The sequence below is a fragment of the Enterococcus sp. DIV0682 genome, assembly GCF_051712685.1.
Classification (GTDB): domain Bacteria; phylum Bacillota; class Bacilli; order Lactobacillales; family Enterococcaceae; genus Enterococcus; species Enterococcus faecalis.
Map to the genome: position 1 here is coordinate 1 of NZ_JBIOPK010000002.1, position 57,100 is coordinate 57,100.

Annotated in this window: 72 protein-coding genes and 1 pseudogene (1 of these 73 cut by a window edge); 70 read left to right on the plus strand and 3 right to left on the minus strand. The window is 35.1% G+C overall.

Annotated elements, in window-relative coordinates; all coding sequences use genetic code 11:
- From IGK96_RS13680 to IGK96_RS13695, 4 genes are all read left to right on the plus strand, one after another.
- On the plus strand, positions 1–1,185 hold a 1,185-nt coding region (locus tag IGK96_RS13680), incomplete at its 5' end, for a DUF3991 domain-containing protein (RefSeq protein WP_438756318.1).
- A 183-nt stretch (positions 1,186–1,368) separates the two neighbouring features.
- Positions 1,369–1,455 carry a putative holin-like toxin gene (locus IGK96_RS13685; RefSeq protein ID WP_219376566.1) on the plus strand — a complete coding sequence of 29 codons (87 nt, stop codon included), beginning with the start codon at positions 1,369–1,371 and terminating at the stop codon, positions 1,453–1,455.
- 511 nt (positions 1,456–1,966) lie between these two features.
- On the plus strand, positions 1,967–4,294 hold the full coding sequence (locus IGK96_RS13690) for a hypothetical protein (RefSeq protein WP_113844423.1): 2,328 nt from the start codon (positions 1,967–1,969) through the stop codon (positions 4,292–4,294).
- A gap of 215 nt (positions 4,295–4,509) precedes the next feature.
- The gene (locus IGK96_RS13695) at positions 4,510–4,593 is read left to right on the plus strand and encodes a putative holin-like toxin (RefSeq protein WP_225624570.1); all 84 of its coding nucleotides are present in this window, start codon (positions 4,510–4,512) and stop codon (positions 4,591–4,593) included.
- A 175-nt stretch (positions 4,594–4,768) separates the two neighbouring features.
- Here IGK96_RS13695 and IGK96_RS13700 read toward each other — a convergent pair whose 3' ends face one another.
- The gene (locus tag IGK96_RS13700; protein WP_014862507.1) at positions 4,769–4,993 is read right to left on the minus strand and encodes a hypothetical protein; all 225 of its coding nucleotides are present in this window, start codon (positions 4,991–4,993) and stop codon (positions 4,769–4,771) included.
- A 118-nt stretch (positions 4,994–5,111) separates the two neighbouring features.
- On the opposite strand from IGK96_RS13700, the gene IGK96_RS13705 reads away from it, so the two are divergent.
- The 19 genes from IGK96_RS13705 (at position 5,112) to IGK96_RS13795 (ending at position 14,547) form a co-directional block, all read left to right on the plus strand.
- Complete coding sequence (locus IGK96_RS13705) at positions 5,112–5,378, plus strand: hypothetical protein (protein ID WP_025193976.1); 267 nt, start codon at positions 5,112–5,114, stop codon at positions 5,376–5,378.
- A 47-nt stretch (positions 5,379–5,425) separates the two neighbouring features.
- Entirely contained in the window at positions 5,426–5,791 is a 366-nt protein-coding gene (locus IGK96_RS13710) for a hypothetical protein (protein WP_041161815.1), read from the plus strand.
- Positions 5,792–5,815: 24 nt separating this feature from the next.
- Positions 5,816–6,301, plus strand: a complete 486-nt coding sequence (gene ssb, locus IGK96_RS13715) for a single-stranded DNA-binding protein (RefSeq protein ID WP_113851350.1) — start codon at positions 5,816–5,818, stop codon at positions 6,299–6,301.
- 98 nt (positions 6,302–6,399) lie between these two features.
- Positions 6,400–6,960, plus strand: a complete 561-nt coding sequence (locus tag IGK96_RS13720; protein ID WP_113851349.1) for a thermonuclease family protein — start codon at positions 6,400–6,402, stop codon at positions 6,958–6,960.
- Positions 6,961–7,081: 121 nt separating this feature from the next.
- Complete coding sequence (locus IGK96_RS13725) at positions 7,082–7,258, plus strand: hypothetical protein (protein WP_016632483.1); 177 nt, start codon at positions 7,082–7,084, stop codon at positions 7,256–7,258.
- A complete protein-coding gene (locus IGK96_RS13730; protein WP_113851342.1) occupies positions 7,245–7,559 on the plus strand; it encodes a hypothetical protein in 315 nt (104 codons plus the stop codon). The genes IGK96_RS13725 and IGK96_RS13730 overlap by 14 nt, the downstream gene beginning before the upstream one ends.
- A gap of 36 nt (positions 7,560–7,595) precedes the next feature.
- Complete coding sequence (locus IGK96_RS13735; protein WP_113851341.1) at positions 7,596–7,838, plus strand: hypothetical protein; 243 nt, start codon at positions 7,596–7,598, stop codon at positions 7,836–7,838.
- A complete protein-coding gene (locus IGK96_RS13740; protein ID WP_113851340.1) occupies positions 7,828–8,487 on the plus strand; it encodes a DUF2786 domain-containing protein in 660 nt (219 codons plus the stop codon). Before IGK96_RS13735 ends, IGK96_RS13740 begins: the two co-directional genes overlap by 11 nt.
- 18 nt (positions 8,488–8,505) lie before the next feature.
- Positions 8,506–8,760, plus strand: coding sequence for a hypothetical protein (locus IGK96_RS13745; RefSeq protein WP_014862514.1), 255 nt, complete (start codon positions 8,506–8,508; stop codon positions 8,758–8,760).
- A gap of 129 nt (positions 8,761–8,889) precedes the next feature.
- Complete coding sequence (locus tag IGK96_RS13750; RefSeq protein ID WP_240185638.1) at positions 8,890–9,231, plus strand: hypothetical protein; 342 nt, start codon at positions 8,890–8,892, stop codon at positions 9,229–9,231.
- Between the two features lie 13 nt (positions 9,232–9,244).
- Entirely contained in the window at positions 9,245–9,706 is a 462-nt protein-coding gene (locus IGK96_RS13755; RefSeq protein ID WP_113844424.1) for a transcriptional regulator, ArpU family protein, read from the plus strand.
- Between the two features lie 110 nt (positions 9,707–9,816).
- On the plus strand, positions 9,817–11,088 hold the full coding sequence (locus tag IGK96_RS13760; RefSeq protein WP_113844425.1) for a DNA cytosine methyltransferase: 1,272 nt from the start codon (positions 9,817–9,819) through the stop codon (positions 11,086–11,088).
- Positions 11,089–11,212: 124 nt separating this feature from the next.
- Positions 11,213–11,962, plus strand: coding sequence for a DNA-methyltransferase (locus tag IGK96_RS13765; protein ID WP_113844426.1), 750 nt, complete (start codon positions 11,213–11,215; stop codon positions 11,960–11,962).
- A 137-nt stretch (positions 11,963–12,099) separates the two neighbouring features.
- Positions 12,100–12,333 carry a type II toxin-antitoxin system RelB family antitoxin gene (relB, locus tag IGK96_RS13770; protein ID WP_002334254.1) on the plus strand — a complete coding sequence of 78 codons (234 nt, stop codon included), beginning with the start codon at positions 12,100–12,102 and terminating at the stop codon, positions 12,331–12,333.
- Positions 12,323–12,592: a type II toxin-antitoxin system RelE family toxin gene (locus tag IGK96_RS13775; RefSeq protein WP_002367773.1), complete on the plus strand. Its 270-nt coding sequence runs from the start codon at positions 12,323–12,325 to the stop codon at positions 12,590–12,592. Before relB ends, IGK96_RS13775 begins: the two co-directional genes overlap by 11 nt.
- 94 nt (positions 12,593–12,686) lie before the next feature.
- Complete coding sequence (locus IGK96_RS13780) at positions 12,687–13,307, plus strand: recombinase family protein (protein ID WP_185775933.1); 621 nt, start codon at positions 12,687–12,689, stop codon at positions 13,305–13,307.
- Positions 13,308–13,323: 16 nt separating this feature from the next.
- Positions 13,324–13,608, plus strand: coding sequence for a hypothetical protein (locus tag IGK96_RS13785; protein WP_057086843.1), 285 nt, complete (start codon positions 13,324–13,326; stop codon positions 13,606–13,608).
- A gap of 1 nt (position 13,609) precedes the next feature.
- A complete protein-coding gene (locus tag IGK96_RS13790; protein ID WP_010818055.1) occupies positions 13,610–13,816 on the plus strand; it encodes a hypothetical protein in 207 nt (68 codons plus the stop codon).
- A 131-nt stretch (positions 13,817–13,947) separates the two neighbouring features.
- Positions 13,948–14,547, plus strand: a complete 600-nt coding sequence (locus IGK96_RS13795; protein WP_010818056.1) for a tyrosine-type recombinase/integrase — start codon at positions 13,948–13,950, stop codon at positions 14,545–14,547.
- Positions 14,548–14,806: 259 nt separating this feature from the next.
- On the opposite strand, the gene IGK96_RS13800 is transcribed toward IGK96_RS13795, so the two are convergent.
- A complete protein-coding gene (locus tag IGK96_RS13800; protein WP_000195429.1) occupies positions 14,807–15,979 on the minus strand; it encodes an IS256-like element IS256 family transposase in 1,173 nt (390 codons plus the stop codon).
- Between the two features lie 279 nt (positions 15,980–16,258).
- On the opposite strand from IGK96_RS13800, the gene IGK96_RS13805 reads away from it, so the two are divergent.
- The 9 genes from IGK96_RS13805 to IGK96_RS13845 all read left to right on the plus strand — a co-directional run bounded on the left by IGK96_RS13805 (position 16,259) and on the right by IGK96_RS13845 (position 24,785).
- A complete protein-coding gene (locus IGK96_RS13805) occupies positions 16,259–16,522 on the plus strand; it encodes a hypothetical protein (protein WP_016622121.1) in 264 nt (87 codons plus the stop codon).
- Between the two features lie 31 nt (positions 16,523–16,553).
- Positions 16,554–16,925 carry a hypothetical protein gene (locus IGK96_RS13810; RefSeq protein WP_229206980.1) on the plus strand — a complete coding sequence of 124 codons (372 nt, stop codon included), beginning with the start codon at positions 16,554–16,556 and terminating at the stop codon, positions 16,923–16,925.
- Between the two features lie 42 nt (positions 16,926–16,967).
- On the plus strand, positions 16,968–21,200 hold the full coding sequence (locus tag IGK96_RS13815) for an InlB B-repeat-containing protein (RefSeq protein ID WP_438756327.1): 4,233 nt from the start codon (positions 16,968–16,970) through the stop codon (positions 21,198–21,200).
- Positions 21,201–21,215: 15 nt separating this feature from the next.
- The gene (locus IGK96_RS13820) at positions 21,216–21,854 is read left to right on the plus strand and encodes a SpaA isopeptide-forming pilin-related protein (protein ID WP_010728977.1); all 639 of its coding nucleotides are present in this window, start codon (positions 21,216–21,218) and stop codon (positions 21,852–21,854) included.
- A gap of 73 nt (positions 21,855–21,927) precedes the next feature.
- On the plus strand, positions 21,928–22,494 hold the full coding sequence (locus IGK96_RS13825) for a WxL domain-containing protein (RefSeq protein ID WP_113844433.1): 567 nt from the start codon (positions 21,928–21,930) through the stop codon (positions 22,492–22,494).
- 238 nt (positions 22,495–22,732) lie between these two features.
- Positions 22,733–22,915: a DNA mismatch repair protein MutH gene (locus IGK96_RS13830; RefSeq protein ID WP_240185641.1), complete on the plus strand. Its 183-nt coding sequence runs from the start codon at positions 22,733–22,735 to the stop codon at positions 22,913–22,915.
- 22 nt (positions 22,916–22,937) lie between these two features.
- Positions 22,938–23,144 carry a hypothetical protein gene (locus tag IGK96_RS13835; protein ID WP_010728980.1) on the plus strand — a complete coding sequence of 69 codons (207 nt, stop codon included), beginning with the start codon at positions 22,938–22,940 and terminating at the stop codon, positions 23,142–23,144.
- Positions 23,141–24,154, plus strand: coding sequence for a DUF916 and DUF3324 domain-containing protein (locus IGK96_RS13840; RefSeq protein WP_342082309.1), 1,014 nt, complete (start codon positions 23,141–23,143; stop codon positions 24,152–24,154). Before IGK96_RS13835 ends, IGK96_RS13840 begins: the two co-directional genes overlap by 4 nt.
- 430 nt (positions 24,155–24,584) lie before the next feature.
- Positions 24,585–24,785, plus strand: coding sequence for a hypothetical protein (locus IGK96_RS13845; protein ID WP_010709164.1), 201 nt, complete (start codon positions 24,585–24,587; stop codon positions 24,783–24,785).
- A gap of 133 nt (positions 24,786–24,918) precedes the next feature.
- On the opposite strand, the gene IGK96_RS13850 is transcribed toward IGK96_RS13845, so the two are convergent.
- Positions 24,919–25,047 carry a preprotein translocase subunit YajC gene (locus IGK96_RS13850; RefSeq protein ID WP_240186078.1) on the minus strand — a complete coding sequence of 43 codons (129 nt, stop codon included), beginning with the start codon at positions 25,045–25,047 and terminating at the stop codon, positions 24,919–24,921.
- Positions 25,048–25,323: 276 nt separating this feature from the next.
- Here IGK96_RS13850 and IGK96_RS13855 point away from each other — a divergent pair, with 276 nt between their 5' ends.
- The 38 genes and pseudogenes from IGK96_RS13855 to IGK96_RS14040 form a co-directional block, all read left to right on the plus strand.
- Positions 25,324–26,496, plus strand: coding sequence for an IS256-like element IS256 family transposase (locus IGK96_RS13855; protein ID WP_000195429.1), 1,173 nt, complete (start codon positions 25,324–25,326; stop codon positions 26,494–26,496).
- 145 nt (positions 26,497–26,641) lie between these two features.
- A complete protein-coding gene (locus IGK96_RS13860; protein ID WP_057086846.1) occupies positions 26,642–26,857 on the plus strand; it encodes a class II bacteriocin in 216 nt (71 codons plus the stop codon).
- A 16-nt stretch (positions 26,858–26,873) separates the two neighbouring features.
- Positions 26,874–27,158, plus strand: coding sequence for a bacteriocin immunity protein (locus IGK96_RS13865; protein WP_263716727.1), 285 nt, complete (start codon positions 26,874–26,876; stop codon positions 27,156–27,158).
- Between the two features lie 24 nt (positions 27,159–27,182).
- On the plus strand, positions 27,183–27,455 hold the full coding sequence (locus IGK96_RS13870) for a bacteriocin immunity protein (protein WP_113844389.1): 273 nt from the start codon (positions 27,183–27,185) through the stop codon (positions 27,453–27,455).
- A 461-nt stretch (positions 27,456–27,916) separates the two neighbouring features.
- Positions 27,917–28,435 (plus strand): hypothetical protein, encoded by a 519-nt coding sequence (locus tag IGK96_RS13875; RefSeq protein ID WP_113844388.1) that lies wholly within the window; start codon positions 27,917–27,919, stop codon positions 28,433–28,435.
- Positions 28,383–28,592 carry an excinuclease ABC subunit C gene (locus tag IGK96_RS13880; protein WP_113844387.1) on the plus strand — a complete coding sequence of 70 codons (210 nt, stop codon included), beginning with the start codon at positions 28,383–28,385 and terminating at the stop codon, positions 28,590–28,592. Before IGK96_RS13875 ends, IGK96_RS13880 begins: the two co-directional genes overlap by 53 nt.
- Positions 28,593–28,678: 86 nt before the next feature.
- Positions 28,679–28,765 (plus strand): type I toxin-antitoxin system Fst family toxin, encoded by an 87-nt coding sequence (locus IGK96_RS13885; protein WP_107196942.1) that lies wholly within the window; start codon positions 28,679–28,681, stop codon positions 28,763–28,765.
- Between the two features lie 250 nt (positions 28,766–29,015).
- Entirely contained in the window at positions 29,016–29,306 is a 291-nt protein-coding gene (locus IGK96_RS13890; protein ID WP_010709172.1) for a hypothetical protein, read from the plus strand.
- 321 nt (positions 29,307–29,627) lie between these two features.
- Positions 29,628–30,446, plus strand: coding sequence for a ParA family protein (locus IGK96_RS13895; protein WP_016622437.1), 819 nt, complete (start codon positions 29,628–29,630; stop codon positions 30,444–30,446).
- Entirely contained in the window at positions 30,443–30,916 is a 474-nt protein-coding gene (locus IGK96_RS13900) for a hypothetical protein (RefSeq protein WP_016622438.1), read from the plus strand. The genes IGK96_RS13895 and IGK96_RS13900 overlap by 4 nt, the downstream gene beginning before the upstream one ends.
- 360 nt (positions 30,917–31,276) lie before the next feature.
- Positions 31,277–32,287 carry a replication initiator protein A gene (locus IGK96_RS13905; RefSeq protein WP_113844386.1) on the plus strand — a complete coding sequence of 337 codons (1,011 nt, stop codon included), beginning with the start codon at positions 31,277–31,279 and terminating at the stop codon, positions 32,285–32,287.
- Positions 32,288–32,411: 124 nt separating this feature from the next.
- Positions 32,412–33,590, plus strand: coding sequence for an IS256-like element ISEf1 family transposase (locus IGK96_RS13910; RefSeq protein WP_000997695.1), 1,179 nt, complete (start codon positions 32,412–32,414; stop codon positions 33,588–33,590).
- Positions 33,591–33,912: 322 nt separating this feature from the next.
- Entirely contained in the window at positions 33,913–34,365 is a 453-nt protein-coding gene (locus IGK96_RS13915) for a hypothetical protein (RefSeq protein WP_438756333.1), read from the plus strand.
- Between the two features lie 154 nt (positions 34,366–34,519).
- Positions 34,520–34,846 carry a hypothetical protein gene (locus IGK96_RS13920; RefSeq protein WP_101732215.1) on the plus strand — a complete coding sequence of 109 codons (327 nt, stop codon included), beginning with the start codon at positions 34,520–34,522 and terminating at the stop codon, positions 34,844–34,846.
- Positions 34,847–34,860: 14 nt separating this feature from the next.
- Complete coding sequence (locus tag IGK96_RS13925; RefSeq protein WP_438756335.1) at positions 34,861–35,223, plus strand: hypothetical protein; 363 nt, start codon at positions 34,861–34,863, stop codon at positions 35,221–35,223.
- Positions 35,224–35,327: 104 nt separating this feature from the next.
- Positions 35,328–36,806, plus strand: coding sequence for a glucosaminidase domain-containing protein (locus IGK96_RS13930; protein ID WP_438756337.1), 1,479 nt, complete (start codon positions 35,328–35,330; stop codon positions 36,804–36,806).
- A 99-nt stretch (positions 36,807–36,905) separates the two neighbouring features.
- On the plus strand, positions 36,906–37,187 hold the full coding sequence (locus tag IGK96_RS13935; protein WP_431449831.1) for a hypothetical protein: 282 nt from the start codon (positions 36,906–36,908) through the stop codon (positions 37,185–37,187).
- Entirely contained in the window at positions 37,177–38,037 is an 861-nt protein-coding gene (locus tag IGK96_RS13940; protein ID WP_438756339.1) for a hypothetical protein, read from the plus strand. Before IGK96_RS13935 ends, IGK96_RS13940 begins: the two co-directional genes overlap by 11 nt.
- Positions 38,038–38,810: 773 nt before the next feature.
- Positions 38,811–39,698 (plus strand): hypothetical protein, encoded by an 888-nt coding sequence (locus IGK96_RS13945; RefSeq protein ID WP_438756341.1) that lies wholly within the window; start codon positions 38,811–38,813, stop codon positions 39,696–39,698.
- 15 nt (positions 39,699–39,713) lie between these two features.
- Complete coding sequence (locus IGK96_RS13950; protein ID WP_014862488.1) at positions 39,714–39,947, plus strand: hypothetical protein; 234 nt, start codon at positions 39,714–39,716, stop codon at positions 39,945–39,947.
- The gene (locus IGK96_RS13955; protein WP_070363838.1) at positions 39,947–40,165 is read left to right on the plus strand and encodes a hypothetical protein; all 219 of its coding nucleotides are present in this window, start codon (positions 39,947–39,949) and stop codon (positions 40,163–40,165) included. The genes IGK96_RS13950 and IGK96_RS13955 overlap by 1 nt, the downstream gene beginning before the upstream one ends.
- Before the next feature lie 43 nt (positions 40,166–40,208).
- A complete protein-coding gene (locus tag IGK96_RS13960) occupies positions 40,209–41,276 on the plus strand; it encodes a response regulator (RefSeq protein WP_353968090.1) in 1,068 nt (355 codons plus the stop codon).
- Positions 41,263–42,885 (plus strand): hypothetical protein, encoded by a 1,623-nt coding sequence (locus IGK96_RS13965; protein WP_438756344.1) that lies wholly within the window; start codon positions 41,263–41,265, stop codon positions 42,883–42,885. The genes IGK96_RS13960 and IGK96_RS13965 overlap by 14 nt, the downstream gene beginning before the upstream one ends.
- A 1-nt stretch (position 42,886) precedes the next feature.
- Complete coding sequence (locus tag IGK96_RS13970) at positions 42,887–43,684, plus strand: hypothetical protein (protein ID WP_438756346.1); 798 nt, start codon at positions 42,887–42,889, stop codon at positions 43,682–43,684.
- A gap of 71 nt (positions 43,685–43,755) precedes the next feature.
- Positions 43,756–43,950, plus strand: coding sequence for a hypothetical protein (locus tag IGK96_RS13975; RefSeq protein ID WP_014862493.1), 195 nt, complete (start codon positions 43,756–43,758; stop codon positions 43,948–43,950).
- A complete protein-coding gene (locus IGK96_RS13980; protein ID WP_438756348.1) occupies positions 43,943–45,061 on the plus strand; it encodes an ArdC-like ssDNA-binding domain-containing protein in 1,119 nt (372 codons plus the stop codon). Before IGK96_RS13975 ends, IGK96_RS13980 begins: the two co-directional genes overlap by 8 nt.
- 12 nt (positions 45,062–45,073) lie before the next feature.
- Positions 45,074–47,434 (plus strand): VirD4-like conjugal transfer protein, CD1115 family, encoded by a 2,361-nt coding sequence (locus IGK96_RS13985; RefSeq protein WP_438756350.1) that lies wholly within the window; start codon positions 45,074–45,076, stop codon positions 47,432–47,434.
- A 19-nt stretch (positions 47,435–47,453) separates the two neighbouring features.
- Positions 47,454–49,364 (plus strand): pLS20_p028 family conjugation system transmembrane protein, encoded by a 1,911-nt coding sequence (locus tag IGK96_RS13990; protein WP_438756351.1) that lies wholly within the window; start codon positions 47,454–47,456, stop codon positions 49,362–49,364.
- On the plus strand, positions 49,361–49,672 hold the full coding sequence (locus IGK96_RS13995; RefSeq protein ID WP_014862497.1) for a hypothetical protein: 312 nt from the start codon (positions 49,361–49,363) through the stop codon (positions 49,670–49,672). Before IGK96_RS13990 ends, IGK96_RS13995 begins: the two co-directional genes overlap by 4 nt.
- Complete coding sequence (locus IGK96_RS14000; protein ID WP_014862498.1) at positions 49,662–50,252, plus strand: hypothetical protein; 591 nt, start codon at positions 49,662–49,664, stop codon at positions 50,250–50,252. The genes IGK96_RS13995 and IGK96_RS14000 overlap by 11 nt, the downstream gene beginning before the upstream one ends.
- The gene (locus tag IGK96_RS14005; protein ID WP_172689745.1) at positions 50,236–52,182 is read left to right on the plus strand and encodes a type IV secretion system protein VirB4; all 1,947 of its coding nucleotides are present in this window, start codon (positions 50,236–50,238) and stop codon (positions 52,180–52,182) included. The genes IGK96_RS14000 and IGK96_RS14005 overlap by 17 nt, the downstream gene beginning before the upstream one ends.
- Positions 52,182–52,763 (plus strand): hypothetical protein, encoded by a 582-nt coding sequence (locus tag IGK96_RS14010; protein WP_016622476.1) that lies wholly within the window; start codon positions 52,182–52,184, stop codon positions 52,761–52,763. Before IGK96_RS14005 ends, IGK96_RS14010 begins: the two co-directional genes overlap by 1 nt.
- Positions 52,764–52,769: 6 nt before the next feature.
- Complete coding sequence (locus tag IGK96_RS14015; RefSeq protein WP_202499161.1) at positions 52,770–53,882, plus strand: lysozyme family protein; 1,113 nt, start codon at positions 52,770–52,772, stop codon at positions 53,880–53,882.
- Positions 53,883–53,903: 21 nt separating this feature from the next.
- Positions 53,904–54,716, plus strand: coding sequence for a hypothetical protein (locus IGK96_RS14020; protein WP_438756355.1), 813 nt, complete (start codon positions 53,904–53,906; stop codon positions 54,714–54,716).
- Positions 54,717–55,026: 310 nt separating this feature from the next.
- Positions 55,027–55,293: a hypothetical protein gene (locus tag IGK96_RS14025; RefSeq protein ID WP_075582997.1), complete on the plus strand. Its 267-nt coding sequence runs from the start codon at positions 55,027–55,029 to the stop codon at positions 55,291–55,293.
- Positions 55,294–55,737 carry a hypothetical protein gene (locus tag IGK96_RS14030; protein WP_174115633.1) on the plus strand — a complete coding sequence of 148 codons (444 nt, stop codon included), beginning with the start codon at positions 55,294–55,296 and terminating at the stop codon, positions 55,735–55,737. It abuts the gene before it with no gap.
- A complete protein-coding gene (gene mobP2, locus IGK96_RS14035) occupies positions 55,734–56,978 on the plus strand; it encodes a MobP2 family relaxase (RefSeq protein ID WP_174115634.1) in 1,245 nt (414 codons plus the stop codon). Before IGK96_RS14030 ends, mobP2 begins: the two co-directional genes overlap by 4 nt.
- A 63-nt stretch (positions 56,979–57,041) precedes the next feature.
- Positions 57,042–57,100: pseudogene (locus IGK96_RS14040) on the plus strand (DUF3991 domain-containing protein) (its annotated part continues 328 nt past the right edge of the window); the annotation flags it as partial.

Below are 57,100 nucleotides of genomic sequence, written 5' to 3' on the forward strand. Positions count from 1 at the left end.
TTGGATGAAGAGATTGTTCGGGGACTAATAAAAAAAGGAATGATTCAACAAGATGTGTTAGGCCAAGCCATTTTTGTTTGGAATGATGCAGGAAGACGCGTAGGTGCCACTGTTCAAGGGATTACACCAGACAAGAATGAGCCACGAGGCGTAGCAAAGAAAATTGCTAAAAATTCGCAAAAACACTTTGGCTTTAATGTGACGATTGGTAAGAACCCAGATAGGATTTTATTTTTTGAAGCGCCTATCGATGCTTTGTCGTATTGGTCGTTAAATAAAGACCGATTAAAAGATTGTATGTTGTTCTGTTTAGACGGTCGGCACGGCATGAATATTGAAACGGTTGTATCTGCGATGAAATACATGAAAGAAACCAAAGGAACGCGACCGACGGCAGGTGTTTATTTTGGTCTGGATAATGATCCAACAGGTCATGAGTTTTGGGATCGAATGAGTCACTATGAACATTTTCATTCTCTTATTCCTTTAGACCATTGGATATTAAAAGAAAACATTCAGCACTATCAAGCGGCGTCGGCTGCTGTAAATGGTGCGGTGGATTGGGAGTTGATTGCAGGGGTTCATAAAGCATTGACGAATATGTCTAATAAAACGACAGTGGGCAATGGCTGGAACTATCGTGGGTATTATGCGGCAAAAGATCCAGAAAAAAGAAATGATCATGAGATAGACGTGCGTGCAACTTCTATACAGGTGGCAAAGGCGTTGAATGAGTCTCGTAATCCAAACACAGGCTATATCGACCTTCAAGCCTTTTTAAGAAAGCCACAACTAGAAATAACAGACGAAGCGTTACGTCGCCTAGAATCGAAAATAACCACGTATCATACACAATATAAAGAAGAACGTTACAAGCCGATGGATGTCATTTATAAGGACTGGAACGACGTTTTAAAAGTTCGAACAGCACGGAGTGTTGAACAAAAATTACTGGAAGAAAGTTATGAGCGAAAAGACGGAGAACACTTAGAAGTAACGATGCAGCAAAAAGAAGGGAAACAGACGGTTGTGGCAACCCGCAAACGGTTTGAACAGACCGTTGGCTTTTATGAGGCCGAGTCAGCGCATGAAATGGCCTTCTTAATTAAAAATTACGGGTATCAAGCGGTAGATAAACAAGACCAAAGAAAATATGCGAAAGCAAAAGAAATGGCTCGCGTGTAAATTTAACGACCACTCAACCTAGAAACCATTGAGTGGTCGTTAAACACTGTAGAAGCGAGTGTTTTTCTGTAAAAAAAGATATGGTATACTAGCTTAGTAGAAAAGTGAAAAGATGGTGGCTAATCTCTTGAATAAAGGGGTGATGCCTATGGTTCATAGCTTTATCCCTAGAAGGGAGTAAGCATGTCTGTATTTGAAGCATTATCGCTAATGATTGCATTCGCAACGTTAGTTTTGCTGATTATAGATCATACGAACACAAAAAAATAACCATCTTCTAACACTTTAGCAGGTCGTTAAGATGGTTAAAAAACTATTTTTTCGATAGCTACCGTCTTTTTAACGGTTCTACACTAGAGAGTTGTGTTAGCGCACAGCTCTCTTTTCATACTTATTTTAGCATATCTATAGGATAAATACTAGTAAAGAACCTTTATTCATATAAAGGTTCTTTATTTTTTTATTGATTAGTTGTAAATATATTTTTGGAGGAATTTTTGAATTGAAAAAATATTGTATTTTTAGTACTCATCATGTAAAATTTTTTTTGAAAAAACTTGACAGAGGAGAAACAAATGCTATACTTAAGCACAGCACAGCACAGCACAGCACAGCACAGCACAGCACAGCACAGCACAGCACAGCACAGCACAGCACAGCACGTTAACCTAAATATACGTGCTTATTTGTCGTACATTAAAATAAAAATAGCCAGCAAAATAGACGTCTTTGTTCCTCAAAGATGTCTATTTTTGGTGGCTAAAAGAGAAGAGGTGGCATAGTGTCACCTCTCTCAATAGACAGAAGTTGGCAATCTGGAAATGAAAGAGCAGATAATCTGTTTTTTTGGAGGACATTTGGTTTTAACGAAAAAGATGTCTTAATTGAAAATACTGATGGGCTTGTGAATGGTACGTTATTTGAATTCAAAAATAATATAGCGGATCTAAATGCTGTACTTGTTCAAGCAATCCACTATCTTTCGAAATTGAGAAATAAAGGTGGCATTCCAATCCCTAGTAAAATTGTCCTTGTAGATATTAGTAAAGACCATGCATATGTTTACGATGCAATACAATATCGTTCTGAAATAGAAACAAATTATGTTAATAGTGCTTCAAAAGATGTAAAAAAATTAACATTAAAAAATTCAACTAAGCCTGAAAATGAATTTGATTTTACAGTATTTCAACCTAATAGCCCTAAAAATAAAGAACTATTGGCACTTTTTGAAAATTATAGTTATCAAAAGTTTGCTATTAATTTTCCGAATATTTTGGGTTGGGCAAATTATATTTATCATCGTGATAGAACTGTTACAAAATCGCAAATGTTTAACATGCTAAGAAATCCTCAAAGTTCTATAGTTGAAAATTATATTTTACCTTGGAATGGAAATGAAACTGATTTTGATACGGTTATGGATGTTTTAAATGATCCGACGAATAGAAAAGATTTGGGCGCATTTTATACACCATTACCTTACGTAAAAGAAGCTACTAAACTTGTTAGGAAAGCAATTAATAATGTTCCAAAAGGTAAGGATTACGTTATATTGGATCGATGCGCAGGTACTGGAGCATTAGAACATTATTTAACGGATGAGGAATTAAGTCATGTTATTTTGAATACTTATGAAATAAAAGAATGGCTGGTTTTGTATAATAAATATATTGGGAAAGTAAGAGCAATTATCCCCCCACTAGCAGTTGTACGGTCGAATCAAGGAAATTTAGTGGCAAGTGGAGATGCTTTAGCAGAAGAGTTTCTAACCATTCCTATGGAAACGGATGGAAAACATGCGACACTACAAGAAATCATTGATGATAACGATGTAATTATTATTGGTTTAGAAAATCCGCCATATTCTAGTGAATTGGCACGTGCACAAGAAGGAAATGTTAAAACGAAAGATAAATTTAGCTATATTCGCAGATTAATGTCTGCTGAATTTGCAGGAGATAGTAACCATGCGAAGGATCTACTTAACCAGTTTGTCTGGTCATTTGAACAATATTTTATGCGGGATCCTAATGATCAATATGTATTGTTTGCACCAGTAAAATATTGGAAATCTGTAGGGTTAATGTCTAAAGTGTTTGTTGATGGTTTTTTAGCTAATAGAGGAAATTTCAAAGCACAAGAAAGTTCTTTATTGGTTGCTTTGTGGAAAAACGAAAAGGATACTTCAACAGAAAGTATTTCTGTTGTGGCTAAAGAAATCTGGAAAGACAACAAAAAATGGGGAACCGGGAAAGGAATTGCTGTAATTGATGTTCCTGAAGATGCCATTCTTAAAGACGTAGCACTTGTGACTATCAAAAAAGTTCATACAACGCTTTCTAAACTCTATTCAAAAAAATTATCTACTGATAAAGCTGCTACTTCTGTTGTAGGATATGACGGCCGAGAAACGTATATAAGAAATAATAAAAAATTTAAACCGGTGTATAATGAAGATATTTTAGCCCATCTTGAAGCTAGTGGATTTGGGTTGACTGCTCAAGATGTTCGTATGACAAGGATTTCCACCTATCATGGATATGGAAGTCAAGTGAGAATCTCTAATTATGCTGAACAAACAGCTTTGTTTGTAGCTAAACAATATCCTCAAAAAAACTGGTTTGAAAAGGACATTTATTATACAACGGCCGATAAAGGAGAAATGTACAAAAAAGATATTGATTTTTTAAGAAAGGCTACTTTATGGACATGCATTTCTCATAAAAATCATTGTATAAGTTTTTATGGTACAGATGGCCGTTTTTACAATAATGAAATGTGTTTAGACGAAAATTCTTTAGTACGTAAAGAGCTGGTTGAACAAGAGAAATATGGAAAACTTGATAGAGCAGATCTCATGTTATTAGGTGTTTTTGATGAATTGTTGGATCTTGTTAAAGATACTCAAGAATACAATCCTTGTTATAATTATGGAACATATCAGATTGAAGAAGATATTAATACCTCCTATAAAGATGCGAACGACAAAAAAATTTATAACAATGAAAAGGTTAATACCAAACTTAAAGAATTAAAAGTTAGATTGGCTAACTATTACTCGGATGAATTGGAAAGTAAATTATTTGAGTATGAATTACTAAAATAGTTAAGTAAATCTTTACGATAATACCACACCCCCCAAAAAAAAACTCTGATCAGGTTTTGGGGGCTTTTTTATCTAATCACGGTAAAACTTGATATAGACTAAAAAAAATATGATATACTAGCTTAGTAGAAAAGTGAAAAGATGGTGGCAATCTAGAGTCTAGGAGGTGATGCTTATGAACGTAAGTATCAAGTCTAGAGAAAGGAGAGCCTGATTTGTCAACTTATGAAGCTTTAAGTCTGATGATTGCATTTGCAATGTTAGTCTTAGCTATCAAAGATGACAATAACAAAAAATAAACCATCTTTCGCTTTGGCCAGCAAGATGGTTTAAGTAAAAACTATTAAACTGCCACCGTCTTTTTAACGGTTCTACACTAGAGAGTTGTGTTAGCGCACAGCTCTCTTTTCATGTATATTTTAGCATATCTATAGGATAAATACTAGTGAGGAACCTTTATCATATAAAGGTTCTTTATTTTTTCTTTGTTTTAGCATACTCTTCTAAATCAGATCTTTTATATAAACGTATTTTTGCAGGTCCAGCTCCTTCATTTTCATAAAAAGGCGTAATGTATTTTAAGCGAACAGATTGTTCAAACCCTTTAACGGATTGTCCGGTAATTTCTGCACCTTTATGTTTATCTACTAAGTTTTTATATATCCATTCTTGAATTTCTTTTTCATACAGCGTATTCATAATATCCCTCCTTTTTAACTATAGCATAAGTACTATAGAAAAATCAATTTATAGTTGTAAGACTATAGTTGATATGCTATAATATAATCATAAAGAAAACAGAGGAGAGAACGAAAAAATGCTTACAAAAGAAGAAAAAAACAAACTCAAAAACATGGTAAAAGAAAATAAAACCTTTCATTATGCTTATGTTGATAGGTTAAGACAAGAAGTTCGATTTTACGTGAATCAATGCGGATCTGTTAGTAAAGCTAAAGAAAGTATGGAAATATTAACATTTCTCTATAGTCTATTTTCTGAGAAGGAATTACCTGAATGGTACACTACAACCGACCTTGAATATGATAAAAAAGCAATTGAACGATTGGAACAGTGGGCAGCGTAGCTGCTCCTTTCCAATGATAAAAGGTGCCAGTGAGAGGAGGAATTTCTATGGAAATAATCCGTTTATTTTTTGAGAATCTATATGATTTGATTAGTTTAGGGATTGATTTTCTGTTGTCGTTGGTTATTCGTATGATTGGTTGGCCAATATTACATGTGATGAAAGGGCTTAGTCAAACGCATGGATTAGAAAGAATTTGTTATTTTCTGGCGTTTATTAGCCTATGTGCGCTTCTTTTGACGGCATTTTATTATTTTTGGGTATATTTTGTACCAATACTTATTTTTTTCGTGCCTCTTTTATCTGTATTGATAAAAGGATTACTTACAATAGCAGTCGTTATTATTGTGTATTTGTTGATTAAAAAGCAATGTTTGCGACTATATCAGAAATTTATTCATGCAGTAAAGTAAATAAAAAGAAAGAAGGAACAATAAATGATAAATAATGTGACATTGATTGGTAGAGCAACGAAAGAGCCTGATTTACGCTATACAGCTAGTGGAATAGCTGTTGCAACGTTTACTTTAGCTGTAAATCGTAATTATAAAAACCAAAATGGTAATCGTGAAGCAGACTTTATCAACTGTGTGATTTGGCGTAAGCCGGCGGAGACGTTTGCGAACTATGTTAGAAAAGGAACGTTGGTTGGAATAGTAGGAAGAATTCAAACTCGATTTTATGAAAATCAACAAGGGCAGCGTGTTTATGTAACAGAAGTAATTGTGGAAAGTTTTCAGTTGTTAGAATCACGTTCTCAAGCAGAAGAAAGAGAACAAAGGACGTCAACGAATCAGAACCCATCTATGAATAATACTGTAGACAATATAGGCAATCATTCTTCAGCAGCTAATCCAATGCCAAATGATGATCCATTTGATGGAAATCCAATAAATATTTCAGATGATGACTTACCGTTCTGAGAGCTTTGTTAAGTAATGTTTTATGAAAATATAAATAGTCTTGCTCTATGTTTAAATAAAGCAAGCATAGAGCAAGAAATTATAGAAAGGATAAAAAAATGAGGAAACGACTAAATAAACTAGGCTTCTTTTTTGTTTCTTTTTTAAGCTTTCTTTTATTGACGGGCTGTAGCACACAAGAAATAATCGGTGGATTAACGCAAGAACTACACCAATCGATACAACAAATTGAGCAAAAACAAACTTCTTCAGAAAGAGTAGCTGTAGATTTTGTTCGACATGTAGACGGTGATACAAGTGTGTTTCTTGTAAATGGCAAGGAACAAAAAGTAAGGTATTTGTTGATAGATACTCCTGAAACAGTAAAACTGAACACACCTGTTCAACCATTTGGTAAAGAGGCAAGTAATCGAACAAAAACATTGTTGAGTAATGCAAAAGAAATCCAACTAGAATTTGATGAAACGAATAAAACAGATCGCTATGGTCGATTATTGGCGTATGTGTTTGTAGATGGTCAATTGTTGCAGGAAACCTTAGTAAGTGAAGGGTTAGCAAAAGTCGCTTACGTGAAAAATAAAGAAGCAAAATACTTAGAACAGTTAGAAGAAAAACAAGCATTAGCGCAGCAACAACATTTAGGTATATGGAGTAACTAGTGCTAATAGATTGGATTTAAAGAAAAAACGGTACTTGTCATAAATGAACAAGTACCGAAAACAAAGGGATCAAAATAAAAAAGCTAACTATATTTTACTGAAAAAAGGACGTGAATACAAGATGAATAAACGATTGGTGGTCGCAATGATTTTATGTGGTATGTTAATGCAATTTTTACCGTTGTTGATTAAATTAGTTATTTTCTTTTTGTTATTTATCTATTTGTTTACTACTTGGGATGAGTATAAATATCAATGTTCAGTGAGAGAAAGAAGGGTGCAAAATGTTCAAAAATAAAATTACATCAAAAAAATTATTGATAATAGTAGTCCATGCAATTTTGTATGTAGGTGTTTGGTTTTTTGTAATAAAGTGTGATGAGTATTTATTTGAACAAAACTTGGATCAAGCCATACTAACAGTGAAAAAACGCGGCAAAATAGAAGATGTTATAGTTGAAAAGACTGATGCAAAGGGAGCGAAAAAGAAATATATTATAACATATTTACTTTCTGAAGAAACTGGCAATAGATATGTTAGAAGAACAATATATAGAGAGGCGTTCTCTAGTCGGAGAGTTACAGTTATCTATGAATGATAAATAAAATTTGTTTAAAAAGAAAGGAAATGCGGCATGAAACAAAATAAATCAGGTCCACATGTGAACCTAACAGCTCCACATGTGGAGGAAAAAGCACGAATTGATTGTTTAGTTTCTCGAGAAGTAAAAGAGATGTGGGAAGAAATTGTGGCAAAAGATAAAGAGATGAGCGAAAAGCGCTATTATCCTGCTCACACAATGGAACGAATGATTCGAGCAGATTATCAAATAATGAAGGCGTTTGGAACAGGAGGAAGGGAAAAGAATGGAAAATAAAAGATTTATAAAAATTCAAAAGCTTTTAGCTTTAGCGAATGATGCAAATGATGAAGAATCTATGAGCGCGTTAGCGAAAGCACAAGAGCTAATGCTTGCTTACGGAGTATCTGAGGAACAAGTATTTGACTATAAACAATCTTCTTTTGAAGAGAAAGTGGTTGATTTTGTTGTATATCAAGGAAAGCCACAGAAATGGCTATATCGATTAGCAGGAATTATTGCTTGGAATTTTCGAGTAAAGTTTTATTATGTAGCAGGAACACCTGTAGAATTACATTTTCTAGGAACGAAAACAGATGTAGAAATTGCGGATATTACGTTTCATTATGCAAAGGGAAGTATTGCATATAGTGCAAGGAGATTCATGCAACGGCCTGAAATCAAACGAAAAAGAAAGCGGAAATGGCAATTAAAACAAGATTATATTCAAGGTTATCTTGTAGGATTGCAGGAACAATTTGAGGAACAAGTAAAAACAAAAGGGTACGAAATGGCTTTACAAGTTCCAGAGCACGTGCAAAAAGAGTTTGATCAATTATCACTAGTGCCAGGAAAAGATACTTCTCATAAAACAAAAGACCTAGTAGCATTTCAGGAAGGCGTTGAAGAAGGGAAACAATTTAGTCAAAGAGAAAGATTAGTATAAGGAAAGAGTGAAAGCAACATGTTTATTTACGGCCGTGAGTGTGGCAACACGTTTGGTTGTACGTATTTTTTGCAAATTCGGAACGTAGAATTAACAGTAACGTTGATATGGAAGGGGGATTTTTTTGAATACAATGAAACAGAAGTGAAAGAAATAATTAATCAGATACCAGGGCTAACAGACACATTGAAGGTAGCAATCTATCAATATATTGAAAAAACAAATCAATTATTTTTTCTTTCCTACAAAGAAAAAGTAATTATGAGAGATTGAATTTTGGAAAAACATAGTATAAAATAATAAGAGATTTTCATTAAGAAGGTCATTATATTTCTCAATTTTGACGATGCTCTCTAGTTGATAGAGAGCTTTTTTATTTGGTATAAAAATTAGGAGAAAAGAATGATGAAAAACATTAAGCGAACAGCAGGACTTTACTTGTTTCACATACGCTTAGAAGAATTACAGGAAATAGAAAAGTTATATTTTTCAAAAAATATAGCAGCTAAAAAGATCATTGAGCAAGAAAAAGAAGCTTTGATGAATAAACAGGCATATATACTTTACCCAGTACAAACTTGGCAACTTTATTTTTATTCCAGGTATCGATTGAAAAGTCTGAGAATGAGTGTTTTAAAACAAAGAATAGAAGCAAAAATAAAAAAAGCCAGAGCAATCGCTCTGGCCATTCCACAATTGTCACTGAAAGAAGCCTTCTTCAGTAACGTACTGATTATAGCATAAAAGAGGTGAAATTTTGAGTCTTTTTGATATTAAAGACTACACATTGCCACCGTTTGAATTTATTGATTGGCCGAAAACAAAAAAGGCTGTAGGGATTTTTATACAGACAATGAAAATCAATCGAGAACGAATGGGATTTACTGTCTATCCTCAGTTAACGAGTGAGTGTTTTTTAGTTGTAAAAAACGACCCAATCAGGGAAAAAGAGCAACAAGGACTTTCCTTATCTGAACATGAAAAAGAATACTTAAAAACAGAAGCATGTTTTACTCATGCATTTACCGCGATTATGCACCCGTATCGTCCAGAAATAACGGAACGACGACGGCGTGTATTTTTTTATCGTTATTTTTATGGACTATCTGTAGTTGCTGTGAGTGAACGGATTAACTATCAAAAAAATATTATTATTGATGATTCCAAAATGGCAATGCTTCAGTTTGCTTTGGCTTTAGATTTGTTGTTTTATCGCTAAATAACAACTTTTTGGCAACAAAGAAGCGACTCTCTGTAAACCTAATAATCGTTATACTTCTGGTACAAGCTTGAATAACGACCACAGCGCTGTGAGAAAGAGTTTTTCTCATGACAAAGCAACAATTAACGTTTTTAGATTTATTTTCAGGAGTTGGAGGCTTTCGATTAGGGTTAGAAAAAGCAGGACATCGGTGTATAGGTTTTTGTGAAATTGATGCCAAAGCAAGAGAAAGTTACAAAGCAATTCATAATACAGAAAATGAGGTAGAAATGCATGACATTACAACAATATCAGATGAATTTGTTCGAGGAATCGGACGTGTGGACATTATCGCAGGCGGATTTCCATGCCAAGCTTTCAGTGTTGCAGGAAAAAGAAAAGGTTTCAGAGATACTCGAGGAACTCTCTTTTTTGAAATTGCACGGTTCGCACATATTTTGCAGCCCAAGTATCTATTCCTTGAAAATGTTAAAGGACTCCTCAACCATGATTCAGGCGCTACGTTTGAGACAATCTTACGAACTTTGGATGAATTGGGGTATAACGTGGAATGGCAAGTGCTTAACAGCAAGAATTATGTCCCACAAAATAGAGAACGTGTCTTTATTATCGGACGTCTTAGAGGAGCAAGTACCAACCAAATATTTCCTATCACAGGAGAAGAAAGCCAAATTAATTTTAAATCAGCAAAAATAAATTCAAAAGGAAGAAAACAACAAGTTGTTGGTAATGTGAATCCAAGTGCTAGAGGAATGAACGGAAATGTATTTTCCTCGGATGCTATAAGTCCGACAATTACTTGCAATAATGGGGAAGGAAGTAAAATAATGGTTCCTACTCAATCAAAAACAACGCAGGTGGAAAAAAGAATTATTGTTGAAGGATTGTTAGACAATAAGTTTCGCTCTTCCTCAGCGGTTGTTTCAGTTAACGGGCTTTCTCCTACTCTTACAACGATGGGTGGCGGTGGCCAAGAACCTAAAATTTTGGTTCGAGAAGCAACAAAAGAAGGTTATAGTGAAGCTGGACCAGGTGATAGCATTAATTTTGCCTTTCCAAATTCAAAGAAAAGAAGAGGGCGCGTAGGTAAAAAATACGCACATACGTTGTTAACAGGTGATCAGCAAGCAGTAGTTACTGAAGATTTTCAGATAAGAAGACTTACTCCAATGGAATGTTGGCGACTACAAGCTTTTCCAGATGAAGCGTTTTTAGCAGCAAAATTTGGAAGTAGGAAGATAGCAAAAATTATTATTGAGAATAAGTTAGATCATTATCATTGTGAGTATGAGCAAAAAATGTCTGATAGTAGTTTGTATAAACAAGCGGGGAATTCAGTTACAGTGGCAGTGATATATGATATTGCTAAAAGGTTCTAAAAAGGACTTTTTAGCAACATTTTTCAAGATTTGTTAGGAAACCTTTCAAACAAATAATCAGTAAAGTAAAGGTATCAAGACTTGAATAATAAACGATTTAGGCCTAAATCATAAGGAGTAACTTATGATGGAATACAATACGATTTACTTTGAAGATTGTTTAGAAGGAATGAAAAAAATACCGGATGAATCAATAGATGCGATTATTTGTGATTTGCCTTATGGTACTACAGCTTGTTCCTGGGATGAGGTATTGTCCTGGGATAAGTTGTGGGAATCCTATTTGCGAATAGCTAAAAAAGATACCCCTATTGTTTTATTCGGGGCAGAACCTTTTTCTACTGCATTACGTATGAGCAATTTCAAACTTTATAAATATGACTGGTATTGGTTGAAAAATAATGTGACTGGTTTTACATTTGCGAAAACACAACCAATGCGTTGCATAGAAACGATTTCTGTTTTTTCAAAAGGAAGACCTAATTATTATCCGCAAGGCTTAATTCCCTTAAAAAATAAGCGTGTAGCTAGTCGATCAGAATATGATGATAATGTTTATTCTAGTAGGCTTTCTGGAAAGACCTACACACAAGAGGTAACAGGTTATCCTAACAATCTTTTGCGTTTTTCAAAAGATGCGACAAAATATACCATTCACCCTACACAGAAACCTGTAGCGTTATTAGAATATCTAGTAAAAACATACACAAAACCAGGAGAAATTGTTTTGGATAATTGTATGGGAAGTGGGACAACAGCGATTGCTTGTTTGAATACAGACCGACAGTTTATTGGTTTTGAAACGAATGAAAAATATTATAAACAGTCTTTGGAACGGATAAAAACCAATGTGACACAAGTAGAATTGTTTTGATAATACGTACTAGATAATTATCGTTCATATTTTATTCTATATATTGGATTAACTATTATATTTGTAATTACAATGTATTGACAAATTCGCTTATTTTTAATACAATGTTATTACAAAGCGCGAATGGAGGTAATAAGATGTCTCAATCAACAATTACATTTAGAATTCCTGAGGATGAAAAAGAACTTGTGTTAGAATATGCAAAAGCTCACAATTCTTCATTAACTGAACTTTATCGAAAAACTGTATTAGATAAAATTGAAGATGAAATTGATTTAAAAACCTTACGGAACGCAATGGAAATTTCCAAAGAGAAAAAAGAGATTGGTATTTCTCAAGAGGAAATGGAGAATCTATTAAATGAAATATAAAGTTGTATATATGCCACAAGCTCAGAAACAATTAAAAAAAATGGATAGAAACCAGGCAAGAATAATAGTAGCATGGATTAGAAAAAACTTAGAAGGAACTACTGATCCTCGTCAACATGGAAAAGGCTTGACTGGAAATAGAAGTGGTGAATGGCGTTACAGAATCGGAAATTATCGAATATTGGCTAATATTTGTGATTCAGAAATTATAATACAAATATTTTCAATAGGACATAGGAGTACTATCTACAAAAAATAATTTATAGTAAGAACCAAAGAGGTCAAAAACTTTTAAGTTTTTGACCTCTTTGGTTTTTCGTGCTATACTTGGAATTATCAAGTGTCAAAAACTTATGTTCAGAAAAGGTGGGGAAATTTTGTCTATTTATGGTTATTCAAGAGTGAGTACTAGTAATCAAGATTACAAAACCCAGATTCAAAAACTAGAACGAGCTGGAGCAGAAAAAATCTTCAGTGAAAAATATACGGGAACAAAAAAAGAAGGAAGAAAAGAATTAGAAGAACTACTATCTATTGTAAAAACTGGTGATAAAGTTTTAGTGACGAAAATTGATCGGCTGGCTAGAAGTATCGTTGATTTAAATTCGATTATTTCTTCTTTAAACAACTTAGGAGTGACTATCACCTTCTTAGATAATGCTTTAACCTTTGAGCCAAATAAAAGTGATTCTATGCAAACATTGATGATGAACATGTTAGGGAGTTTTGCGCAATTTGAAAGAGATTTGATTGTGACGCGAACCCAAGAAGGAAAACAGTGGCACAGAGCTAATAATAAAAACTATCGAGAAGGACGTCCGAAAAGAGTTCTAAATGATAAATACAAACATGCACTAGAGCTAATGGAAACAAATAGCATGCGAGAAGTGGAAAGGAAAACAGGCATTTCTTTGTCTACTCTTAAACGAATTAAAAAACAAGCTAAAGAAGAACAATTACTTAGTGAAAAATAGATAAGGAGAAGTTATTATGGAAAATAGAGAGAAGATTATTCAGTTGTTGGAAAATCCTTTGGTTTCAGGGTATGGAATAGAAAAAATGCCAAATGATCGACTCTATTCTGCAAATTATCAAAGATACAAAAAACGTGTAGCAAAAGAAAAACAGCCAATGGTTATTTTTGATACGATGTCAGTAAAAGTGGAAAAACTATTATTAGAGTTGGCCAAAGAAGTATTGCGAGTTCAGCCTAAAACAAAACAAGAATATAGAGAAATGATTGCAAGATATAGTTTTAGAAACGGAGAGAATTAAGATGGTTGTTCGAAAAAAATATGATCACTGGGGAATAGAAATTACTACGTGGAATAAGACAAATGTAGTTGCTTATGTTGCTTGTGATTGTGGCCAATTGGCTAGAAGAGAGTTGGGAAAATATAATCATTTTAAGTGTAGTAGCTGTAAAAAAGAATATAAATTAAGCAATGGTTCTTATATAGAAATAGGTGCGGGAAAGAATTAAAACACTTTTAAAAACCATCATGAATTAGATCAAAGTAGATAATTCATGATGGTTTTTATTGAAAATAAAAAGAAGAGGTACATTTGAATTCTTTTTATGATAAATATAAAAACATGAAAGAAGTGTGAACAGTGAATACAGTAGTTCCTCTAAAAGATAAACGGTCAATAAATAAAATGAAAAAAAGTTTGCGTAAAGGGAGATATGGTGAGCGAAATGTGCTTATATTTTCTATGGGAATTAATACAGCCTATCGTATTTCGGATTTGAGAAATCTAAAATTATCAGATGTAGCAATAATAGAAGAAAATAAAATAGTGATTAAGAATAGATTGTCTTTAAAAGAACAAAAAACAGGGAAGTACAATTCTGTTATATTATCAGACCAATTACGAGAAGAACTTGAGATTTATATCAATAAAAATTTTACAGAATATGTAAATAATGATGAGTTAGAGCACTATCTTTTTCCTAGTGGAAAAGGGATAGATAGACCAATGAATCGTCAAACATTATGGGCCATTTTAAACCGTGCAGCAAATGAAAATGGAATCTCAAATATAGGCAGTCACTCTATGAGGAAGACATTTGGTTATTTCTTGTATAAAAACAAAGTACCTATAGAAATTATTCAAGATTTATTAAACCATTCTTCCCAAAGAGATACATTAAGGTATATAGGGATTACACAAGAAGATAAAGATATAGCTGTGATGAGTTTGAATTTATAAAAGTACAAAATAGAAGAATAAAAAATATACTATCAAAATAAAATGGGTTGAGATAGTGTAAAATACTGTGTCATTTTTAATAAAGTATACTTAAATAGGGGAATAGAAAATATGTTTTTTGTTACCATATTTAAGTTGTTTATAACAACAGATGGAAATTTTAGATTAAAGTCAAATAAAATATATATAGTATTTGCAAATAAGTCAAAAGTCAAGTCCAGACTCCTGTGTAAAATGCTATACAATGTTTTTACCATTTCTACTTATCAAAATTGATGTATTTTCTTGAAGAATAAATCCATTCATCATGTAGGTCCATAAGAACGGCTCCAATTAAGCGATTGGCTGATGTTTGATTGGGGAAGATGCGAATAATCTTTTCTCTTCTGCGTACTTCTTGATTCAGTCGTTCAATTAGATTGGTACTCTTTAGTCGATTGTGGGAATTTCCTTGTACGGTATATTGAAAGGCGTCTTCGAATCCATCATCCAATGATGCGCAAGCTTTTGAATATTTTGGTTGATCGATATAATCATGAATCAATCGATTTTTAGCCTCACGCGCTAAGTTAATATCTGTGAACTTAAAAATTCCTTTAACAGCTTCTCTGAAAGATTTTGAATTTTTTTTAGGAATGGTGGTAAAGATATTTCTTAGGAAGTGAACTTGGCATCTTTGCCAACTTACGTTGGTGAAGGATTTTCTAATGGCAGAGACTAATCCTTTGTGCGCATCAGAAATAACGAGTTCCGTACCTTGTAAACCGCGTTCTTTTAGGTATTCAAAAAATGTTGTCCAGGTCTCTTCGCTTTCGCCACTTTGAATCATGAAGCCGATAATTTCACGGTCGCCATCTTTGGTTATTCCAATCGCTATATGACAGCTTTTTGAGAGTACTCGATTTTCTTCTCGTACTTTTATATAGAGTACATCGGTCATTAAGTAAGGATAATTTTTTTCTGATAATAAACGATTCTGCCACTCGTTAACCATAGGTTCTAGCTGTTCTGTTAAGCTAGAAACGAAGGACTTAGAGACGGATTTACCACAAAGTTCTTCCACAATTTTTGATACTTTACGAGTTGAAACGCCTGATACATACATTTCCAACATTGAAGCCATGAGGGCTTTTTCGTTTCGTTGATAACGTTCAAACACTGTGGGTGAAAAATGGCCATCACGTGTTCTGGGTACTTTTAATTCTAGCGTGCCTACACGTGTCGTAAAGCTGCGCTCATAATAGCCATTTCGTTGACTTTGTCGGTTTTCTGTTCGTTCATATTCTTTTGCTTGAATATATTCTGTTCGTTGATTTTCCATTAGTTGATTAAATACCGTTGTTAAAATATTTTTAGAAACGTCATCCTTTACAGAATATTCAATAATGCTTTGAATCTCTTCGCTTTTCAGTGTAAAATGTACTTGGGTCATGTAAAAGTCCTCCTGGGTATGTTTTTGTCGTTAAAAACATTGTACCGTAAAAGGACTGTTATATGGCCTTTTTACTTTTACACAATTATACGGACTTTATCTTTTTTTTATTTTTTTTTAATGAAAAAAATATTATTTTTTAGTATTTTTTTTTTAGAGATATTCATTGTAAAAGAGAGAAGTTTCACTTCTAATTGAAAGCTATGAACAATAAAAAAAAGAGACAAAAAATTCTTTTGTCTTTTTTTGCAGGAAAACTTTAATTAGGAGGAGCTATGTTTGAAGAAATTTTATCAGTTAGCAGTAGGAATTGGTTTGCTAAGCGTGCTAGTAGGGGGCGGAAACAAAGAAATAAAACAAACACAATCAACGCAAGAAACTACCAAAACAAGTTCAACTAAAATTAGTGAAAGTTTAAGTACGAATGAAACATTTACGTCTATTGAAGAGAAACAAAGTAATGGTGCAATCTCTAAAGATTTATCTAAAAATTGGTATGATAATCAAATACAAATAGATAACCAAGTATTGACTATCCTATAGAATTAAAAATTTGAACAAGTTAGGTTTTGAATTGAAATATTCAGATCCTTACGTATTAAACCCAAAAGATTCAGTTGCAGGGACACATTTAACAAATAAAAAAGGTAATATTATTTCTGGTACGTATTCAAATTTAACTGATAAAATAATTGATATTAAAGAGTCAAGCATGACATCTATTAATATAACGGATACTACAAATAAAGATTTAACAGTTTTCTTTCCGGGTGGTTTAACATGGGGGACTACTATCGAGAAGGTAAAGGAGATGTATGGAGAACCCAAAGATGAATACACTGGAGATAGTGGTTTTGCAATTTTAACGTACCAAGAGGATACAGATCATTATGCAAAATTAACATTCTTAAATGGAAAAATAAAAGGGTATGAATTATATATCTAATCTTCAGATAGAGAATTGATTTATAAAGAAAGGGATGATTTTATGAAAAAAAGTATTGTTTTAAGTACAATAGTATTATTTTCTAGCCAGATACTTTTGCCAACTGTAGCTATAGCAGAAACTAATCAGCACAATACGACTGATAGTAATAATCAAAATCAAGTAATGATACCTACCGATTCTTCTCAAATAGAAGATGAAAATACTGTTTCAAGTGAAAAAGATAATAATATTTCAGAGGAAAGTTCTAAACATAATTCAGTAGTAACTCCTAGTGAAAATAATAAAACAGATCATTCTATATCTCTTGAAGAAAATACAAGTATTTCTAATGATACAACAGATAAAATTGTGAAAAATGAAGATGAAGACAGTAAAGTCGACAATTCTTTTAGTAATAATGAAGAGTTAAAATCTACTCAGGGAATTTCTCTTGGGAAAATACAAGTAGTAGATCAATATCAGACATATATTGATCCAATAACTGGTGTTAAACCAGGAGAGTTAACAGTTTCTGTACCTGTAACTGTAAGTGAAGAAGGTATATCTGATGCTTATATAGTCATTCCTTATGGTGGTTGTATTCCATCAATAGATAATCCTGTTTTTTCGAATTTTTCTATGAATAGTTCTATTTTTGAATACGTACAGAATACTGATATACCTTCTAATTCTATAGTATCTTCCTATGAAAATGATGTTGTTAACAAAAGAATTATTGTAAGGCTTAAAGAAACTGTGACTTCTGTTGAAACAATTAATTTGAAATTTAAATTTAATGATGAATACATGGGGAAAATTCCTGTTAATCAAATAATCTGGAGTAATTTGTATGCTGAAATATATATACTAAATAACAAAATAGATCAAACAGATTCAGTCAATATTACATCATCAACAAGAGATGGTATGGGGCTAGCTTATAATTATATGAATCCTTCTGATCAGTATTATTCTGATGGAAGGATTTCAACTAGATTAAGATATGTTAATAATTTTAATCAATATTCAAAACTGGATGTATCTAAAGATAATCAAATGTATATAGAATTACCTACTGGATCAATAATAAATAATCAAGCTACGAAAAATTATTTTGATTTTAGTTCAGGCCAAACTAATATTGAAGATAATAGTATTCCTGTGGGGTATACGAGGTATTATAGAAAATTAACAGACGATTCTAGTAGTTTTACTAACTGGCATTCTGGTGGAAATCCAAATAAAAATTCTATACTGTATGATTTTCAGTTTACTCCACCATCAACTATTAAAACAGGAGAGTATTTTTATGTAAATTTTGGTATGAAATATTTTAAATATAATTCTGAAAAAAAGGTGATTAGTAGTCAAGTTAAATATCAAAAAATTGATACTCCTGAATGGCAAATTAGTGGAACGGGAGGAGATCATAGTACAGGAACTTCTACAAATGCTACTGTTGTAATTAATGAACCAAATAGTGTTAGTAATGAAAATATTGCATTTGGATGGAAAATCTACGAACATGTGTGGACTACAAAAAATACGGGGAAGAAGCCTATTAAAGGAATGAAATTTGAAATTTTACAACAAAGTGATAGTTCAGCATTAGCCAATTTTAATTCTATAACCATTTATGGAACCAAAGCGAATAAAGATGTTGCTGATACTTACTATAAAACAGTTTTTGAAATTAAAAATACAGAAGGTAATACTAGGGAAGTTACTTCAAATCTATATAAAGGGACACATAATGTACCTATCCCTGATTTAATTTCTGGTGAATATATTAATAAAATTACTGTAATTCCAATGGGAGAAACAGGGACCTCTGAAGGTGTTTTTCTTCCATCTAATGGTTTTGCAATAGGATATACATGTAAAAATTGGATAAGTGGTAAATGGCCAAATGGAAGTACAATTGAACGAGAGAAAGTTTATGAAATAGATTTTGCTGCTAAAATGTATTATGAGGACGAAAGTAATCCACAGAATGTAATAGCAATTGAGAAAGCTCAACCTATGGGAAAAGTATTTTATACTGCAGCGGCAACGCAAGCAAAAGCCCAGATTGTTAGTAGTAATTCTTTTGGAAAATCCCCAGGAGATACGGTTAACTATACTATTCAGGGATATAATGGTAATTCAGCAACAGGTGTATTGAAAAATCCTAAAATAGCAATAGCGATTCCTAAAGTTTTAGAATTGAAAAATCCTAATGAATTAAAAACTTTTGAAGATAAAGTCAATAATAAAATATATAAAGAAAATGTAGTTGTAAAATTAATAAACACAGATGAGAAATATAATTATTACAGTATAGAAAGCTCCGTGACAGTAGATAAGAATGGAGAAAAAGTTGCCTTCGAAATTCCGTTGGAATTTACTGTGAAAAATGGAGCTATGGAAGGTAATTATAAGATACCAGCAGTTGCTATTACTGGAAAAGATTTTTTACAGATAGATTCATATACTAATAATCTTTCATCAGAATTAGCAGAACTTTTAGGTTTGTCGAATGATGTTCCACACTCATATACAGCAACAGTTGAAAAAAACACGTCACTAACTATTGTTAGAAGTTCTAGATTATTTGGCAGAACGTTTGTACGGGAAAATAATTCAGCAAATTGGAGCAATACTTCGATTTTAAGTGTAAATCAAGAAGAAAAACCACAAATGAAAGTAGCTGTTTCCAATGAAGGAAATACAACTTTTAATAAAGCTAAAATATACAATGTACTGCCTTATGATGGAGATAAAAGAGGGTCTACAGGAAATATAGAATTTAAAGAAATATTACAGTCGAATACTAGTGCTAAAGTATACTATACAAATAAACCAGTTGATGAGTTGCCCGAATACGGAACAGATATTAATGCTTGGACAAGCGAAAAACTTGAAAGTTTAGGTTTTACTCTTGAAAAACCAAAAAATTTAAGTACTGTAACAGCAATATTTATAGATTTTGAAGAATCTCAAATATTGCCAAATTCTATATTTGAATCAATTTTAGAATTTTTTGTTCCAAAAGCAGAAAATCAGAAAGCTGTAAATCAATTTCAATACTCTGCACAAGAAGTAGGAACAGGTACTTTATTAAATGGTGTAAGTGAAAAAGTCATATTCTCTACAGAAATAGCTAGTGTTTATTATGATAGTAATTTACCAAGTGTGTTAGTTCCAGGTATCTCGGATGCTACAAATATACCGGAAACTCAAAATATATTATTAAAACCGGATGGCTCTGGTGAAATTACTATACCTTCTATAATTCCAACATTACCAGGATATAATTTCGTTTCTTGGGAAGATGAAGAAGGAAATAGGTATAGTCCTAATGATAAGATACAATTCACTAAAAATAGTTCTAAAAAGAAAATTAACTTAAAAGCAATTTGGCAAGCTAAAAAAGTTAATGTGATATATAACGATAATTTTGGGAATACCCCAAGAGAAGTAACAAAAGAGTATAGATTTGGAGATACAGTTCAATTATCTGATGTGACTATACCAATAAGAGAAGGATATACTTTTAAAGGTTGGAGTGAATCTAACGTAGCTACTGTACCAGATTTCCTTGAAAATAGTAAAATTGATTTTGTGGATACAAAAGTAGTTTATGCTGTATGGGAAGCTAATGATTATACGATTAAGTTTGATGCAAATGGTGGAAAGGGAACAATGCCAGACCAAGTTATGAAATATGATCAAGCAGAAAATCTTACACAAAATGCATATATAAAAGAAGGATATATATTTAAAGGTTGGTCCACAGAGCCAAATGGTAATGTTAAGTATAAAGATAAAGAAGTGGTAAAAAATTTAGTTAGTAATGCAAATGGAGAAATCAGATTGTATGCAGTATGGCTTGAAGGCTTACAATTATCAGTTCCAGATTCGATAGGATTTGGCTCAAAAAAACTATCTAAAGAAGATAAGATTTATGGTGTGGAAGAAGTTTTAGGTAAAGAATTAACGGTTACTGATAATAGAGGTTCGAATAATACTTGGAAACTAGGAGTAAAATTATTACAACCTTTAACGAATGTTGATAACGGAAAACAATTACTTAACTCTTTGGTATACAAAAATAAGACTGGTGAACAACTATTAACTGATTCAGATACTCAAATAGTAGAAACTGAAAATACAACTGAAGATAATTTCACATGGAATATTTCTAAAACTTGGACAGAAAATTCAGGGTTGTTATTAAAAGTAGACTCTGGTAAAGCAAGTTTAGGTGAATATACAACAACGATTGAATGGACATTAAATGATACACCATAGAAAGGAATAGAAACGATGAAAAAAATCTATCAATGGTTGTTAATGGGTGGCTTAATGGTTTTGACTTTTTGTTTAGGCATTACTACTTATGCAGAGTCTAAAACGAGTCAAGCTGGAATTACCTTTACTGGTGATGGTTCAATTGAAGTCTCTGTAATCTTGCAAAAAAAGGATAAAGAAACAAAAGAAGTATTATCAGATGCAACGTTTGAACTACGAGATGAAAAAGGAACAGTAGTAGAAGTAGCTCAATCGATGACGACAGATGGAAAAGGAGAAATACACCTTACCCGATTGTTCCCAGGAAAATATATGTTTGTGGAAACAAAAAGCCCAAAGGGATATCAACTAGATCAAACCCCAATCTCATTTGAAGTGGGATTTGATCAAACTTCTGTAAAGGTTACCGCTTATAATGAAAAAAGTAAAAAAACAGGTGGCACAACGCAATCAACAACGCCTGTAGAGAGTACGAACAAAAATCAAAGTACAAGCAGTAAAAAGCCTGTAGCTCAAAAACAAGAAGTCGCTAAGAAAGCAAAAGGAAACCTTCCGAAAACAGGGACCAAAATGTCATCTGTTTGGATAATTCTAGGTATCCTTATTTTGGCAAGTGCTATTTATGGAATGTATCGGAAATATATAACAAAGTAGCTAAACAAGTGGAATAAACAAAATTTGAATTTTGTTTATATAAATAATTTTTTAAGAAAGAAGGAGAAAATTTATGAAATCAATGAAATTAACTAGTGCATTAACAGTGGCTATGATTGCAGGAGGGATTGGATTCTCTTCAATTTCTGCAGATGCAGTAGCGCCACAACAAACTACGGGAAAAGTAACATTTACAGCAGGAGATTTAACGTTGGATAAAGTGCCAAGTTTTAATTTTGGTACACAACAAATTACCACACAAGATCAAGACTATGATGCACAAGCACAAAGTGAAGTTCAGGTGACAGATTTGCGTGGTTCATCAGCTGGATGGACACTAACAGTTAGAGCTGGGAAGTTGAAAGCTGGAGTAAAAGAATTAACAGGGGCTCAAGTTAGTCTAGCTAGTGGAGTAGTAGCTAATTCAAGTAATGAAACAGTCACAGCTTCAGATACGACTTTGACACCAGAACAGTCAGTGAAAGTGATGAATGCAGCAGCTGGAAACGGAAATGGAGTAACGACTGGGACTTGGCAAACAACAGGCGTGAAATTACACGTTCCAGGAACTTCAACAAAATCAGCAGAACAATATACTGCAGATTTAACTTGGACATTAACGGATGCGCCAGCACCATAAATAATATAAAAAAAAGGGGAAGCAAATCGCTTCCCTTTTTTCAAAGAAGAATGGGTGTATTTACAGTGAGAAGAAAGTAAATGGAGTAAAGAGATATGTATGAAACACGATGTATAAATGATGAAAAAATTCTTCAGGACAAGAACAAAATTAAAGCGACACGAATAGAATTATTACGTTTGATGCATTAGATGATGAATGGCATAGAGATGAAACCAGTGAATTATATAAGAAAATTATGGTGTGTAGTGAAAAATTACGACGATTAACTTCTGATAAGCGAAAAATTCGTAGAATGAGCCAAGAAGAATATATGCGTTTACGAGTATTAGGGTATACTCTTCAAGAGATTGCGGATTATTATGGTGTTTCTGTACCGTATTTAAATAAATGGCGTCAGAACAAAGGGATAATCGTATAACTAATGAAAGAAGGGATGAACTGTGAGAAAAAGATGGCAACAAGTACAATCAATTATTCTTTCCTATCTTGCAACAATTATAGGATTACCTGTAATCTATTCTTTGGACCAACAACTGCCTATATTTAGTGGTTTTACAGATACTTGGTGGCAAACAATTGTTTATACATTACTCATGATTTTAGTAGTTGGACTAATTAAAATGATTAGAAAGGATGAAAGAGTATGAAACAAATAGCAGTATACATAGGAGCAGGAATCATTTCGCTACTCAGTTTAATAGGTTTTTCCCTTACGGGGGTAGCGGCAGAAAATCAAGCAGATTTTTCAGTGAATGCAGAACAATCAGTGTATCAAGTGGATAAAAGCAAAACATATTTTGATTTGTCGTTACCTGTGAATGAATCTGTCCCTTTGGTTATACATGTAACAAACAATTCGGAGGAAGCAATTGAAGTGGCAGGAGAATTGAGTCCAGCAACCACCAATATTAATGGTGTAGTGGAATATGGCAAGACTCAAAATCAACTTACTTCGAGTGTCCCTTTTGATATTACAAAAGTTGCTTCTTTTGAAAAAGAAAAGCAGACAATTGCCCCTAAACAGACGGTAGATTTTGTAGTAAATGTTTCTGTTCCGACTAAAGATTATGCAGGGATTGTGGCGGGAGGAATTACTCTTCGGGATGTTACAGAAGAAAAGACTTCAAGTGAAACAAAAGGGATGTTTAAAAATAAATTTGCCTATGCTATTGCGTTACTTGTCCATGGAGATAAAACACCTGTAGAAAATGCCGTTACGTTAAAAGAAGTAACCCCTACACAGGTAAATAGTCGGAATGTAGTTAGTGCAGCAATTGAAAATAAAACGGCAAACTATATTAATAAAGTATCGATTGAAGCAAGTGTAACAGATACTAGTGGAAAAGAAGTGTTAAATGAAAAGAAAGAAGACATGCAAATAGCGCCTAGTAGTCTGTTTCAGTTTCCCATTTATTATGAAAAACAAGAGATGAAGGCAGGGAAGTATACGTTAACAATGACTGTAAGATCAGAAAAGCAAGAATGGCAATTAAAAAAATCATTTACAATTACAGAAGAAAAAGCTACTGCATTGAATAAAACAGATGTTTCAGAGAAAGAAGAAAGCAGAAACGTTCAGTGGTTAGTACTTGGTTTAGTAGGAGTTATTTTCTTACTGTTGATTATTCTTATAGTTGTATTGAAAAAGAAGAAATAATGAGGGATTTAAAATTAGCAAAAAAATTGGTAAAATGAACTAAGGTAATGATCGCACCCTCAATATAATAGTGTCATGAATTTAAACCTCGATTTTTTTGCGGTTGTTACCTTTTTATTTTGGGATGGAAAATTTCTAAATGTTTTCTTTATTTCTTTTTGTTATTTCGCCAGTGATAAACTCCTGTTAAGATAGTGGCTATATAAAAAAGGCAGATACTTAAGAAGAGTATATTCATGATTTCCTCCTAGTTAAATAAAAGTCATGAATAATTGTACCAAGATTTTTTAGGGAAGTTAAGATTGAAATAGGAAAGTAAATACGATAAAATTTTTATAGACTGTTACGTTGAAATTGTTCTTCAGAGACTATTTCTTCCAAACCACCTACTAGATAGGTGGTTTTAATTATTATTTTCGGAGGTTGTGTTTTGGCCAAAAAAAGTAAGGATTTAATAGATATCGGATCATTTGTGCATTGTCAATCTGTTATGGGACAAACGCTCAAAGGAAAAGTTGAAGTGATAAATCAATATACAGTGATCGTTTTTGATGGAGAATTTCGTCATGTGGTCACGAAAAAACAGTTGAAAGAATTAGGCTATTCTTTGCCAAATAAAAGAAAAAAATAAGCAGAGAGGGATTCCTTTCTGCTTATTTTTTCGTTCGTATAGATTGTTGATCGAAGTCGAAAAGTGCGCCTTCACAGTCAAGAGTTACCTTCTTTTTATCTGAAGATATTTCAGAAATTACTCCATATAACCCTCAAATAGTCACAACAGCGTCTCCTGGTTGTAAATTGTTTAAAAAATCTTGTCGTTCTTTTTGTTGCTTTTTTTGTGTACGAAACAGATAAAAATACATAGCAACAATGACTAGCAGCATGATAAGCATCGGTTTCATTTCTCCTTGTTAATTTGAAAAATTTATATATAGACATCAAGGTTATTTTATAAAAAGAAAGTATTGATGGCAATATTTGTTTCGAATGAAATGGTACAATAATCAGGTAAAAAACAATTGAAATTGATAAATACCAACTTACAAAAATGTTAGAGAAATTCTTTTGGATAAAGTCCGTATAATTGTGTAAAAGTAAAAAGGCCATATAACAGTCCTTTTACGGTACAATGTTTTTAACGACAAAAACATACCCAGGAGGACTTTTACATGACCCAAGTACATTTTACACTGAAAAGCGAAGAGATTCAAAGCATTATTGAATATTCTGTAAAGGATGACGTTTCTAAAAATATTTTAACAACGGTATTTAATCAACTAATGGAAAATCAACGAACAGAATATATTCAAGCAAAAGAATATGAACGAACAGAAAACCGACAAAGTCAACGAAATGGCTATTATGAGCGCAGCTTTACGACACGTGTAGGCACGCTAGAATTAAAAGTACCCAGAACACGTGATGGCCATTTTTCACCCACAGTGTTTGAACGTTATCAACGAAACGAAAAAGCCCTCATGGCTTCAATGTTGGAAATGTATGTATCAGGCGTTTCAACTCGTAAAGTATCAAAAATTGTGGAAGAACTTTGTGGTAAATCCGTCTCTAAGTCCTTCGTTTCTAGCTTAACAGAACAGCTAGAACCTATGGTTAACGAGTGGCAGAATCGTTTATTATCAGAAAAAAATTATCCTTACTTAATGACCGATGTACTCTATATAAAAGTACGAGAAGAAAATCGAGTACTCTCAAAAAGCTGTCATATAGCGATTGGAATAACCAAAGATGGCGACCGTGAAATTATCGGCTTCATGATTCAAAGTGGCGAAAGCGAAGAGACCTGGACAACATTTTTTGAATACCTAAAAGAACGCGGTTTACAAGGTACGGAACTCGTTATTTCTGATGCGCACAAAGGATTAGTCTCTGCCATTAGAAAATCCTTCACCAACGTAAGTTGGCAAAGATGCCAAGTTCACTTCCTAAGAAATATCTTTACCACCATTCCTAAAAAAAATTCAAAATCTTTCAGAGAAGCTGTTAAAGGAATTTTTAAGTTCACAGATATTAACTTAGCGCGTGAGGCTAAAAATCGATTGATTCATGATTATATCGATCAACCAAAATATTCAAAAGCTTGCGCATCATTGGATGATGGATTCGAAGACGCCTTTCAATATACCGTACAAGGAAATTCCCACAATCGACTAAAGAGTACCAATCTAATTGAACGACTGAATCAAGAAGTACGCAGAAGAGAAAAGATTATTCGCATCTTCCCCAATCAAACATCAGCCAATCGCTTAATTGGAGCCGTTCTTATGGACCTACATGATGAATGGATTTATTCTTCAAGAAAATACATCAATTTTGATAAGTAGAAATGGTAAAAACATTGTATAGCATTTTACACAGGAGTCTGGACTTGACTTTCTTTTGTTTTAACATTTACAAAACTATACCAATAGTTCTATAATTTCTATATAGAAGACGTTTTCTAATTTTTATTTTTCGAGGTGAACATTCATGAAAAAGAAATTAGTTAAAGGCTTAGTTATTTGTGGCATGATTGGGATTGGTTTTACAGCATTAGGAACAAATGTAGAAGCTGCTACGTATTACGGAAATGGTTTATATTGTAATAAGCAAAAATGTTGGGTAGACTGGAATAAAGCTTCAAGGGAAATTGGAAAAATTATTGTTAATGGTTGGGTACAACATGGCCCTTGGGCTCCTAGATAGGAAGGATTAGTTTAAAATGGATAAACAACAAGAATTACTAGAGTTACTTAGTAAAGCGTATAATGATCCTAAAATAAATGAATATGAGGGGTTAAAAGATAAGTTATTTGAATGTGCCAAAAGATTGACAACTAATGAAACAAATATCGGTGAAGTCTGTTATAAATTAAGTACAATTAATAGTGAGTATTTAGCAAGACATCATTTTGAAATGCCTAAATCAATTATTGAATTGCAAAAATTTGTGACTAAAGAGGGCCAAAAATATAGAGGCTGGGCGTCTATCGGTATTTGGAGTTAAACAATCGTTTTTTTAGGAGAGTTTATGGACATCAAGAAAAAAGAAGTGTTGGAAAAGATTATTCAATTAACAAATAATGCATTAGCGAATCCACAGATTTCTTCAGATAAAAACTTAAATGATCTTTTATTAAGAGTAAGAAAAGAAGCTTTATCAGGAGAAGTATTCTATGATTTAAAAAAAGAATTACAACCAACAATTAGTGGATTTACGTTAAGAAATAATTTTCAAACGCCTAGTGAACTGTTAGAATTATTAACTTTGATACAAACACCTAAAGGATGGTCAGGATTTTAATTAAGTATAAGCTAGCATGTATTACACAAAAACTCACTGTTGATTAGAGCAGTGAGTTTTTTAGTTGTTTTTTGACTAGAATCTTAAAATATAGATTGAATTTAACTATACGATTAATTTGAGAGAGCAATTCTAAGCCATTTTCACAAATATTGATTGGTAGTTATGCAATGAAGATGTTTTAACGTTCGCTTTTACATGATTAAATGGTGATCTACAGGTGGAAATAATAAAAAAATTTCTATTTAAATACGAATGATTTTTTATACCAGGAACATGGCCAAATCAGAAAAAGCGAATAATTAGTTTCAATTTGCTCAACTGGCCTTCGACGTTTTAGTTTGGTACCCCTCTCTTCGTTCAGTCCAACCAAATTAAAAGTTTTCAGGTATACAATAAATCTAGCACTTGATTATAAGAACGTTTGTTCGTATAATGTTCAAGTAAGGAGAGTGTTCAAAATGGTAAGAAGAACGAAAAAAGAGTTCAAACCATACAATGATTACGTCGATAGACCTTTTGAATTGAAGTGGCCAACAGCCTTTCCTTTAGGGGAATTACAAGCAGCAATCAAAGAGACGAATGATTATCATTCAAGAGAAATTGAACGTTTACCCCAGCAGTCACAGGCTCAAATAGAACACTTGCTAAGTCGCTCAATCAAACAGAATAAGGTTCTAGAAATTCAGCTTAATTCCTTAGATGAATATGAGCGTGTAAAACCTTCTATACGTGGTGTATTTCGTGGCATGGCTGAATTCGATGTCGTTCTCATTGGAGATCAGCAAATCGATTTTTACGATATTAGGCACATACAAATACATGATTTTTACAAATGGTCGGAAAACGAACCCGAAAAAACGATAGACAATCCTTTTTCAGAAATAAAATTTTCAGAGTTAACCGAAGAAGAAAACAACGCAATCGATGCTTTTATCAATGAATATTACAGTGACGGAGATTTTTATGAAGACATATGATTATCGAGGATCAGTAATCAAAGAAGGAAATAAAACAACTAGTATTGCTTATGTACAATGTGCGTGTGGCTGTTTGGCAAGTAGAATGTCAAGTGATTCTGATAAATACAAATGTTCCTGGTGTAAGCGGACGTACGCTCTTAGGTCAGTTAAATAAATTACTGAAGATTTAACTACTGTGTAGGTGGAGTTCAAAGTTATGCTATAATTATTGAGGCAACTGCCCCGTGAGGGGGTGTTTTCATGTTCGAGAAATTAATTTCGCTGGTTATCGCCCCACTTTTAGTGGGCCTTGTACTCTTACTTGTTGATCGATGGTTAGACGATTAGTAGATAACCAAAGCAGTTGCTTCTAATCCCAACGCTGAGTCGCAACAGCGCAAAAAAATCCCTCCTATTGCACTAGGAGGGATTTTTGGTGTTTCATGTTCGATTAATTTCGCTTCGCACCTATAGTATAACATATTATTTAAGGAGGTCAAACCAAAAAGAAGCTGGAATGTCCTTCCCTTATTGCTTAGAGTTTGATAAAATATTACTGCAAACGCATTAATAAAATGAGAAAGGAAAATTACCCACCATGCCTAGAAAAACCTTTGTGTATCCACACCCTATCAACACATACATTATCAAGCAACTAGGGATTACTGTTGAAGAATTTTGTGAATTACACGCTTTCTCTCAAGGAACTGTTTCTTCTTGGATTACTCGCAACAAAAAAATTGAAACTCTTCCTATCTCATTTATTTATTCTCTTTCTTTATCAGCCAGCAAGACTATGGATCAGGTCTATTCAGACCTTCTAAAACTGCAAGACGATTATTTGCTACACTTAGAACGTCACAGACGTACTAAAAAAATTATTGAATAACGATCCTTTTCAATAAATTAATTTCTTACTATTTTACTATTCTACTACAAAAAATAAAAACACAAGGAATGTTGTTCAAACATACTCTTGTGTTTTTATTTTTACACTTTTCCTTTTTTATATTTTTACAAAAATATCATTTGTTGTTTTGTAAATTTCGTACTGCTTTTACAATTAAACTTATAACTTATAAATATTTTACTAGTTGATTAAGTCTTATCACCCTTAACAAATTAATATTTTATAAGTTATAAGTTATTGACTTGTATTTTGTTATAACTTATAATATTTATACAGAATAATTTTAAGGAGACGATTGATATGACATCCACATATGTTGTAGGAAACTTTAAAGGTGGCGTAGGTAAAACTAAAATTGTAACTATGCTTGCATTTGACAACGCACTGATTAAAAATAAAAAGACTCTTGTACTTGATATGGACCCCCAAGGTAACGCTTCTCAAACCTTAGCTAGAACAGCAAATATCGAACATATCGATAAAACTATAACTGATGGTATTCAAGAAATGTCACTAAAAAACTGTATTACACCTATTATGGAAAATTTAGATTTAATTGCTTGTGATACTAGTTTTCGTTCCTTTACTAAATTTGTAATCAAAAGTTATGAATCAGAATTAGAACAAGTATCTGTTATAAAAAAATTGTTAGAGCCTATAAAAGAACAATATGATACTATTTTTATAGATGTTCCCCCTACTATCTCTGAATACTCTGATAATGCAATGGTAGCAGCTGATTATAGTATTATTGCTTTTCAAACTCAAGAAGAATCCTTTGAAGGTGTAAGAAAATATATAGGTTATCAAAATTTTATGGTTGATAGATACAACATTGATTTACAAGTTGTTGGAATTATTGCTTGTATGTTAAAACCTGATTCAACCATTGATAATAAAATCATGAATGAAGCAAAAGAAGAATATGATAGCGCTGTATTAGACACTGTGATTACCTACCAAGAAAGATTAAAAGGATATTCAACAGATGGAATTCACTTATTTGTACACAAAAATGGAAATTATGATCAATGGGATTTCAAAGCCCATTCTGTATTCATAAACCTCTTAAATGAAATTGAAGCTAGAACAGATTTTTTATTAGAAGGGATTGAATGATGTTGTCAAATGATAGAAAAACTTTTAATACTTCAGCGTATTCTACTCCTAAACAATTCAACAAATTAATTAAAGAACCAAAAAAAAGAGTTAAAATGGATGGAGAAATGAATTTTAGCAGCGACACATTATTAAATAGTGCTTTAAAAAAAAATATATCTCCTTCTCAAGCGCATTTACCAAATACGACAATTACACCTACAACAAAAAAAAGAGGACGTCCTAAAAAAATAACTGATTCTCGTTATAAAGTATGTCGACCTAAAATGATTTCTCCCGCATTAGAAAGTAAGCTAGAAACTTTAAAAGATTATGTGGAAGAATTTCAAGTTGAGACAGGTCGAATTACTTTTGAAAAGTATATAGACACTTTAGCCGAAGCATATATCAAAACAAAGTTAGGTGTTGCTAAAGAAGAACACTTGCGAGAAGAAATTGAAGAAGCTTTCGATAAATTAAATAATGAATAATTTTTCTACAAAAATAAAGTTATAAGTTATAAAAAAATAACCAAAAAATCTAAATAAGTTATAAGTTATAAATTAGGATTTTTTTATAACTTATAACTTATTTCTCTATATTCAACTATAATCCCCTATTATCAAGAAAAACGATAAAATAAAAAAGTAAAAAATTATAAGTTATAAGTTTATGTTTTCTTATAACTTATAATTTTTTACTTTTTAAGTTATAAGTTATGTCTATTTTCTTTACTTATAACTTATAACATAATAACTGGCTTCTGTTGTGCATTAAATATACTTATGGTATATCTATAATTGACCTAAAAAAATTTATTCAAATTTAATTCCAGAAAAGAGGATAGAACTATGAATGAGTTTCAATTCATTTCAGCTAATGAAACCTATAGAAATTTGTATTACCAACTGCCTAAAGTACTTTTTACATCAGAATTTTATAAAAGTATGTCTAACGATAGTAAAATAGCTTACGCAATGCTACAAGACCGATGTGAATATTCAATTCAAAATAATTGGATAGATCAAGATGGACATATTTATTTTATCTTTACCCGAAATGAACTGATGGAAATTTTAGGATGTAAAGAAAATAAAATTGCAAAAATAAAAAAAGAATTAAAAAGTAAAAATTTACTTTATGAAAAACGTATTCCTCCTAAAAAACTTCCTACTGGTGAATTCAAAAATTATCCGAATCGTTTGTATTTAGGGAAGCTTGAAGTTACTGCAACAGATGTTTATGCCCTCAATAAAGCTAGCCATACTAATGAGTTTCCCGAAAGTGGGAAAAACCAACCTTCGGATAAACACGATAAAGTCAGCGTTTTTTTCGAAAGTGGGAAAAACCAACGTCCAGAAGAATCCACTAATACCAGTACTTTTTTCGAAAGTGGGAAAAACCAACCCAATCTATATATAAATAATTTAGATACAATAGATACAATAGATACTAAAAAAGAGGAGCTGCAACAACAATTATTACTCGATCAGTTTCCAGAAGTTCAAGAGAACACCTTTCTTAACAAAGATAGCTTAAAATTTATTGGTGCGTTCTCTAATACTATTCAAGAAGCCCATGAACAAGTAGGGACCATAATTCGAGCTAAAACTAAAGCTGAAAAAGACTATAACGTTGTTTTGATTGGGGAAGATTATCAAGAAGAAATTGACCAATGTTTGCGAAGAGTGACGCATAAAATTAAAACCGATTCTACTGTTACAAGTCCTAAAGGGCTATTTTATAAGTCTTTTTACAATTTATTCGTTGAATGTGCAATTGAGAAAAAGAACCTGTTAAATCAAAATAAAATTGAAAATAGACCACAAATAGCTACACACAATTGGGTTGAAAAACAATAAAAAACTCAGCAAATTCCGAGAGTGTAAAATATTTTGTGTAAATGAAAAAATCCATACAAAAAAGGAAGTCGCTTCTGTAGAATAAAGTTAACGACAACCAATTCACAGAAAAGAGGACTTCCCTATGAATGATTTTACTACAGAAATTGTGCAAACTCTAGTCACTAAAGGCGATTTAAATGAATTATTCCGTTCGCACTTAGAAAAAGCGATAAACACACTCCTACGGACTGAATTAACGGCTTTTTTAGATTACGAAAAATATGATCGCACTGGTTTTAATTCAGGTAATTCGAGAAACGGTTCTTACTTTCGATCAATCAAAACCGAATATGGTGAATTAACATTGGAAATACCTAGAGATCGTAATGGTGAGTTTAAACAACAAACTTTACCAGCCTACAAAAGAACAAACGATACATTGGAAACCACTATTATCCATTTATTCGAAAAAGGTGTTACGATGTCTGAAATTGCTGATTTGATCGAAAAAATGTACGGTCATCACTATACTCCACAAACCATGTCCAACATGACTAAAGTTCTGACTGAAGAAGTAAATGCCTTTAAATCCAGAGCCTTAAATGATAAGTATGTCGCTATTTTTATGGACGCTACTTACATTCCACTAAAACGTCAAACCGTATCCAAAGAAGCGATTTATATTGCCATTGGTATACGAGAAGACGGCACTAAAGAAGTACTGAGTTATGCGATTGCTCCAACTGAATCAACATACGTTTGGAATGAGCTGCTACAGGATATTAACTCCAGAGGAGTTCAAGAAGTCTTGCTTTTTATTACGGACGGCTTAAAAGGCATGAAAGATACTATCCATCAAATTTATCCTAAAGCAAAATATCAGCATTGTTGTATCCATGTATCTCGTAATATCGCTCATAAAGTACGTGTCAAAGACCGAAAAGAAATCTGTGATGACTTTAAGGCTGTTTATCAAGCTAACTCAAAAGAAGAAGCGAATACCTTCTTATCCGGCATGATTGAGAAATGGAAGAAAAACTATCCTAAAGTGACGCAGTCACTCATAGAAAACCAAGACTTATTAACTTTTTATGATTTTCCACCTAGCATTCGTAGAACCATTTACTCAACCAATCTAATCGAGTCTTTCAATAAGCAAATTAAAAGATACAGCCGTAGAAAAGAGCAGTTTCAAAATGAAGAATCACTAGAACGCTTTCTAGTCAGCATTTTTGATACATACAATCAAAAATTTCTAAACAGAAGCCATAAAGGTTTTCAACAGGTAACCGATACATTAGTTTCAATGTTTACTGAGTAACTAATTATTTTGCAGGAGGACAATTTATTTACACAAAATTATTGACGCTCCCTTCAGTTGTTTTATGATTTTTCCATCTATTTTAATTATTCTTACTTTTTTATATGTTCAAAAATATGTTCTTTTAAGTGATATATTTAATTTTTATGAGGATTTGAAGGGAAGTATACAGGTGCTAGATTCAAATATTGTGGATGTTGAAAAAAGAATCTTTAGAAATGAAAAAGAGTTAAAAGAAACAGGCGATTTACTTCAATAATTTTGGTTTCTACTAGGAAATGTTGCCTATTTTTATGGTATTGCTTTATTTGTGACGGGTTGTTTGTATGCTAAACAAGAGATCAAGTGGAAAGATACGATTCAACAGAGATTGGAAGAAAAACATTATCTGTTATCAGAAAAGGTAAATGAGAAGTTTAGACCAATTATAGAGATTGAAGATCGGCAAAAAAAGAAGGATATTCCTTTTAGTGTTACTTTTATTTTTAATGGAGCGGACGGTTCAAAAAGGGAAAAATTCCCAGGACTTTATTTAAAAGGTACCCTTAAAGGTACGGAAGTAAAAAATATTCAAATTACTAATGAGAACTATCTAAATAAACCAAAACAATTTAAAAAACTTGCAGACAATGCTATTGATTTGTATCAAGTGGACTTTTTGTATTCAGGAGAGTTAAGCGGAATAACAACCAATAATCAAAAAGTACGTGTAAACCAAGATGGAACAGAGTTGTTTGTGGATGATAAGAAAATAGAAGGAGACGCACACAAATGAGTAGCATTTTCTTTGCATGTGGCTTATTTGTTGGTTTTTTCTTAGGCGTATGCTTAAGTTATCTAGCTTTACATGTTGAGTAACATAGTATTTTTTGACAGTGAAGTTCACTGTTTTTACTTATAATGATTGAGAAAATTTTAGGAGGAACTTTATGGGAAGTATTTTTAAAGCTGAAGGAAAAGCTTTGGCAGTGAGAGAAACAGATGTAAAACTTTATTATGATGAAAATAATTATCTTTTTCGGATTTCACTTTTACCGAATAAAGTGTTGGAATTTCAGAAGAACGGCTTGTTGAAGCCAGATCAGTTGAGGGCATATACCCAGATAATTTTGATACATTCAGGCAAGTGTTTGCCGATACCGATTGTACAAGGAAGCCATGGTGTTTGGAAAGATTTGTTTGGATTTGACGTACCAAAATCATCCAAAATAAAGAAACGAAAATTAAACAAGTGGCACCTGAAAGTAAAAAATTAGAAGGAGAAGGTATCATGGCGTATCAATGCAATCAGTTTTATCTATTTGATTATAACTCATTATGGACGGAACCTTATTGGCCAGATTTGTATGTACCCACAGACAAAAATCAAAGAGAGTATTCTTTAGTTTTGTGTTTTAAAACAAATAAAGGATACATTATAGGAGAATTTGCCGATCCTGAAGAATTACTACTTAACCAAGTTAAAGATCAAGCAATGGAAGTTTATTCCTTTGACGTCTTGATACCTATCAAGGAGAATCACCCTTTTGCATTTTACTTTAAACCTACTTTTTCAAAACAGACACTGGTAAACTTTTTTAAGAAAGTCCCGCAGTTAACCGAGTATATAACACAAATAAACGACTTGCTTTAAACAGAATTTTGAAAAAATTTTATAATGTGTTAAAAAAGTTTTCACAAACAGATGTATATACTTCTGTTTGGTAAGAAAAAAATGAAATAAATGGAGGAAAAGTCATGAAGAAAACAAGTAAATTATTGTCTGCATTATTAGTTGTTAGCCAAGTATTTGGCTATACACCAGCAGTTTTTGCAAATGAAGAACCTACGTCGCCAACGCTTTCTTCAGAATCTGCGACGATTCAAGAAGGAAGTACTGGAGAACAAACAGAAGAAACCGTTGATTCTACTCCAGAAACAACGCCAGAAGCACCACCAACAGATTCTTCCACGGAAGAACCACCAACTACACCTGAGCAACCAGTGGAACCAGAAACACCTACGGTGCCAGATTCAAGCAAACCAGAAACCACACCCGTAGAACCAGAACAAAAACCAGAAGAAAATCAGCCTGTGGAAGAGTCTAAGCCAACGGATTCAACACCGACACAAACACCACAAAAGCCAACAGAAAAGCCGACGAACCAACAAAATGAGTCCACTCAATCAAGTGTTTCTACTAATACAGAAACAAGCACTACAAATCAAGGAATAGCAGCAACTGTTGTAGACGAAGTCAAAGAATACCACCAAGCCCCATCAGCCCCTATTCAAGAGTTAGTGCCAGAAAGTACGCTTTCTTCTGATGGGACGGTTCATTTTGAACGAAATGAAAGTGTGGAACAGTTTATTCAAAAGATTGGGGAAGCAGCTAGAAAAGTGGGGCAAGAAAATGATTTGTATGCTTCCGTTATGATTGCACAAGCAATTTTAGAATCTGCTAGTGGTCAAAGTTTACTATCAAAAGCACCAAATTATAATTTGTTTGGCATTAAAGGCACACATAACGGAAAAGGGGTCTCTTTTGCGACACAAGAGGATTTAGGCAATGGAACACTTTATACTACCCAAGCAACCTTTAGACAATATCAGAGCTACGAGGAGAGCCTAAAAGATTATGCGAAACTGTTAAAAGAAGGCTTGGCAGGGAACGCTTCTTTTTATGAAGGTGTCTGGAAAAGTAAAGCGAAAACCTATCAAGAAGCTACTCAGTATTTGACAGGACGTTATGCGACAGATAGTCAGTACAACCAGAAATTAAACGGCTTAATTGAAACCTACGACTTAACTATGTATGATCATCCGAAAGCAACAGTAGAAATGACAGGATCTGATTTTCCAGCGTATAACGGGGAAAACTATGATACGGCAAACAGCTATGCGTGGGGAAATTGTACGCAATATGTCTATAATCGAATCACGCAATTAGGCAAACACATTGACTTAACCATGGGAAATGGAAAAGACTGGGGTGTGACAGGCCAAGCCCGAGGTTATGAAGTGAGTCGCACACCACAAGCTGGAACAGCTGTTTCCTTTCCTGCAGGCGTGTTGGGTGCAGACCCAGTTTATGGTCATGTCGCATTTGTAGAAAAAGTGAATCAAGACGGTTCTATTTACATTTCAGAAATGAATGTACAAGGCTTAAACGTCGTATCTACTCGTACAATTGCAGCAACTCAAACAAGTATGTTGAGTTATATCATGCCGAAATAAAGAAACAGAGAAAAGCAGACAATGTGTCTGCTTTTCTTTTGTTTATACGAGAAAGGATTTTGAAAATAAGAAGAAAAGTAGAAGGGAGAAAATCAAACAATGAACAATTTTTTATTGTTAATGCTACTACCGATATCAACGGCAGTATCATTGGTATCAATTAGATTCATGGAGGAAAAATATAGAGAACGTCGACGTTTATTGACTGACAAACAAAAAGCAATTCAAGAGTCGTTGGACTTTTTAAAGCAGGTCAACGATGAAATACAACGACTTCAACTAGAAAATGAAGAATTACGTTCACAAAATCGTGCGTTGCGACAAGCAAACAGTCACTCTGTAGAATTTATGATGGAAGAAGGTTTAACAAATGAAAAATGATGCTAAAAAAATGTTCAACGAGTTAAAACGTGAAATGAAAGAAACCAAAAATAAGTGTGTAGCAACCCTAACAAGTTCTGCATTTTATCGTGTTCAATGGATGAATCTTATTTATTTTATCAAACACTTTGCGAAGATAGTCTGTCTGTTGTATTTTTGGAATTTTAGTCTAATTTATTTTGAATTAGATAAAATTTGTGGAATATCTAAACAGCAGCTGGTTGCTGCTGTAGCCACTACGTTAAGTAGTTTTTTACTTATTTTATTTCTTATCCATTTCGTAGGTTTGATGGTAGACATGTCTAAATCATACTATAAAAGAGAGCGATTATGTCATTTAGTAAAAATATTTACCAATTATTGTTGTGTATGGTTTGTCTATTTAATTTGGCAAAAACAAATTCCGAATATCCAAACGTTGGATGATATTCCAATAGAATTCATTTTTACATTTCTTTCCCATTTAGTAACGTTTCTTTTAAGTACTCTTGCGATTCACCTTTTTTGGAAAAGAGCGAGAAACCATTTAGCTGTTATTACAGATTATAGAGAAAAAAGAGACGCTGCTTCTATTCCTAAACGTATTCAAGATCAAGTTATTTTATTTGATTACGCTGGGCAGATTTTTGTTCCAGTTGGTTTTAAAATAGTTGAACATGAGAACGATATCCAACCTGCCTATATAGAAGGACAATCTTCTCATATTCATATAGGAAAATATCTAAAAGAAACATTTGTTACTGTGAAATTGAAGTGGTCAATTATCGAACCGAAAAGTTTATCTGTGCAAGAATGTGTGCTTGAAACTGATTCATCAGTCACTTTAGAAGAATCTAGTGAACGAGGATAAAAAGTAAAGAGACAGTTAAAAAGTGGAAAGCTAATAGTTTCTAAAACAAGAAGCTTCTGAGTAAAGGAAATAAAAAAAGAGAAGCAATCACAACTGATTGCTTCAACAGCGGTTTAGAAAACATTATCTAATTTTTTTGAGGTATATGTTATTTATATAGCATATTCTTCAAAAAAATTCAATAAAAAATACCAGTCTTTTAGACTGGCAGTCGTAAATTCAATGCGTCGAATTTACTCAGGATTTGCACTATGTTTGAGTTACTCGCTTCTTTATTTTATATCACAGCCAAAGAACTTTTTCAATAAAAAATAAAAAGGCTCGACAAAATATGCGAAGCCTTTCAAGATAGATTGTGATGGAGTGTTTAATACACCTTTTATTATAATGCAAATGAAAAGGATGTCAATTTTATGATAAAAACAGTCAATCGACCACTGATTGACTGTTTTTGGAAAATATTGTTGGTAGACTATTGATCCAGAAAGAAACGCCCGTTAGTATCCGCTAACGGACGCTTGAGTGTGACAAAGAACAGAAAATAACACTGTTCTTTGTTTTTTTATACCACAAATGCTGTCTTTTTTTCAAGAAAAAAAGAATGTCCAGTACCGCAACTACTGGACACCAAAGGAGTATTTTTTGTTTTGTGACTTAGTCACAGGGATTATTAAAGGAGTATTGTCCTTCTATTTATTATATAACATAAAGCAATTTTTGAAGCAAGTAGTTTTTACTTGCTTTTTTTGTTGCTTTGAAGGGAGGTGAGAGGAATGGTTGGAGAAGAACAAACCTTGCATCACTTGTTGTGTACGGTATTAACCAATACGTATGAAGACGCAACGCCTTATTTGGATTTTACTGTTTCCATTGTTCCAAAGGAATTAAAAAGTAGGCAGGCCCAATATGTGCCGAATGATCGGAAAATTGAACTGTTTACCCTTACTCAGTCTCCTGAAGCTACGGTATTAACGCTGTTACGAGAATTGACACGTCATGTGTTGTTCATGGATGAAGGAGAACTGAAACAAAAAGACGCGTTTTATGAACGTTTCTTTTTGTTGGTAAGTACGGCTATGGCGATGGATTTGTTGACAGAAGACACACTGCTTATCCATGCAGTGAAAGAATATGATCAACTAGTGGAACGATTTGGTGAGGTTTCTTCGTGGGAGTTGCCCAATCAAACGACAAACAATGGTTTTACCGTCCATGTAACGAATAGTTACGAGGCACGAATGCTATTAAAAAATCGAAGTTACCGCTACTTTACGTTAGGTAAAGCTTGGGAAAAGGAATTTTCAACAAAGCAAGAAGCGGAACAAGAAGCAGCCTTTCTAAAGCAACAGTTTCCAATGAGTCAAATAAGTGTTTTGCGACCCGTTGAAGCACTTTTGTGTATGCATTACTATATCGGCGTTTCAGGAGGGTTTCATTGCAAACAAGCCCTTTACCAAGCAGGCTATATCTGGCAAGGCTATGGTCGAAAAAGAGAATGGGTGAAAAAAATTCCTGTAGGTCAATATAACGAGGAATTAGCATTTTTACATGAGTTGCGTTTGATTGGCCAACGCTTTACCCCGACATTTGGAAGTGAACGTCAGGAAAAGAAACAACAAGCGAAGCAATTAAAACGAAATAAACGAAAAGTAAGTTATTAGGAGGCACTTAAACAAATGAAAATTACACAAACCGAATTAAACAATCGGCGAAAATTAGCAAAAGCAATCATGGCAGCAAAAAAAGAAGATCATGATACGTGGTTGGGAGAGTTGTATCAACAATATATCTCCACGAACCAAGACACGTTGACAGAAGCGTTAGCGATGATGACCAAACAAACACAAGCGGAAAAAACGCAAGGGTCTTTTTATTCTAATCATAAAAATCATGGAGGAGGACAAGCTTAATGGAACGAATTCAAACAGTTTTAACTTTTCTTATTGGTGGTTTTTCAGGTCTTGTGGGTTCTTGGGCAACGTTACAGATTTTAATGGCGGCTTGGAATATTATGCGTAAAAATCAACGCAAAGTAGAAGAAGCCAAAGAACATATAGAACACATTGTATTAGGAATTTGTATTGCTGTAGCGGGAGCAGCGATTGTTTCTTGGCTAATGAGCGCGTAACGGAGGGAAGTTTATGTATGTTCAGATAACAGGAGGGAGGAAGGTGAAGACACTTCTCCCTTCTAAAAGAAAACGATTAACGGTGAAAGAAGCCAACTTGCTTTTGCAAAAGTTAGAAACGTTTGCGGAAGATACTGGAAAAAAAGATACGATCCGATTAACCATTATGGAAGACAAAGACATTCTTTTTCGGGATGACTGTGTAGTAGGAGAAGGTCATTCACGCAACCTTCTTTTGGTTGTCCAACATACATTTAACACGTTACACAAACGGACAGATTCTGCCGAATGCCAAGAGCTGTTAGCCAGTATCCAGCAAGCATTAGAAGCGCCAGATACTTTAGAAGAACCAAAAAAACGAGAGAAAAAACAAAAGGAAAAAAGGAATCGTACGCCCTCAGTGAACGCATCGAAGCGTTCTTTTTCTTTGCCAACCTTTTCAGTAAGAAGTACCCAAGGAATAATCCTAGGGGTACTTCTTCTCGTTTTTCTTGGAATAGGTGGTTTTTGGGTAAGTTCTTTTTCAAAGCAAGACGTACAAAGCAAGCCAACCTATGAACAATTGTTAAAAGAAGAAAAATATGCGGAAGCAGCTGTTGCCTTTCCTGATAAACGGGAAGCCATTGAACAATATTTAGTGGAACAACAAGCGTTTCAGGAGTTGAAAACATTTAATGCGCAATTTCCCACTGATGAGGGAACCTTTGATTTGGCTTTCTACCAAAAAGAATGGAAAAAGGTCATTCAAACTGAAGGGTCAGAATTAAATACGGATCGAAAAGTAATGTTGGCCTATGCGTATATTCAACTGGATCAATTAGAAGAAGCAGAAATCTTGAATAAAACCTTAAAAAGTACCCAATTAGCCACAGAATTAAAAAAAGCTTGGACAAAAAAAGCCATTCGAGCGATTCGAAAAGAATCATTTTCAGAAGCTGAATCAATCAATAAGCGCTTGAAAAGTGAAGAAATAAAGGAATTGATCGAGACGGGAAAAACATGTCAAGAAATGATCGCTCTTTATCGGGAAAAGAAAGATTCAGAAAATGAAAAACTGTGGAAACAACGTTTAACACAATTAGGAGAGGAGCTTTATTATGAAAATGAATAAGCCAATTTTTGACAAGGAGTTATTAAAAAACAAGAAATTATTAGGTATTGTAGCCGCTGTGACGGTTTGTACGGGAACGGTCGGTTATGCGACTTACCAAGCATTTACCCCACCAAAGCAGCAAGCAACTGAAAAATTTTCTGGAGAGAAAGAAAAAGAAACTGATTCTTGGATCATTCCTGAAGATCGTCGAAAAAAATCAAGTGTTACGACTAAGAAAAGTCAAGCAAAGAAAGCGAACACAGACGTTTCAACGGATGTTTTTGAACGGTTTGGCTTGGTAGAAACAGCGAAAGATTCAGACAATAAAGGAACAACGAAGTCCTCCTTATCGCCGAAAGAGCTGGTCGCTGTTGCACAATCAATCAAAGACAAGGAAGCAACAAAACAGCCGACAATTCTTGACCAAGTATTGCAACAACCAGCAATTTTTAAACCAGAAAAATCTCCGCAAAAACCAGTAACGGATAATACACCAACAAAACCAAGCGAAGAAATGGACAAACCAGTTGTTCCATTGCCGCCTGTTCAACCAGAAACACCGCAAGAACCAACGCCACAACCTGATCCACAGCCACCTGTAGCGATTGTGGATTATCAAGTATTGGCACGCTTAGTTGAAAATGCGGAAGGCTTACCAGCTTCTGCTTATATGACAGCTTCTTATCAAGCGATGCAAAACCAACTGAAGGTAGCGAAAACTATGTTAGAAGAACGTCAAGCAACGCAAGCTCAAGTGAATGCACAAGTAGAAGCCTTACAAGCAGCCATTGATCAATTGGTACTACGAGGAAATTTTTCTGATTTAGAGCAGTTGGTCGCACAAGTGAAGCTCATTCAACGAGAAAACTATACGACAGAAAGTGCCCAACGCTTAGATCAAGCGTATGAACAAGCAACAGCGTTGATCCAAGAAGGCGAAGCGACACAAGAACGTATTGATGAAGCGTTAAATCAGTTGAATCAAGCGATTATGCATTTAGTAGAACGTGGAGAAAAAGCAGCGCTTCAAGCGATTGTTGAGCAAGCCAAAGGCATTGATCGCGCGTTGTATACAGCTGAAAGTTTACAAGTATTAGACGAAGCGGTAGGTCAAGCGCAACAAGTCTTGCAATTTGTGGATGCTACACAAGCCCAAGTGGACGAAAGTGTTCAATTGGTTCAAGCAGCGTTAGCTCAATTACAAACGATTGGGGAACCAGATTATAGTCTATTACAATTGACGCGTTTGATTGAAGTTTGCGAACAAATGGATTTAACCGAGTATACGGAACAATCCGTAGCGGTATTTACAGCTGAATTGGCTAGAGCGAAAGCCTTTGTTTCTAGTGGTGAAGTAACAGAAGAAGCAGCACAAGCACAATTAGCAGCGTTACAACAAGCCAAAGAGCAATTGGTAAGAAAAGCAGATAAGACCGTCTTAACACAGCTGATTCAAGAAGTTGCTCAGTTAGAAGCCTCAAACTATACATCGGATAGTTGGGCAACATTGGCTCAAGCGTTGCAAACAGCCAATCAAGTAATGGCAGATCCACAAGCAACACAAGAACAAGTCAATGACGCAGTAAGTGCATTACAACATGCGAAAGCAGCATTAGTGGAGGTTTAATATGAAGTATTGGTATCAACAATATGTAGTGGAACGCGTATTTAATATGGTTGTAAATGTATGTATCTTTTTTGCTTTAGCTGATGTGGGAATGGAAGGTTGGCATAGTATGAATGCCATGACTATTTCTTTTGGGCAAGAAACATTTGGAGTAGGGAGGTATATTCGTTTAATATATGCTGTTTTGGTTTGTGTTTATTTGCTCAGTCATTTCATAAAAGAACAAGGAAGCCTGTTAAAACTTTTGACACCTATTACAAATGTGTTTATTTCGTGGGCTTTAATAGGAATAGTTGGTGGACTTTCAGAATCAGTGTGGCACAAGCTGTTACCGATATCTTCACTACTTATTATTTGTTGTTTGTGGCAACAAGTAATTAAACTCCATGATGAAGAGTTGGCTCAAAAACTTATAACATCATATCGTTCTACAGAAGAAAAGACGTATTTTCAGTTGGTAAGAGAAAAACGTGAGTATACGTTATCGAAGGACAAAGGAAGTTTAACGGAACAAGAAAACCTTGTACCTAGAAAAATAGAGCTTGCCTTCAAAGTAAAGTATTTTCCGTCATTCTTGCCATTTTTAGTGGAAAGAACACTGTCAAAAGAGAAAGAAGTTCCTTTCTTATGGTTAGGTATTTTCTATCTGGTTCTAGGAGTGTCTTTTTGTGTGGCACAAGTAGTAAATGTCTTTGAGTTATCTATTTTTAACATACTCTTGCATGCAAGTTTAGGAATTTTTTATTGCTTAACTCTGTGTGAGCACAATCTATACTTGTATAAAAGATCAAAAAAATGACTAGAAAGAGTCCTTGCTTATTTGCAGGGACTCTTTTTTGTATTTAAAAATAACGTTTTTAGGAGGAACACATGAATAAAAAGAAATTGGTTCGAATCACAAAGGTGGAGCCTAATCGGCTATACGCGAAAGATTTAGAAACAAAAGAAGAATTAATGTTGGAAGTAGACGAAGTGATTGCGGAAGATTTCCAACAAATACTAAAAGAAAAACATCAATTTGGCGAAGGGGTCTTTATGACTAGAGAGGAGTTTCTAAATGGCTAAGTGGCAAAAACGGACAAAAGAAGAAATTGAACAAGAAGTCCAACAAATGACTGAAAAAAGCTTGACCTACATTCAAAACCATACCAAAACAATTGAAGATCAATTAGAGTTATTGCGGTTTATGGATCGTTTCTATGAGTATTCTTTTCGGAATCAAGCATTGATTCAGGCGCAATTTGAAGGTGCTCAGGCAGTAGGAAGCTTTGCCTTTTTCAAAAAAATGGGCTTCTCTGTTCAACGAGGGGAAAAAGGGATTCGTATTTTAAAACCCAATATTTTTGAATACATTAAGGGAGAAAATGGGCAATGTATCCCTTTATCAAAAGCCACCAAAGAACAAAAAGAAAAAATTCAAACAGGAGAATTAACGAAACATAGTATTTATTCGTTTTCGCCAACAACTGTATTTGATATTACGCAAACCAATGCGAAACCTGAGGATTATCCTAAGTTGTTTCCTAATAAACGGTTTGCTTTTTCAACAGAAAAAACAACCGATTTAGCTGCTTTAAAACAATCATTACACCATGTTTCAGAAAAAATGCAGGTACCTATTCGTACGCCGCAAACGTCTCGGCTGGGTTTTCGGGAGTTGGGTTTGGCTAAAGGCGTTTTTGCGACAAGTATAGACGGTAAACAAAAAGAAATTGTACTCAATCCAAGAAACACGCCAACAGAAGAAGTGGCTACTTTGATACATGAATTGGCCCATGCGCAATTACATGATCGTACGCGACAAAATGAGCCGAATTCGTACTGGTCCACCAAACAAGTAACGGCGCAAACGACCAATATCAAGGAATTACAAGCAGAAATGGTGTCTTATGTTGTTTCAAATCATTATGGGATAGATACGAAAGAACATGCGATTCCTTACATTGCTAACTGGACGAAAAATGGCCAAATGTTTTATGAAGAAAACGCAGAAGAACAAGTGGCTATTTTAGGAGATATTCAAAAAACATGTAAACAATTTATACAAGAAATTGATCAACAGTACGAAAAAAGCTTAGCCAAGACCAATGAACAAGAAAAAACACAGACCCCCTCTAGTACACGAAAAGAACATGCACCGGCTGCTAAAAAGAGGACGCAAGGTCTTGGTCGTTAAGGAGGGAGATTCATGCATAAGAAATATAAACAATGGAAAGTGATTCTTTCCCATCCTTTGGCGATTGCTTTTGTTGGTGTAGCCTCTTATTTTGCATTGCTTATAGGATTAAATATTCTCACAAAACTTCTTTATGTAGGCTTATCTGCGTTAGTTACGATAAAAAATCAAGGGATTTCACCAGAACTGATGGAAAACGGTCCGTCTATTGGGCAACAATTATGGACCTATCTCTTACAAACGTCTCCGTTACAACCAGCGCCTTTGTTCGGTGCGTACATGCGCTTTTTCCCACTAGCAGTTTTGCTTGTTTGGTTATTGCTTGTACCAAAAAAACTATACCAAATGCGGATTGCTTATCGGGATTTGAATAAAGGCACAAAAGGGGTTGCTCGATGGACAACCTTTAAAGAAATGCTTGAACAATATCCAATCGTGGCGTTGAATGAGGAAGAATATGAAGGAGAAAGCGGGATTCCGGTTCTTCATTTTAATTTGTCGCCTGTGTGGTATTCTTTATGGAAGTTTCAAGGATTTTCACTGCCTTTTTGTTCAAATGGGTATGTGTTTATGGACCGAAATAAGACTAATGCCTGGGTAGACGCGGGAACACAATCTGGAAAAACAGAAATGTATACTTATCCAACGCTAGACCTGATTATGCGTGCAAAAGAAAAAGATTCGGTGATTATCACTGATTTAAAGGGGAATATGATTAAAAATACCAAAGCAGAGTTTGAGCGTTTTGGCTATGACGTTTGGTGTTTAAATTTAGTAAAGCCAGAGTATTCAATGGGGTATAATCCGCTAGAATTAATCAAAAAAGCATATTGGGAAGGCGATTACGATACAGCGCAATTGTTATGTAACACGTTCACTTACTCCTTGTTTCATAACGAACATTCTCATTCAGATCCTATGTGGGAAGAAGCGTCTATTGCGCTAGTGAATGCGCTAATTTTAGCAGTATGTTTTCTTTGTAAAGAGAAAGACGAACCTGAAAAAGTTACTATGTATACCGTTTCGGTAATGTTGAGTGAATTGGGCCAAGATCCAGACGAAAATGGCATGACGTCTTTAGACGCGTTTTTCAGTGATTTAGAGCCAACGAATCCAGCAAAACTTCAATTTTCGACAATTCGATTTTCTCAAGGGATTACCCGTTCTGGGATTTATACAGGTACAATGGCAAAACTAAAGAGTTTTACCTTTGATAGTATTGGTCGTTTAACGGCTAAAAGTAATTTTGCTTTTGAACAATTGGCGTATGGGGAAAAACCAGTGGCGTTGTTTATTGTTTATCCAGACTACGACGACTCCAACTATGCGTTAATTTCCACCTTCTTAACACAAATGAATTATGTGTTGGCGAAATGCGCGACTTTATCCAGAGACTCTAAATTGCCACGTAGAGTAAAAAGTGTCATGGAAGAAGTAGCCAATTTTCCAGCTGTACCAGGCTTAGAGCGCCATATGAATGTTGGATTAGAGCGGGGAATGATTTATTACTTGATCACCCAATCAATGGTGCAATTAGACAAAAACTATGGAAAAGAAGGTGCCCGTGCCTTAATAAATGCGTGTGGAAACAAGATTTATATTATGGGAGACGGAGAAGACGATGCGAAGTATTTCTGTAGTATGTTAGGGGAAACAACGGTTATTTCTACTAGCCGACATGGGGATCCATTAAGCATGGATAAAAGTTATGGTGAATCAGAAGACGGACGAGAATTGTTAAAAGAAGAAGAGCTACGGTTATTGAAGCCTGGAGAATGGATTGTTTATCGGACGAAAATGCGTAGAGACTTAAAAGGGAATGGCGTTGAGCCACGACCGATTCGAGCGTGTGAAGCAGAGGGAACCAAAATGTTGCACCGCTATGAGTATTTAATGCCTCGATTTGATCACCCAATGACTTTTGAGGAATTACATGGAGAACCAAGTCCACATGCGTATCTTTGCATGGAGGAGTTAATTATCGACTTTAAGATTGATACGGTTGATATAGAAGATACAGGGGTTTATACAAAAGATCCGCAACCAACCCCTACTTATGATGAAATAGAAGAGCCAAGGGAGGTGGAAGAAGTGGAGTATATACATGGGACAACAGAAGAAACGTTGCCAGAAGAAGAAGTTTCTACCATGATTGAAGAGTTAGAACCTATTCATGACACGTTTACCTTATTAACTAACGTGTTTAGTGAGGATCAATTAACTTTGATGCGCGCCATTGTTCAACGTTCCGTGGAAGAAGACCAATACGATCGTTTTCTTTCTTTAGATACAGTGGAAGAAGTAGAAAATTGGTTGATTTATTTCGATATTCCTGAGGTTCAAGAACTATTTTACAGTATGGTAGAACGATAGGAAGGGGGAATAGGAATCGATGTCCAATGAAGAAATCATTGCTCGATTGTTGGAGTTTGACCCGTTATTGAATATCTCGAAATTTTGGGTCAGTGCTTCGCGAGATATCTCATTCAATCTATTGCTTGGTATTAAAGGGTTTGTGGATGCTTTAGGTGAAGGTGTGTCCCAAATGTATCAATTAATGAATTTTTGGGACAGTCAAGCAGTTAGAAATTTTATTGATCCGTATCGTCCGGTAGTTATTTCGTTAATGACGTTGGCGATGCTATGGATCGCCTTTCGCTTAATCGGTGACCCTAAAAAAGACAAACAAAAAATCGTGAATAATATATTGATGGCAATTCTAATGTTTGTAGGATTGCCTTTTTTTATGGGCAAAGCGGGAGAATTGGTCTCAGCTGGTCGAGAAGGACTACAACAGCCTTCCGAAGCCACGTTACAGATCTTTAAAGACAATATTACGGATTTGTATACCATTGACAAACAAGGGTGGCAATATCCAGCCAATGATGTAGGCGTAAATGATATTCAAAAAGTACAAAATTTAAATCTATTGGATATATCTGAAGAAGTAGATACCGACTTACATTTGTTTAAAGAATCGCCACTATCGAAAGAGGGAAAAGAAACTTTAACGAAGAAAGTACTAGAAGTAAATGGTGAAGCCAAACTTGCCAAAATGAAAGGCGTTTTCAAGTGGGACGAGGCTTATTACCGTTATTCTTGGCACCCTTGGTATATCTTATTAGAATTGCTTGCTTATGGGCTTGTTTTAGTGTTTACCATTTTTAAAACAGGAAAAATTTGTTATGAAATTGGTGTTATGCGGGTGTTGGGTTATGGCTTGACACTGACGGATTTAGAGAATGGCCAACGAAACAAGACCTTATTGTTTAAAATCAGAGATTCGTTTATTGTTTTGTACTTGCTTTCTGTTTTATTGAACATTTTTGTTTTGTATATGACTGCGGTAAAAGAACTGTCGTTAGAAAAACCATGGGATATCATTGCGATTCTTGCTGGTGCAATGGCCGCAATTGATGGTCCAAATATTGTGGAACAGTTATTTGGCATTGATGCGGGCTTAAGTTCTGTAGGAAGAAGCTTAGTTGGCTTTACACAGAGCAGTATGGCCGCAACTAGCGCAGGAAAAGCGATGGCAAGCGGTGTATCTAAATCTATGCAGACGGCAAAATCTGTTGGAGGAAAAGCTGTACGAGGCGCAACGAATGCCGGTGCAGGTTTAGGCGGTTTATTGAAAGGCTTTAAAGGAGGCCCTCTTCCAGAAGGTGGAGCTTCCACAGGACCAAAAGCTAATCCTGAAAAGACTACTCAAACAAATGGCGCAAAAAATAACCCACCAACAGCAGGAAACAAAGAAAACACAGACTCTAATCATTCGCCAGAACCAAAAACCAATCTTTCTGCGAATGGCTTTGGAGAAGAGGGGACGCCTTCAGGAGGCAATGGTGAACAACCTACCCCACCAATGATTACGGATCCTAAAGAAGCAGCTGATTTACTAAATGATTTAACTGGAGCCAAACCAGATTCTACAGGGACACCTCCGAAACTAGGAGAAGGAGCTGGAAAAGCAACACCGGCAAATGATTTCTCCAAAAATGGCGTGAAAAAACAAGTTTCGGTTTCTCCAGGACATTTAGCTGCGTATCAAGCAGGCAATTTAGCTGAACAATCAGAACCAAAGGCTAATCCAGCGACCTTACCAATGGCTGCTAAAGAGGCAAGAGCAAGATTGGAAAGAGATTTATCTACACCAAGCTCTGACGATACATTCAAAGACGCTATGGTAGATAAATACATTTCTACACGTCAAAATCTTGCACAAACCAAACTGGTACGTGGTGGCGTACGAAGTTATGAATTAGGAAAAAATACAGGAGAGAAATGGAGAGATAAACCATGAGAAGACAAATTCCTGTGCCAAAACGATTGATTGAAAAAGAAAAATACAATCAAAAATTAAGCTTAAAAGACGCTCTTCTTGCGGTTTTAGCTATTCCTTTTGGCTTTTTACTGTCTACGTTTTTTGTAGGGATATTCAAAGTGATTGTGCTGATTTTGTTTCCAATAACGGTTTATTTTTTGATTAGTCCGTCTGAAGTACACAACAAAAAGAATTTTCAGGTGATTCTCCGCGCGTTTTATAAAACACGCGGGGTCTATCACCCTATTCACCCACCAAAAGCAGAGGAGGAAGATCATGGGAATTGATGCGATTGCAGAACGAAAGAAAAAACAAACCCGAGAAGCAAAGAAAAATCAAAAGCGGATTTTGGAATTAACGAAATTGTATCCCGTTGCAGGCATGACACCAGAAGGGTACATCAAGTTAAGAAATAGTTACCGGGAATTGTATGCAGAAATTACAGTGCCTAAAAAGTATGATTTGGATTATTTAACTTATGATGAACTAGATTACATTGAAGAGAATGCGTGGGAATTTATGCGGGAATACAAACGTTCCGTCAAAGAAGTGTATATGAATTTCCCTGAACGAAATCAAACGCAACAACAATATTATAAAAAAATGATTGATTCAACGACAGATCCCGTTCATTTACGACTCTTACACACGGAATTAGAAAAATTAAAGTGGTTGGAAAAAAACGTGATGCGATTTACCTCATTTACGTGGTTTTTCGGAGATACCATCAAAGAGTTGGAAAATAATTTAAGCAAAATTAAGAAGTACAAAGTATATGACTATCAGGTAATTTCTGAACAAGATAAAGTGTTGGTCTTACAACTAATGAATAATACGGGAGGGATTCGACTTGTGGAAGAAGAATAAACAGATAAAAGATCAAACAGAACATACCCAACAAACACGAAGAGATCTTCAGTTGATTTATGATACGCAACCAAAAGGTGGCGTATCTACTGCACATGAATTTTTCTTGCGTTTTGGTGATAGTTACAATACGTGTATTCATGTGGTGGATCGCCCCACGTTGTTTACAGATACCTGGATTAAAAATTTAGTAATGCCACATACGTTGTTAATTGTGGATTATTATACGCCTGAAGATAAGGATTATAAAAAAGCAATTTCTGATTCTGTCAGTGAAATTGCCTCTCAAAGACGACGTGCCCCTAATCAAACTACAGCGGATGATTTAGCGGCAGAAGAGCAAATTTCACGGGAATGGTCTTTGGCATTGAGTCAAACAGGAGAACAAATCAAACAAGTTCATTTACGAATTTTTGTGTATGATGCCACATTAGAAGGGCTAGAAAAGCGTGTCAATACGATTATGCAGACTTTGGGTAGTGATGGGTATACAGGAACGGTATTCATGGATGAAAACGACGATGAATACCGTTCGATGTTTTTACCAATTCATGAACAAGAAAAACTATCTAATTCCAGGGAAAGTTTGCCTTTGCCTGGTGAAGTCATGGGGTTAGGTTTTTCTCATAACCAAACAGCGTTAAATGACCGACGAGGGCGCTATTATGGTACGACGTTTTCTGGTGGAACGGTATACATTGATTTTTTTGCGAAAACAGACAAACGCACTTACTACAATGTGTTTTTATCTGGAGATATGGGCGCGGGAAAATCAACGCTATTAAAAGCGATGTTATTTGATCGCGCAATGCGTGGTGATTTGATTCGTATTTTTGGCACAACGAAGGAAGCCAATGCGCTGGTTCGCTTGTTTCAGGGCGCAGTCGTTAATTTAGATGGCACAGACGGCATGATTAATATGTATCAAGTATTTCCAACGGTCGTCCGTGAGGACGGCACGGTGGACGAAAAAGCGTCTTTCCAGCAACATATTTCTAAAGCAGGAATTAAGTATCGGATGTTTAATAAAGAAGCGAAAGAGGACATAGTAACCCTTTATACGAATACTCTCCATGATTTTTATGAAGACATTGGGTTAATTGGAGAACGACAAACACAACCTGTCACGTCGCTTCCAGTGGAAGAATATCCTATTTTAAGTGACGTGATCGCTTATTTTGAAAAACGGAAGGAAGAAGAAAGTGATCCAGAGTATCAAAGCTATTATTCAAGTATTCTTCTTTCGTTAACCAAATTAAGAAAGCAGTATGGCAATATGTTTAATGGCCATACGACGTTCAAAGATTTAAGCAATGTGCAGGTTGTTTGTTATAACACGAATACTTTGGGACAGCTTTCAGGAGAAATTCAAGATTTACAAATGTACAATGCCATTGACCAAACGCATGAAGCGTGTATGCGTCAAGGGTTGAAAGAATTTGATTTGTATAACGAACGGATAAAAACAATGAATTCAGAAGAAGCCCTTGATTTGGCTCGACATTTTGTGATAGCGGTAGACGAGTGCCACAATTGGATCAATACAACGAAGTCCTATGTTACACGGTTCTTTATGACCATGATGTCTGAAGCACGGAAGTTGTTTGGGGGTATCTGGTTGGCAACTCAACGGTTGGAGCGAATGTTTCCAAATATGGATCAGGTGTCAGACAAAGACATGGCAGAAGCTGCGAATGATATTTCGCAATTGTATGGGTTGTGTCAGTATCGTTTCTTATTGAAACATAGTCAAGTTTCTTTAAAGATTATTCGAGAATTGTTTGGAGATAGTATTTCCGAACTTCAATATGAGTTGTTGCCGAATTTAAAGGTTGGACAAGGACTTCTCTGTATTGATGGCGCAGAAAATTTATTAATGACGACTGAACGTACGCAAGAAGAAATACTTCTCTTTGGAGGTGGTGCGTAATGAAACAGCCAAAAGAATTTCGGGTGTTTATTGCGTGCTTTTTTGTCGTGTTTTTACTTATAGGCATGGTTTCGCTTTTCTTCCGTAATGAAGGAAAAGGCGACGTTGAAGAATATGTTCTTTCTTCCACCATGAAAGAAGATGCTTCAACGATTAATCGTTCGTCTGAGTCAATGGAAACGTCGTCCTCCTCAGTAGAAAAAGAGCCTTCTAAACGTGCTGTAGACCAAGCCAATTGGAATGCGTCGTCTTTGGATACGATTAGTAAATTAGAAGCGCTAGGCACACAATTTATCGTTTCATTAATGAACCCAGACGTGAAAAAAGACCCAGCAATCAAGGCCATTACAAGCGAATCTGTCCAAAAGCAATTGGCTTCTGGACAGATTTCTCTTTATCAGTTTATCCAAAATATAGAGAAGGAAGAAGTGGTTCATTATGGGGCAAAAGAGCAATTGATTTACTCCTTTATGAGTGTAGATAAACAGAATCGAGGCGTATTAATGACTGGAAAATTATTGTTTGGACAAAGTGGGAATGACTGGAAAATTGAAGAGGTTTCTTTTGAAGAAAAGAGGTAATGCCTAGTGAAAAAACTCCTAAAGCATAAGTTATTATGTTGGCTTCTTCCTGGTAGTTTTTTCCTCACGGTCGCTATTTTTTTCTCGGTGATACTTCTTGCGACAGGCGCTTTTTTTTTAGCGCAAGCAGACAGTGCAAGTAGCGGACAAGGAGGAAATGTTTCAGGGGTTTTGGGGAATCAAAACCTTAGTCCAGAAGTGTTGGCAAAGAAAGCCATCGTTGAAAAATACGCCAAAGAGGAAAACATTTCTGAAGAAGTCCCCGTCTTATTGGCCATCATGATGGTGGAGTCTGGAGGGAAAGAGCCTGACCCTATGCAGAGTAGTGAGTCGGCAGGCTTGCCTCAGTTTGCGTTGGCAGATTCTGAGTCGTCGATACGACAAGGAGTTCGGTATTACAAGCAGTGTTTGAACCAAGCGCGAGCGTTAGGCAATGACCGTTGGACGGCTGTCCAATCGTATAACTTCGGGAGTAATTACAATGTGTTTGTTTCTCAAAATGGCAAGAAGCATTCGACAGAATTGGCGGATAAATATTCGTTAACGGTGGTGGCGCCGTCTTTAGGAAATACCACTGGAGCAAGATACACCTACAATGATCCAATCGCTGTTGCGTACAATGGCGGGTACCTCTATTTGAATGGTGGAAACTTCTTTTATTGTGACAAGGTAAAACGTTATGTGACGTCGCAACAACAAGAAGGAAGTACGGGTTCGATTAACACGCTTGATGGCGTTTTAGGTCAAACTTTGAACAATGGAGAGTGTTATGGGCTTACGGCTTACTATGTCACACAATTAGGTGGGCCGCAATTGATGGGATCCAATAAAGAGTATGCCTCACAGATAGGAACAGACTATGATTGGGCTGCCTATGGATGGGAAGTTATCTTGAATCCTAGCTACAATGATGTGCGTGCCGGAGACGTTATTAATTTTGGTCAAGGTGGGTATGCCCCACAAGTTTATGGCCATACCGGTGTGGTAGCCAGCGTTGACGGAAACGGTCAACTTACCACCTATGAACAGAACGCAGAGCAGGGTCGTGTAGCGGCAAAATACACTCGACATTGGGGAAAAGAATACCCGATTGTAACGAGTTTGGTGCGTAAAAAATAATGAGTGAGAGGAGGAGAAACTATGATTTCAGAACTGTCATTAAAAGATGGACGTGTGAAAAAATATCGGCGAATGGGGGGAGTCCTTTTAACGATTTTCTTTGTTTTGTTTGGTAGTTTATTTTTCTATTCAGGCAATGAAAAAGACAAAGGAGTAAAGATTGGAGAGGACATTGAGCAAGGGCAAAATGTGGTTCAGTTAGTGGAAGCCAACTACTACGAAGACCAAGAGCTTCTACAGCTAGGTGTGTACTTTAAGGTCAACAAAATTGACCCGCTAGACCCTATTCAACCCGTTGTCCAAAAGACTAAAAACATGTTGAGTAAGCTAGACGTCAAGGTGGAAAAAATCACAGACGATTACTATCAACTGTTCGTTAAATCCGTAAAAAAAGACAGAGATTTTGTCCTTGCGGTGATGTATACAAAGAGTGAACAGAAGAGTTTGATTAGTGGTTCTGAGCTCTTCCCAGTTTCTGTAAAAAGGGCGAACCATCAGAAGAAATTCCAGCCAAAAACAGAGGAGGCTTACTTGAAAACCTTGTATGTTTTTCTAGAAAAAGAAGCGCAGAAAGAAGCTAAAAAATCGGAAGCGACGATTCGAAAAGCACGGCAAGATATTAAAATTTTAGAAGCAGCCAATCAAGAAATGAAAGAGCACCTCTCCCTCAAAACAAGTGAGCAACGGACGACGGACGAAGGGAAAATTTCTCAGAACCAATCCAAGATTCGCTCGTTGACTCAGAGCATAGAGGAAGAGCAAAAACGAGTGGAGGAACAGGAAAAAATGATGGTTCAGTACCAAAAATTAGCTAAAAAATTAGAGGGAAATTGAGGTTTTTTTACCGGTAATTTGGGTGTTTTTAACGGTAAAAATGATTTTACCGTTAAAAACCATAGTTCTACCGTTAAGAAAGTACCGGTAAAACAGGCAATTTTACCGGTATTCACAAAAAAAGTGATATCACGCTAAAACCAAACCGCACTGCGGTTTATATCAATTTTGATATCAGGTTCCCCTTATGCTCTTACAAAGAGTCTGTGCACTTGTGGCCAAGCCCACAGACTCTCTGTAACGCGATAGCAGGAAGCTCCGCTTCCTCTATCGTGCTTCACTTGATATTTTGAACGAAAGGAAGATAGCTATGGCAGATATTTTATTAAGGAAGCTCTCAAAAAAAACGGTGGCGGGTCTGGACGACCTAGCGACAAAAAAAGGCGTCAGCCGAGAAGCTTACGCAAAGACTGTGCTTGCCTCTCACGTGGCAGGCGCCGAGTTCACCGGCGAACGTTTGGAGTGGGAGGCGCTGGTCAAAAACCACGAGCGGGTTTTGTCTGAAGCGCTGCGTATCATTAAACAACAGGACGCGGTCATTGATCGCTTCCTCAAAGAATTTGGGGAGGGTGTGTAAATGGATTCTGTTCAACGATTTGAAGCAAGGTTCACGAATGAGGATAGTCCGTTTGGGCTAGCCTATATTGAACGCTATGCGGAACAATACCCAGGGAAGAAAAACGCCGAGCTACTTACGATGATTTTTGAAGAACATGCACGAATGAAAGAAGAGCTTGAGACCTTACAACAATTAAAAAAAGAACTCCTCGAAGACGTAAAAAAAGAGCTGGACCCGATACGTATTCGGACAGGATACATCGATAAAAATACGCGTGTGCTGATGGAGATTGAGAATGGTCGGTTAATCAAAGAGGGGATTTCTTCCCTAGGTGGTATGAGTGACTTGGTAGCTAAGCCAATGAAGCAAGCAATCCAACGAGTGAGTGATGAGATTGCCGCGTATCGAACGAAGAAGTTAAACCGTGAACGATACAAGGGTCCGCAGGAGGGGAATGAATGACCGAGAAGAAACGACCAGGTGTGGTCTTTGCGTTTCAATACGTCACAGGAAAAGCAGAAACCTTTAAAACGTATGTGGATTATTTGGACCGAGACGAGGCTGTTCGTAATGAACACTTTGAGAAATTCAATGCCGCAACCAAAGACAAAGATGGGTACTTAGAATACATGGGCAATCCTGAAAAAAGTGATGGTTTGTTCACTGCGAATAAAGATCACTTAACTACCAAAGAACGGCGATCGATTAAAGAAGTCTTTCAACAGGCACAAGAGCAAGACTCAGTTATGTGGCAAGGGGTGGTGTCGTTTGACAATGACTGGTTAGCCCACTATGGTTTTTGGAATCCTCGGACGAAGCAGTTACAAGCAGACGATATAAAAAATGCGTTTCGACATATGATGAAAGAAACGTTAGTGGAAGAACAGTTGGCAGACTCGGCGAACTGGGCGGCTTCCATTCACTATAATACGGATAACATTCATATCCATTTTGCGATTGTAGAACCAGAACCAACACGCCCCTATGGTCTTTATACGAATCGAAAAACAGGAGAAACGTATCAGGCCAGGAAGGGGAGCTGGCATAAAAAGACCTTGGACCATGTGCGAAGTCGTATGGTGAGTAATCTCTTAGACCGTGATCAATCGTTAGCGAAAATTTCTACTTTAATACGGAAAGAAATTACAGGACCTGGTTATTCGTGGAAAGCAGCGTTAAGAGAAGAACCGTATCGGCAATTGTACACACAAATTTATGATCGCTTACCAAACGATCGACGTTTATGGAAGTATAACAATCACGTATTACGAGAAGCGCGTCCGTTCATTGATCAATACATTGAGCGGTACTTGTCTGAGTATCAACCTTATTTAGTTTCGCAATTAGACCAGCAGTTACAAGAAGAAATGGATGTTCGGGAACGAGCATACGGAACAGGGGATATAGAGTACAAACGAATTCTGGATTATCGGAAAAATAAATACCATGAGTTGTATACGCGGTTAGGAAATTCCTTATTGCGAGATATGAAGGAACAAGACCAGGAACGAAAGAAGCGTGCCCCTCGTCAGTATGAAACGAATCAAGAGGAGTGGGAGAAGACCACTAAGCAAAAACCGTTAGTGAGTCAGAAGCAACTAAATAAAATTAAGCGGGGATTAGATAGACAGGTTGAACATGCCCGGAACCAGCGAATCTATCAACAATTACTCCGTGAGCAAGAACAAGAAAATAGTCGATAAAAAGCACAGCGTAAGGCATATACGCTGTGCTTTTTGTGTATGAAAATTAAAGGAGGAAGACCGATGCCAACATTTACGGAATTGAAGGAAAAAGCGAAACAAGTGTCGATTGTCGACTTTGC

Bases quoted from the DNA above. Each gene is read 5' to 3' on its own strand.
- IGK96_RS13685 (WP_219376566.1), top strand. From the start codon at position 1,369: ATGTCTGTATTTGAAGCATTATCGCTAATGATTGCATTCGCAACGTTA.
- IGK96_RS13700 (WP_014862507.1), bottom strand. From the start codon at position 4,993: ATGAATACGCTGTATGAAAAAGAAATTCAAGAATGGATATATAAAAAC.
- IGK96_RS13705 (WP_025193976.1), top strand. From the start codon at position 5,112: ATGCTTACAAAAGAAGAAAAAAACAAACTCAAAAACATGGTAAAAGAA.
- IGK96_RS13710 (WP_041161815.1), top strand. From the start codon at position 5,426: ATGGAAATAATCCGTTTATTTTTTGAGAATCTATATGATTTGATTAGT.
- ssb (WP_113851350.1), top strand. From the start codon at position 5,816: ATGATAAATAATGTGACATTGATTGGTAGAGCAACGAAAGAGCCTGAT.
- IGK96_RS13720 (WP_113851349.1), top strand. From the start codon at position 6,400: ATGAGGAAACGACTAAATAAACTAGGCTTCTTTTTTGTTTCTTTTTTA.
- IGK96_RS13725 (WP_016632483.1), top strand. From the start codon at position 7,082: ATGAATAAACGATTGGTGGTCGCAATGATTTTATGTGGTATGTTAATG.
- IGK96_RS13730 (WP_113851342.1), top strand. From the start codon at position 7,245: ATGTTCAAAAATAAAATTACATCAAAAAAATTATTGATAATAGTAGTC.
- IGK96_RS13735 (WP_113851341.1), top strand. From the start codon at position 7,596: ATGAAACAAAATAAATCAGGTCCACATGTGAACCTAACAGCTCCACAT.
- IGK96_RS13740 (WP_113851340.1), top strand. From the start codon at position 7,828: ATGGAAAATAAAAGATTTATAAAAATTCAAAAGCTTTTAGCTTTAGCG.
- IGK96_RS13745 (WP_014862514.1), top strand. From the start codon at position 8,506: ATGTTTATTTACGGCCGTGAGTGTGGCAACACGTTTGGTTGTACGTAT.
- IGK96_RS13750 (WP_240185638.1), top strand. From the start codon at position 8,890: ATGATGAAAAACATTAAGCGAACAGCAGGACTTTACTTGTTTCACATA.
- IGK96_RS13760 (WP_113844425.1), top strand. From the start codon at position 9,817: ATGACAAAGCAACAATTAACGTTTTTAGATTTATTTTCAGGAGTTGGA.
- IGK96_RS13765 (WP_113844426.1), top strand. From the start codon at position 11,213: ATGATGGAATACAATACGATTTACTTTGAAGATTGTTTAGAAGGAATG.
- relB (WP_002334254.1), top strand. From the start codon at position 12,100: ATGTCTCAATCAACAATTACATTTAGAATTCCTGAGGATGAAAAAGAA.
- IGK96_RS13775 (WP_002367773.1), top strand. From the start codon at position 12,323: ATGAAATATAAAGTTGTATATATGCCACAAGCTCAGAAACAATTAAAA.
- IGK96_RS13780 (WP_185775933.1), top strand. From the start codon at position 12,687: ATGTTCAGAAAAGGTGGGGAAATTTTGTCTATTTATGGTTATTCAAGA.
- IGK96_RS13785 (WP_057086843.1), top strand. From the start codon at position 13,324: ATGGAAAATAGAGAGAAGATTATTCAGTTGTTGGAAAATCCTTTGGTT.
- IGK96_RS13790 (WP_010818055.1), top strand. From the start codon at position 13,610: ATGGTTGTTCGAAAAAAATATGATCACTGGGGAATAGAAATTACTACG.
- IGK96_RS13800 (WP_000195429.1), bottom strand. From the start codon at position 15,979: ATGACCCAAGTACATTTTACACTGAAAAGCGAAGAGATTCAAAGCATT.
- IGK96_RS13815 (WP_438756327.1), top strand. From the start codon at position 16,968: ATGAAAAAAAGTATTGTTTTAAGTACAATAGTATTATTTTCTAGCCAG.
- IGK96_RS13820 (WP_010728977.1), top strand. From the start codon at position 21,216: ATGAAAAAAATCTATCAATGGTTGTTAATGGGTGGCTTAATGGTTTTG.
- IGK96_RS13825 (WP_113844433.1), top strand. From the start codon at position 21,928: ATGAAATCAATGAAATTAACTAGTGCATTAACAGTGGCTATGATTGCA.
- IGK96_RS13830 (WP_240185641.1), top strand. From the start codon at position 22,733: ATGGTGTGTAGTGAAAAATTACGACGATTAACTTCTGATAAGCGAAAA.
- IGK96_RS13840 (WP_342082309.1), top strand. From the start codon at position 23,141: ATGAAACAAATAGCAGTATACATAGGAGCAGGAATCATTTCGCTACTC.
- IGK96_RS13850 (WP_240186078.1), bottom strand. From the start codon at position 25,047: ATGCTTATCATGCTGCTAGTCATTGTTGCTATGTATTTTTATCTGTTT.
- IGK96_RS13855 (WP_000195429.1), top strand. From the start codon at position 25,324: ATGACCCAAGTACATTTTACACTGAAAAGCGAAGAGATTCAAAGCATT.
- IGK96_RS13860 (WP_057086846.1), top strand. From the start codon at position 26,642: ATGAAAAAGAAATTAGTTAAAGGCTTAGTTATTTGTGGCATGATTGGG.
- IGK96_RS13865 (WP_263716727.1), top strand. From the start codon at position 26,874: ATGGATAAACAACAAGAATTACTAGAGTTACTTAGTAAAGCGTATAAT.
- IGK96_RS13870 (WP_113844389.1), top strand. From the start codon at position 27,183: ATGGACATCAAGAAAAAAGAAGTGTTGGAAAAGATTATTCAATTAACA.
- IGK96_RS13875 (WP_113844388.1), top strand. From the start codon at position 27,917: ATGGTAAGAAGAACGAAAAAAGAGTTCAAACCATACAATGATTACGTC.
- IGK96_RS13880 (WP_113844387.1), top strand. From the start codon at position 28,383: ATGCTTTTATCAATGAATATTACAGTGACGGAGATTTTTATGAAGACA.
- IGK96_RS13885 (WP_107196942.1), top strand. From the start codon at position 28,679: ATGTTCGAGAAATTAATTTCGCTGGTTATCGCCCCACTTTTAGTGGGC.
- IGK96_RS13890 (WP_010709172.1), top strand. From the start codon at position 29,016: ATGCCTAGAAAAACCTTTGTGTATCCACACCCTATCAACACATACATT.
- IGK96_RS13895 (WP_016622437.1), top strand. From the start codon at position 29,628: ATGACATCCACATATGTTGTAGGAAACTTTAAAGGTGGCGTAGGTAAA.
- IGK96_RS13900 (WP_016622438.1), top strand. From the start codon at position 30,443: ATGATGTTGTCAAATGATAGAAAAACTTTTAATACTTCAGCGTATTCT.
- IGK96_RS13905 (WP_113844386.1), top strand. From the start codon at position 31,277: ATGAATGAGTTTCAATTCATTTCAGCTAATGAAACCTATAGAAATTTG.
- IGK96_RS13910 (WP_000997695.1), top strand. From the start codon at position 32,412: ATGAATGATTTTACTACAGAAATTGTGCAAACTCTAGTCACTAAAGGC.
- IGK96_RS13920 (WP_101732215.1), top strand. From the start codon at position 34,520: ATGGGAAGTATTTTTAAAGCTGAAGGAAAAGCTTTGGCAGTGAGAGAA.
- IGK96_RS13925 (WP_438756335.1), top strand. From the start codon at position 34,861: ATGGCGTATCAATGCAATCAGTTTTATCTATTTGATTATAACTCATTA.
- IGK96_RS13930 (WP_438756337.1), top strand. From the start codon at position 35,328: ATGAAGAAAACAAGTAAATTATTGTCTGCATTATTAGTTGTTAGCCAA.
- IGK96_RS13935 (WP_431449831.1), top strand. From the start codon at position 36,906: ATGAACAATTTTTTATTGTTAATGCTACTACCGATATCAACGGCAGTA.
- IGK96_RS13940 (WP_438756339.1), top strand. From the start codon at position 37,177: ATGAAAAATGATGCTAAAAAAATGTTCAACGAGTTAAAACGTGAAATG.
- IGK96_RS13945 (WP_438756341.1), top strand. From the start codon at position 38,811: ATGGTTGGAGAAGAACAAACCTTGCATCACTTGTTGTGTACGGTATTA.
- IGK96_RS13950 (WP_014862488.1), top strand. From the start codon at position 39,714: ATGAAAATTACACAAACCGAATTAAACAATCGGCGAAAATTAGCAAAA.
- IGK96_RS13955 (WP_070363838.1), top strand. From the start codon at position 39,947: ATGGAACGAATTCAAACAGTTTTAACTTTTCTTATTGGTGGTTTTTCA.
- IGK96_RS13965 (WP_438756344.1), top strand. From the start codon at position 41,263: ATGAAAATGAATAAGCCAATTTTTGACAAGGAGTTATTAAAAAACAAG.
- IGK96_RS13970 (WP_438756346.1), top strand. From the start codon at position 42,887: ATGAAGTATTGGTATCAACAATATGTAGTGGAACGCGTATTTAATATG.
- IGK96_RS13975 (WP_014862493.1), top strand. From the start codon at position 43,756: ATGAATAAAAAGAAATTGGTTCGAATCACAAAGGTGGAGCCTAATCGG.
- IGK96_RS13980 (WP_438756348.1), top strand. From the start codon at position 43,943: ATGGCTAAGTGGCAAAAACGGACAAAAGAAGAAATTGAACAAGAAGTC.
- IGK96_RS13985 (WP_438756350.1), top strand. From the start codon at position 45,074: ATGCATAAGAAATATAAACAATGGAAAGTGATTCTTTCCCATCCTTTG.
- IGK96_RS13990 (WP_438756351.1), top strand. From the start codon at position 47,454: ATGTCCAATGAAGAAATCATTGCTCGATTGTTGGAGTTTGACCCGTTA.
- IGK96_RS13995 (WP_014862497.1), top strand. From the start codon at position 49,361: ATGAGAAGACAAATTCCTGTGCCAAAACGATTGATTGAAAAAGAAAAA.
- IGK96_RS14000 (WP_014862498.1), top strand. From the start codon at position 49,662: ATGGGAATTGATGCGATTGCAGAACGAAAGAAAAAACAAACCCGAGAA.
- IGK96_RS14010 (WP_016622476.1), top strand. From the start codon at position 52,182: ATGAAACAGCCAAAAGAATTTCGGGTGTTTATTGCGTGCTTTTTTGTC.
- IGK96_RS14020 (WP_438756355.1), top strand. From the start codon at position 53,904: ATGATTTCAGAACTGTCATTAAAAGATGGACGTGTGAAAAAATATCGG.
- IGK96_RS14025 (WP_075582997.1), top strand. From the start codon at position 55,027: ATGGCAGATATTTTATTAAGGAAGCTCTCAAAAAAAACGGTGGCGGGT.
- IGK96_RS14030 (WP_174115633.1), top strand. From the start codon at position 55,294: ATGGATTCTGTTCAACGATTTGAAGCAAGGTTCACGAATGAGGATAGT.
- mobP2 (WP_174115634.1), top strand. From the start codon at position 55,734: ATGACCGAGAAGAAACGACCAGGTGTGGTCTTTGCGTTTCAATACGTC.